The 54,708-nt window shown below is 62.4% G+C and carries 56 protein-coding genes, 1 tRNA gene and 1 riboswitch (2 of these 58 running past the window's edge); of the genes, 25 read left to right on the top strand and 32 right to left on the bottom strand.

Annotation, left to right across the window (positions count from 1 at the left end; translation table 11 throughout):
* Positions 1-16, bottom strand: the 5' portion of a protein-coding gene (locus AC5PZ0_RS18105) for an FKBP-type peptidyl-prolyl cis-trans isomerase (RefSeq protein WP_027594435.1). It extends 470 nt beyond the left edge of the window; only the first 16 of its 486 coding nucleotides appear in the window; it begins with the start codon at positions 14-16; its stop codon lies beyond the left edge, outside the window.
* On the opposite strand from AC5PZ0_RS18105, the gene AC5PZ0_RS18100 reads away from it, so the two are divergent.
* Both AC5PZ0_RS18100 and pta read left to right on the top strand, forming a co-directional pair.
* The gene (locus AC5PZ0_RS18100; RefSeq protein ID WP_027594436.1) at positions 15-317 is read left to right on the top strand and encodes a DUF3565 domain-containing protein; all 303 of its coding nucleotides are present in this window, start codon (positions 15-17) and stop codon (positions 315-317) included. The two genes, AC5PZ0_RS18105 and AC5PZ0_RS18100, sit on opposite strands and share 2 nt — an antisense overlap.
* 32 nt (positions 318-349) lie before the next feature.
* The gene (pta, locus tag AC5PZ0_RS18095; RefSeq protein WP_027594437.1) at positions 350-2,437 is read left to right on the top strand and encodes a phosphate acetyltransferase; all 2,088 of its coding nucleotides are present in this window, start codon (positions 350-352) and stop codon (positions 2,435-2,437) included.
* A 221-nt stretch (positions 2,438-2,658) separates the two neighbouring features.
* Here the strand turns inward: pta and AC5PZ0_RS18090 are convergent, their stop codons facing one another.
* The 10 genes from AC5PZ0_RS18090 to AC5PZ0_RS18045 form a co-directional block, all read right to left on the bottom strand.
* Complete coding sequence (locus AC5PZ0_RS18090; RefSeq protein ID WP_027594438.1) at positions 2,659-3,369, bottom strand: YiaD family glycine zipper/OmpA-like lipoprotein; 711 nt, start codon at positions 3,367-3,369, stop codon at positions 2,659-2,661.
* Positions 3,370-3,478: 109 nt separating this feature from the next.
* A complete protein-coding gene (locus AC5PZ0_RS18085) occupies positions 3,479-4,123 on the bottom strand; it encodes an MBL fold metallo-hydrolase (protein ID WP_099452920.1) in 645 nt (214 codons plus the stop codon).
* Between the two features lie 19 nt (positions 4,124-4,142).
* Entirely contained in the window at positions 4,143-4,490 is a 348-nt protein-coding gene (locus tag AC5PZ0_RS18080) for a type II toxin-antitoxin system ChpB family toxin (protein ID WP_099452919.1), read from the bottom strand.
* Positions 4,487-4,765 carry an AbrB/MazE/SpoVT family DNA-binding domain-containing protein gene (locus AC5PZ0_RS18075; RefSeq protein ID WP_339550180.1) on the bottom strand — a complete coding sequence of 93 codons (279 nt, stop codon included), beginning with the start codon at positions 4,763-4,765 and terminating at the stop codon, positions 4,487-4,489. Before AC5PZ0_RS18075 ends, AC5PZ0_RS18080 begins: the two co-directional genes overlap by 4 nt.
* A gap of 183 nt (positions 4,766-4,948) precedes the next feature.
* Entirely contained in the window at positions 4,949-5,641 is a 693-nt protein-coding gene (locus AC5PZ0_RS18070) for a sensor histidine kinase (protein WP_099428328.1), read from the bottom strand.
* Positions 5,638-7,245 (bottom strand): tetratricopeptide repeat-containing response regulator, encoded by a 1,608-nt coding sequence (locus AC5PZ0_RS18065; protein ID WP_027594441.1) that lies wholly within the window; start codon positions 7,243-7,245, stop codon positions 5,638-5,640. Before AC5PZ0_RS18065 ends, AC5PZ0_RS18070 begins: the two co-directional genes overlap by 4 nt.
* Positions 7,246-7,420: 175 nt before the next feature.
* Positions 7,421-10,138: a winged helix-turn-helix domain-containing protein gene (locus AC5PZ0_RS18060; protein WP_454242518.1), complete on the bottom strand. Its 2,718-nt coding sequence runs from the start codon at positions 10,136-10,138 to the stop codon at positions 7,421-7,423.
* A 410-nt stretch (positions 10,139-10,548) separates the two neighbouring features.
* Positions 10,549-11,913, bottom strand: coding sequence for a DUF1329 domain-containing protein (locus AC5PZ0_RS18055; RefSeq protein ID WP_265970037.1), 1,365 nt, complete (start codon positions 11,911-11,913; stop codon positions 10,549-10,551).
* A 25-nt stretch (positions 11,914-11,938) separates the two neighbouring features.
* Positions 11,939-13,825, bottom strand: a complete 1,887-nt coding sequence (locus AC5PZ0_RS18050; protein ID WP_027594444.1) for a DUF1302 domain-containing protein — start codon at positions 13,823-13,825, stop codon at positions 11,939-11,941.
* Positions 13,826-14,157: 332 nt separating this feature from the next.
* Positions 14,158-15,840, bottom strand: a complete 1,683-nt coding sequence (locus tag AC5PZ0_RS18045) for a fatty acid--CoA ligase (protein WP_238214489.1) — start codon at positions 15,838-15,840, stop codon at positions 14,158-14,160.
* 217 nt (positions 15,841-16,057) lie between these two features.
* Between AC5PZ0_RS18045 and AC5PZ0_RS18040 the strand changes: the two genes are divergently transcribed.
* From AC5PZ0_RS18040 to AC5PZ0_RS18030, 3 genes are all read left to right on the top strand, one after another.
* Positions 16,058-17,023, top strand: coding sequence for a 2-hydroxyacid dehydrogenase (locus AC5PZ0_RS18040; RefSeq protein ID WP_099428324.1), 966 nt, complete (start codon positions 16,058-16,060; stop codon positions 17,021-17,023).
* A 55-nt stretch (positions 17,024-17,078) separates the two neighbouring features.
* Entirely contained in the window at positions 17,079-18,077 is a 999-nt protein-coding gene (locus tag AC5PZ0_RS18035) for a methyltransferase (protein ID WP_186681749.1), read from the top strand.
* 39 nt (positions 18,078-18,116) lie between these two features.
* A riboswitch (yybP-ykoY riboswitch) is annotated at positions 18,117-18,236 on the top strand.
* A gap of 112 nt (positions 18,237-18,348) precedes the next feature.
* Entirely contained in the window at positions 18,349-18,930 is a 582-nt protein-coding gene (locus AC5PZ0_RS18030; protein WP_264313979.1) for a TMEM165/GDT1 family protein, read from the top strand.
* Between the two features lie 128 nt (positions 18,931-19,058).
* Here the strand turns inward: AC5PZ0_RS18030 and AC5PZ0_RS18025 are convergent, their stop codons facing one another.
* The 4 genes from AC5PZ0_RS18025 to AC5PZ0_RS18010 all read right to left on the bottom strand — a co-directional run bounded on the left by AC5PZ0_RS18025 (position 19,059) and on the right by AC5PZ0_RS18010 (position 21,064).
* Positions 19,059-19,874 (bottom strand): M48 family metallopeptidase, encoded by an 816-nt coding sequence (locus tag AC5PZ0_RS18025; protein ID WP_027594449.1) that lies wholly within the window; start codon positions 19,872-19,874, stop codon positions 19,059-19,061.
* A gap of 108 nt (positions 19,875-19,982) precedes the next feature.
* Positions 19,983-20,603 (bottom strand): SOS response-associated peptidase, encoded by a 621-nt coding sequence (locus AC5PZ0_RS18020; RefSeq protein WP_085274099.1) that lies wholly within the window; start codon positions 20,601-20,603, stop codon positions 19,983-19,985.
* A gap of 15 nt (positions 20,604-20,618) precedes the next feature.
* Entirely contained in the window at positions 20,619-20,879 is a 261-nt protein-coding gene (locus AC5PZ0_RS18015) for a putative signal transducing protein (RefSeq protein WP_027594451.1), read from the bottom strand.
* Positions 20,879-21,064, bottom strand: coding sequence for a CPXCG motif-containing cysteine-rich protein (locus AC5PZ0_RS18010; protein ID WP_027594452.1), 186 nt, complete (start codon positions 21,062-21,064; stop codon positions 20,879-20,881). The genes AC5PZ0_RS18015 and AC5PZ0_RS18010 overlap by 1 nt, the downstream gene beginning before the upstream one ends.
* Before the next feature lie 121 nt (positions 21,065-21,185).
* On the opposite strand from AC5PZ0_RS18010, the gene AC5PZ0_RS18005 reads away from it, so the two are divergent.
* Complete coding sequence (locus AC5PZ0_RS18005) at positions 21,186-22,355, top strand: 1-acyl-sn-glycerol-3-phosphate acyltransferase (RefSeq protein WP_099428322.1); 1,170 nt, start codon at positions 21,186-21,188, stop codon at positions 22,353-22,355.
* 32 nt (positions 22,356-22,387) lie between these two features.
* Here the strand turns inward: AC5PZ0_RS18005 and AC5PZ0_RS18000 are convergent, their stop codons facing one another.
* The gene (locus AC5PZ0_RS18000) at positions 22,388-22,648 is read right to left on the bottom strand and encodes a hypothetical protein (RefSeq protein ID WP_493855435.1); all 261 of its coding nucleotides are present in this window, start codon (positions 22,646-22,648) and stop codon (positions 22,388-22,390) included.
* A 160-nt stretch (positions 22,649-22,808) separates the two neighbouring features.
* Between AC5PZ0_RS18000 and AC5PZ0_RS17995 the strand changes: the two genes are divergently transcribed.
* Positions 22,809-23,015: a hypothetical protein gene (locus AC5PZ0_RS17995; RefSeq protein ID WP_027594455.1), complete on the top strand. Its 207-nt coding sequence runs from the start codon at positions 22,809-22,811 to the stop codon at positions 23,013-23,015.
* Positions 23,016-23,084: 69 nt separating this feature from the next.
* Here the strand turns inward: AC5PZ0_RS17995 and AC5PZ0_RS17990 are convergent, their stop codons facing one another.
* A complete protein-coding gene (locus tag AC5PZ0_RS17990) occupies positions 23,085-23,669 on the bottom strand; it encodes a YajG family lipoprotein (RefSeq protein WP_085274100.1) in 585 nt (194 codons plus the stop codon).
* 144 nt (positions 23,670-23,813) lie between these two features.
* Here AC5PZ0_RS17990 and AC5PZ0_RS17985 point away from each other — a divergent pair, with 144 nt between their 5' ends.
* Together AC5PZ0_RS17985 and mqo are read left to right on the top strand one after the other, a co-directional pair.
* Positions 23,814-24,047 carry a hypothetical protein gene (locus AC5PZ0_RS17985; protein WP_493855434.1) on the top strand — a complete coding sequence of 78 codons (234 nt, stop codon included), beginning with the start codon at positions 23,814-23,816 and terminating at the stop codon, positions 24,045-24,047.
* Positions 24,048-24,651: 604 nt separating this feature from the next.
* A complete protein-coding gene (mqo, locus tag AC5PZ0_RS17980; protein ID WP_099452910.1) occupies positions 24,652-26,157 on the top strand; it encodes a malate dehydrogenase (quinone) in 1,506 nt (501 codons plus the stop codon).
* A 168-nt stretch (positions 26,158-26,325) separates the two neighbouring features.
* Here the strand turns inward: mqo and AC5PZ0_RS17975 are convergent, their stop codons facing one another.
* The 4 genes from AC5PZ0_RS17975 to AC5PZ0_RS17960 all read right to left on the bottom strand — a co-directional run bounded on the left by AC5PZ0_RS17975 (position 26,326) and on the right by AC5PZ0_RS17960 (position 28,255).
* Entirely contained in the window at positions 26,326-26,616 is a 291-nt protein-coding gene (locus tag AC5PZ0_RS17975; protein WP_454242520.1) for a PA4642 family protein, read from the bottom strand.
* A gap of 68 nt (positions 26,617-26,684) precedes the next feature.
* A complete protein-coding gene (locus tag AC5PZ0_RS17970) occupies positions 26,685-27,155 on the bottom strand; it encodes a hypothetical protein (protein WP_027594458.1) in 471 nt (156 codons plus the stop codon).
* Between the two features lie 66 nt (positions 27,156-27,221).
* Positions 27,222-27,695, bottom strand: a complete 474-nt coding sequence (locus AC5PZ0_RS17965) for a WbuC family cupin fold metalloprotein (RefSeq protein ID WP_493855433.1) — start codon at positions 27,693-27,695, stop codon at positions 27,222-27,224.
* Between the two features lie 2 nt (positions 27,696-27,697).
* Positions 27,698-28,255 (bottom strand): hypoxanthine-guanine phosphoribosyltransferase, encoded by a 558-nt coding sequence (locus AC5PZ0_RS17960; protein ID WP_027594460.1) that lies wholly within the window; start codon positions 28,253-28,255, stop codon positions 27,698-27,700.
* 163 nt (positions 28,256-28,418) lie between these two features.
* On the opposite strand from AC5PZ0_RS17960, the gene upp reads away from it, so the two are divergent.
* Positions 28,419-29,057: a uracil phosphoribosyltransferase gene (gene upp / locus AC5PZ0_RS17955; RefSeq protein ID WP_027594461.1), complete on the top strand. Its 639-nt coding sequence runs from the start codon at positions 28,419-28,421 to the stop codon at positions 29,055-29,057.
* A gap of 2 nt (positions 29,058-29,059) precedes the next feature.
* Positions 29,060-30,334 (top strand): uracil-xanthine permease family protein, encoded by a 1,275-nt coding sequence (locus AC5PZ0_RS17950; protein WP_027594462.1) that lies wholly within the window; start codon positions 29,060-29,062, stop codon positions 30,332-30,334.
* Between the two features lie 141 nt (positions 30,335-30,475).
* Here the strand turns inward: AC5PZ0_RS17950 and hemH are convergent, their stop codons facing one another.
* Entirely contained in the window at positions 30,476-31,489 is a 1,014-nt protein-coding gene (gene hemH / locus AC5PZ0_RS17945) for a ferrochelatase (RefSeq protein WP_099428319.1), read from the bottom strand.
* A gap of 13 nt (positions 31,490-31,502) precedes the next feature.
* Positions 31,503-32,408, bottom strand: coding sequence for a TIGR01777 family oxidoreductase (locus tag AC5PZ0_RS17940; RefSeq protein WP_027594464.1), 906 nt, complete (start codon positions 32,406-32,408; stop codon positions 31,503-31,505).
* 187 nt (positions 32,409-32,595) lie between these two features.
* Between AC5PZ0_RS17940 and AC5PZ0_RS17935 the strand changes: the two genes are divergently transcribed.
* The 5 genes from AC5PZ0_RS17935 to AC5PZ0_RS17915 all read left to right on the top strand — a co-directional run bounded on the left by AC5PZ0_RS17935 (position 32,596) and on the right by AC5PZ0_RS17915 (position 37,674).
* Positions 32,596-33,582 carry an NAD(P)/FAD-dependent oxidoreductase gene (locus AC5PZ0_RS17935; protein ID WP_027594465.1) on the top strand — a complete coding sequence of 329 codons (987 nt, stop codon included), beginning with the start codon at positions 32,596-32,598 and terminating at the stop codon, positions 33,580-33,582.
* Between the two features lie 106 nt (positions 33,583-33,688).
* Positions 33,689-34,657, top strand: coding sequence for a YbgA family protein (locus AC5PZ0_RS17930; protein ID WP_274888096.1), 969 nt, complete (start codon positions 33,689-33,691; stop codon positions 34,655-34,657).
* Positions 34,647-35,546 carry a MerR family transcriptional regulator gene (locus tag AC5PZ0_RS17925; RefSeq protein ID WP_493855432.1) on the top strand — a complete coding sequence of 300 codons (900 nt, stop codon included), beginning with the start codon at positions 34,647-34,649 and terminating at the stop codon, positions 35,544-35,546. Before AC5PZ0_RS17930 ends, AC5PZ0_RS17925 begins: the two co-directional genes overlap by 11 nt.
* Positions 35,537-36,979, top strand: coding sequence for a deoxyribodipyrimidine photo-lyase (phrB, locus tag AC5PZ0_RS17920; RefSeq protein WP_493855431.1), 1,443 nt, complete (start codon positions 35,537-35,539; stop codon positions 36,977-36,979). The genes AC5PZ0_RS17925 and phrB overlap by 10 nt, the downstream gene beginning before the upstream one ends.
* Entirely contained in the window at positions 36,973-37,674 is a 702-nt protein-coding gene (locus AC5PZ0_RS17915; protein ID WP_493855450.1) for an SDR family oxidoreductase, read from the top strand. Before phrB ends, AC5PZ0_RS17915 begins: the two co-directional genes overlap by 7 nt.
* A 307-nt stretch (positions 37,675-37,981) precedes the next feature.
* On the opposite strand, the gene AC5PZ0_RS17910 is transcribed toward AC5PZ0_RS17915, so the two are convergent.
* The 6 genes from AC5PZ0_RS17910 to hemA form a co-directional block, all read right to left on the bottom strand.
* Positions 37,982-38,500, bottom strand: a complete 519-nt coding sequence (locus AC5PZ0_RS17910; RefSeq protein ID WP_099428312.1) for an acyloxyacyl hydrolase — start codon at positions 38,498-38,500, stop codon at positions 37,982-37,984.
* A gap of 106 nt (positions 38,501-38,606) precedes the next feature.
* Positions 38,607-39,404, bottom strand: a complete 798-nt coding sequence (gene murI / locus AC5PZ0_RS17905; protein WP_493855430.1) for a glutamate racemase — start codon at positions 39,402-39,404, stop codon at positions 38,607-38,609.
* Positions 39,397-40,152, bottom strand: coding sequence for a molybdopterin-synthase adenylyltransferase MoeB (locus tag AC5PZ0_RS17900; protein WP_027594472.1), 756 nt, complete (start codon positions 40,150-40,152; stop codon positions 39,397-39,399). The genes murI and AC5PZ0_RS17900 overlap by 8 nt, the downstream gene beginning before the upstream one ends.
* On the bottom strand, positions 40,146-40,976 hold the full coding sequence (gene prmC, locus AC5PZ0_RS17895; protein ID WP_493855429.1) for a peptide chain release factor N(5)-glutamine methyltransferase: 831 nt from the start codon (positions 40,974-40,976) through the stop codon (positions 40,146-40,148). The genes AC5PZ0_RS17900 and prmC overlap by 7 nt, the downstream gene beginning before the upstream one ends.
* Entirely contained in the window at positions 40,976-42,058 is a 1,083-nt protein-coding gene (gene prfA / locus AC5PZ0_RS17890) for a peptide chain release factor 1 (protein WP_027594474.1), read from the bottom strand. The genes prmC and prfA overlap by 1 nt, the downstream gene beginning before the upstream one ends.
* Entirely contained in the window at positions 42,055-43,332 is a 1,278-nt protein-coding gene (gene hemA / locus AC5PZ0_RS17885) for a glutamyl-tRNA reductase (RefSeq protein ID WP_027594475.1), read from the bottom strand. The genes prfA and hemA overlap by 4 nt, the downstream gene beginning before the upstream one ends.
* Positions 43,333-43,562: 230 nt before the next feature.
* On the opposite strand from hemA, the gene AC5PZ0_RS17880 reads away from it, so the two are divergent.
* The 8 genes from AC5PZ0_RS17880 (at position 43,563) to ychF (ending at position 50,356) form a co-directional block, all read left to right on the top strand.
* On the top strand, positions 43,563-45,284 hold the full coding sequence (locus AC5PZ0_RS17880) for a tetratricopeptide repeat protein (protein ID WP_027594476.1): 1,722 nt from the start codon (positions 43,563-43,565) through the stop codon (positions 45,282-45,284).
* Between the two features lie 4 nt (positions 45,285-45,288).
* On the top strand, positions 45,289-45,906 hold the full coding sequence (gene lolB, locus AC5PZ0_RS17875) for a lipoprotein insertase outer membrane protein LolB (protein ID WP_027594477.1): 618 nt from the start codon (positions 45,289-45,291) through the stop codon (positions 45,904-45,906).
* A gap of 3 nt (positions 45,907-45,909) precedes the next feature.
* Positions 45,910-46,770: a 4-(cytidine 5'-diphospho)-2-C-methyl-D-erythritol kinase gene (gene ispE / locus AC5PZ0_RS17870; protein WP_085274109.1), complete on the top strand. Its 861-nt coding sequence runs from the start codon at positions 45,910-45,912 to the stop codon at positions 46,768-46,770.
* 19 nt (positions 46,771-46,789) lie between these two features.
* Positions 46,790-46,864: transfer RNA gene (locus AC5PZ0_RS17865), tRNA-Gln, on the top strand.
* A 48-nt stretch (positions 46,865-46,912) separates the two neighbouring features.
* On the top strand, positions 46,913-47,854 hold the full coding sequence (locus tag AC5PZ0_RS17860; protein ID WP_003247410.1) for a ribose-phosphate pyrophosphokinase: 942 nt from the start codon (positions 46,913-46,915) through the stop codon (positions 47,852-47,854).
* Positions 47,855-47,976: 122 nt separating this feature from the next.
* A complete protein-coding gene (locus AC5PZ0_RS17855; RefSeq protein ID WP_027594479.1) occupies positions 47,977-48,570 on the top strand; it encodes a 50S ribosomal protein L25/general stress protein Ctc in 594 nt (197 codons plus the stop codon).
* A gap of 79 nt (positions 48,571-48,649) precedes the next feature.
* Positions 48,650-49,234, top strand: coding sequence for an aminoacyl-tRNA hydrolase (pth, locus tag AC5PZ0_RS17850; protein ID WP_493855428.1), 585 nt, complete (start codon positions 48,650-48,652; stop codon positions 49,232-49,234).
* A 21-nt stretch (positions 49,235-49,255) separates the two neighbouring features.
* Positions 49,256-50,356, top strand: a complete 1,101-nt coding sequence (ychF, locus tag AC5PZ0_RS17845) for a redox-regulated ATPase YchF (protein WP_027594480.1) — start codon at positions 49,256-49,258, stop codon at positions 50,354-50,356.
* A 146-nt stretch (positions 50,357-50,502) separates the two neighbouring features.
* Here the strand turns inward: ychF and AC5PZ0_RS17840 are convergent, their stop codons facing one another.
* The 3 genes from AC5PZ0_RS17840 to AC5PZ0_RS17830 form a co-directional block, all read right to left on the bottom strand.
* The gene (locus AC5PZ0_RS17840) at positions 50,503-52,932 is read right to left on the bottom strand and encodes a TonB-dependent siderophore receptor (RefSeq protein ID WP_265969870.1); all 2,430 of its coding nucleotides are present in this window, start codon (positions 52,930-52,932) and stop codon (positions 50,503-50,505) included.
* Between the two features lie 99 nt (positions 52,933-53,031).
* Entirely contained in the window at positions 53,032-53,955 is a 924-nt protein-coding gene (locus AC5PZ0_RS17835) for a FecR domain-containing protein (RefSeq protein ID WP_493855427.1), read from the bottom strand.
* 21 nt (positions 53,956-53,976) lie between these two features.
* The gene (locus AC5PZ0_RS17830) at positions 53,977-54,480 is read right to left on the bottom strand and encodes a sigma-70 family RNA polymerase sigma factor (protein WP_493855426.1); all 504 of its coding nucleotides are present in this window, start codon (positions 54,478-54,480) and stop codon (positions 53,977-53,979) included.
* 226 nt (positions 54,481-54,706) lie between these two features.
* Between AC5PZ0_RS17830 and AC5PZ0_RS17825 the strand changes: the two genes are divergently transcribed.
* On the top strand, positions 54,707-54,708 hold a 2-nt sliver of the coding sequence (locus AC5PZ0_RS17825; protein WP_493855425.1) for a SulP family inorganic anion transporter. It continues 1,720 nt past the right edge of the window; a 2-nt sliver of its 1,722-nt coding sequence is all that appears in the window; only part of the start codon is in view: it crosses the right edge, with 2 bases visible at positions 54,707-54,708; its stop codon lies beyond the right edge, outside the window.

Genomic DNA, 54,708 nt, shown 5'->3' with positions numbered 1-54,708 from the left:
TGGCGGCGATCAGCATGGGGCAAGACCTTTTGCAAAAGTATGTAGAGCGGACAAGTGTAACCAAGCCATCGCCCGATTGCGAACGCGCCTCGGCCGAGGAACAGCCCATCAGTCGGATCACTGGCTTCCATCAGGACGAAGAAGGCCACTGGGTGGTCGAGTTGTCGTGCGGCCACACCCAGCACCTTCGTCACCAACCGCCCTGGCAAGCGCGCCCTTGGGTGCTCGATGCCGAGCAGCGCCAACAGCGCATCGGCGAGGCTTTCGCGTGTGGCTGGTGTGCACAGGCAGCCGATAGCGCTACCCTTGGCCGTTGATTCCTTGCACCGCTTTAATTCGAGAAGCACGCATGCAAACTTTTTTCATAGCGCCGACCGACTTTGGTGTCGGCCTGACGTCGATCAGCCTCGGCCTGGTGCGCACCCTTGAGCGCGCAGGCCTGAAGGTCGGCTTTTTCAAGCCGATCGCCCAGCCCCACCCAGGTGACACCGGCCCGGAACGCTCCACCGAACTGGTCGCACGCACCCACGGTATCAAACCGCCCATGCCGCTGAGCCTGGCCCACGTCGAGCGCATGCTCGGCGATGGCCAGCTGGACGAGCTGCTGGAGGAAATCATCCGCCTCTACCAGCAAGCCTGCATCGGCAATGACGTGGTCGTGGTCGAAGGCATGGTGCCTACCCGCCACGCCAGTTACGCGGCGCGGGTCAACCTGCACCTGGCCAAGAGCCTGGATGCCGAGGTGATACTGGTTTCGGCGCCCGAAAACGAGGTACTCAGCGAGCTGTCCGGCCGCGTCGAGCTGCAGGCCCAGCTGTTCGGCGGCCCCCGCGACCCGAAAGTGCTGGGGGTGATCCTCAACAAGGTGCGCACCGACGAAAGCATGGCGGACTTCGCCACCCGCCTGCGCGAACACTCGCCACTTCTGCGCGGCAACGACTTCCGCCTGCTCGGCTGCATCCCTTACCAGCCCGAGCTGAATGCCCCACGCACCCGCGACGTGGCCGACCTGCTGGGGGCCCAAGTGCTCAACGCGGGCGATTACGAGCAGCGGCGCATGAGCAAGATCATCATTTGTGCGCGCACGGTGGCCAACACCGTGCCGCTGCTCACGCCTGGCACCTTGGTGGTGACCCCGGGTGACCGCGACGACATCATCCTTGCCGTAAGCCTGGCGGCGATCAATGGCGTTCCCCTGGCCGGCCTGCTGCTGACCAGCGACAGCAAGCCCGACGCACGCATCCTCGGCTTGTGCCGCGGCGCCTTGCAGGCCGGCCTGCCGATTCTGTCGGTGAGTACGGGTTCGTACGACACGGCCAACCAGCTCAATTCGCTGAACCGCGAGATCCCGGTGGATGACCGCGAACGTGCCGAATTCATCACCGACTTTGTCGCCAGCCACCTCGACGCTGCCTGGTTGCACCAGCGCTGCGGCACACCACGCGAGTTGCGCCTGTCGCCTGCGGTGTTCCGCTACCAACTGATCCAGCGCGCGCAACAGGCCAACAAACGCATCGTCCTGCCAGAAGGCGCCGAACCGCTGCTGGTACAGGCGGCGGCGATCTGCCAGGCCCGTGGCATTGCGCGTTGCGTGCTGCTGGCCAAGCCGGAAGAAGTCGAAGCGGTCGCCCGTGCGCAGGGCATTACCTTGCCTGCGGACCTGGAGATACTCGACCCTGAGTTGATTCGCGGGCGCTATGTCGAACCGATGGTCAACCTGCGCAAGAGCAAGAACCTCAACGCCCCCATGGCCGAGCAGCAGCTGGAAGACCCGGTGGTGATCGGCACCATGATGTTGGCCCTGGATGAAGTCGACGGCCTGGTGTCGGGCCTGGTGCACTCCACCGCCAACACCATCCGCCCTGCCCTGCAGCTGATCAAGACCGCGCCAGGTGCCAGCCTGGTGTCCTCGGTATTCTTCATGCTGTTCCCCGAGCAGGTGCTGGTGTACGGCGACTGCGTGATGAACCCGCACCCAAGTGCCGCTGAACTGGCAGAAATTGCCCAGCAGAGCGCCGAATCGGCACACACCTTCGGCATCGCGCCGCGGGTGGCGATGATCAGTTATTCAAGCGATTCGGCGAGCGATGAAGAAGTCGACAAGGTGCGTGAAGCGACCCGCTTGGCGCAGGGCGCTGCGCACGATCTGCTGATCGATGGGCCCTTGCAGTATGACGCGGCGGCCAACCCGGCCATTGCCCGCGAGCTGGCACCGAACAGCCCGGTTGCCGGGCGTGCCACGGTGTTCGTGTTCCCTGATCTGAATACCGGCAACACCACGCACAAAGCGGTGCAGCGCAGCGCCGATGGGGTCAGCCTGGGGCCAATGCTGCAGGGTTTGCGTAAGCCGGTGAACGATTTGCCGCGGGGGGCTCAGGTGGATGACATCGTGCATACCATCGCCCTGACGGCGATCCAGGCCAGCGTCGTACGCTGAATCCAGGGGCTGCTGTGCAGCCCAATCGCCGGCAAGCCGGCTCCCACCCGAACTGTGTAGCCTCAAAGGCTAGCGCCGCACCTGTGGGAGCTGGCTTGCCAGCGATGAGGCCGGCACAAGCACCACAAGACAGTTGCTCCCACAGGACTTGAGACCCACACGGTCATGTGGGAGTCGGCTTGCCGGCGATTGGGCCGCACAGCGGCCCCTGTGTTGTGGCCTTACTGCTGAACTTGGCCCTGGTCATACTGCTGGCCAGGAATCGGCTTCAGGTTGACCTCGACACGACGGTTCTGCGCACGGCCGTTAGCATCGGCATTGCTGGCGATCGGCTGGTCCGGGCCCATGCCACGCGCCGAAATACGCGAAGCATCGACACCCTGCGAAGTCAGGTAGGTGCTGACCGCTTGCGCACGGCGCTGGGACAGGTCCATGTTGTGCTGGCGGCTGCCGGTGCTGTCGGTGAAGCCAACCACTTCGATGGTGTTCTGGTTGAACTGCTTGAACGAGCCGGCCAGGTTGTTCAGCGGCGAGTAGAAGCTAGGCGCGATGTTGGCCGAGTCGGTGGCGAAGGTGATGTTGCCGGGCATGATCAGCTTGATCTGGTCACCCTGGCGCTGCACTTCGACGCCGGTATTGGCCATTTGCGCGCGCAGTTCGGCTTCCTGCTTGTCGGCGTAGTAGCCGTAACCTGCGGCGGCGGCACCCACTGCGGCAGCGCCGATCAGTGCGCCTTTACCGCGGTTGTTGTGGTCGATGGCGGCGCCGGCGATGGCACCGGCCAGCGCGCCCAGGCCGCCGTACTTGGCGGTCTTGCTCATCCCCGTGGAGCCCTGCGCCTGACCCTGGTTGTCGTACGGGTTCTGGCTGGCGCAGCCCGTCATCAGGGCAGCGGCGGTTGCGACGATAATCAGACGACGCATGGTGAACATGGACAAGCTCCTACTGAAATTCATAAATGCGGCAGACCGCGAATGGATCTATGCCAGCCTTGGATTGCCCAGACGGCAAAAAATTCCATGAACACCATTTCATGCAGGTTCATGCCCGCACGAACGGGTTCTCGCGCATCTCGTCACCCAGGCGGGTGTCTGGCCCGTGGCCGGTGACCACGATGGCCTCTTCATCCAGCCGGTACAGCCGCTCCTTGATCGAACGAACGATAGCCCGCTGATCGCCACCCCACAAATCGGTGCGGCCAATACCGCGACGGAACAGGGTGTCGCCGGCAATCAGCAGCTTGGCATCGGCAAACCAGAAACTCATCGAACCCGGCGTGTGCCCTGGGGTGTGCAAGGCCACGCCACAACCACAGGCCAGCGCCTCGTCATCACTCAACCAGCGGTCTGGCGGCGGCACCGGGGTGTAGGGCACGCCGAACATCTGGCATTGCATCTCCAGGTTGTCCCACAGCGACTGGTCGTCCTTGTGCAGGTGCAGCGTCGCGCCGGTCAGCTCCTTGAGCTTGCCCGAGGCGAGGAAGTGATCGAAGTGCGCGTGGGTGTGGATGATGCTCACCAGGGTCAAGCCATGGGCCTGCAGGCGCGCGAGGATCTTGTCCGGGTCACCGCCTGGGTCGACGACGATGGCCTTTTTGGTCAATGGGTCGCCGATCAAGGTGCAGTTGCACTGTAGGGGACCTACGGGGAAGGTTTCGCGGATGAGCGCTGACGGTGTCATTTCCATGGGTGAACACAAGAACCAGTTAATCGAAGAGGGTTTGTACCCGAGCCAGCGCATCGAGGACGACGACTTCGGGAACGGTTTCAACATGCTTGGCACTTCTGGCTTCAAGATCCACAGTGCGGATCTGGTTGCAGAGCATGACACCTTGCGTCTGCGTGCCTGCACCGCTGAGGGTAACGGCAAACCCTGCATGCCTTGCGAAATCGCCACCTTGGGAGATAGGAACAATGACCGCAAGGCCCGCAGCGTTGAAGGCTGCCGGCGTGAGCACCAATGCAGGTCGCCCGGCGCCCTGCTGCTCTCGGCCGACGGTGGGGTCGAGGTTGACGCGAACGATGTCGCCTCTAGCGAACTTGGCGCGCTTCACACTTCCCGCCCCACTGGGCGCATTGCGTTCCAGTCGGCCATGTCCGCTGGCTCCGGTGCGGTCAGATCGCACTGCGCCATCAATTCTTCAAGGGTGTATTTGGGTTTGGTTCTGAGCGGCTTGAGCACCATCGTTTCGCCGGCCGTGTCCAGGCTCAGCGTCGAGCCGACACCCAGCTGCATCTGCTTGAGCACCGCTGCGGGCAGACGAATCGCCGCGCTGTTGCCCCACTGCTGAATCTTGATCTGCATAAGTATCTCCCAAGGTAGATACATAGTAGAAACCCTCCAAGTGATTGCAAGTGAAATGTAGAAACGTCGTATCTACACTGTCACTCGCCTGGCTTTAAAAAAAGCCCTGTAATCACAAGAAGGAAATGCCTCACATCGTCTTGGGAATCGACGCTGAGGCAGCATTATCAGGTAATACCTGATCAGGTGAACTGGCCGCGCAAAAGCTTACGGCAAGAACAACCTGAACAACCCGCCCCCCAGCGACCCGCCATTGGAAATTTCAATCCGCCCCCTCACCCCATCGCTCTCATGCAGCGCCGCGATCCGCGCAGCGAAATACAGGCCCAGGCCCGTACTGCCACTGTGTGAATCGATGCCCTGGATGAACTCTTCCTGGCGCTCGAGCATGCGCTGTGGATAACCCGGGCCGTCATCGTTGACGCAGATGACCAGTTGATTCGCCTCTTCCTCGATGCTGATCAACAACGCATGCCCGGCAAACCGGGTGGCGTTGGTGATCACGTTGGCGATCACCGATGCCACCAGCTCTCGGTCGAAGAAGCCCAGCGGGTTGTCGGTGTCGATGCGCCAGGTGGCGAGGATGTCGTTGTGCTTGAGCACTTCTTGATGGGCGGCCAGTTGGGCTTCGATAAAGTCATCCAGCTCATGGTAGTCCGGGCACACGGGCAGCTGGTTCACGCCCAGTTTGTACAGCCCCAGCAGTTGCACCAGCATACCGTTGAGGTGCCGGAACTCATGTTCCATCACCCCTTGCTCGGTACCGCCGCGCAACTCTTCAGGCAAGCGCGCCAGCCACTGGTCATGGGACTGGATCAGCGCGGACAGGGAGTTCTTGAGGTCGTGCACGGTGGAGGCGATCACCGTGGAAAAATCCAGCCCCTGATTGTCTTGATTCATGCGCCGAACACTCGGATGTGCAGTTTGCCATAGCGGTCATAGCGGTTGTCGCTGGCAGGGATGCCGGCCACGCTGGTCAAGGCGTCGCGGCATTCCTGCATGATCGCAGGCTGTGGGTCATCCCCCCCGATGCGCAGCAGCGCCTGGGCGGTGTTGAGGGCGATGCTGATGTTCTTGGGTTGCAAGGCCAAGGCCTTGCGGAACAACTGCAGCGCTTCGTCGAGCTGACCTCCCTGGTAACTACGCACTCCCTGGCGGTTGAGGGTGACGGCCTCGGTGATCGCATTGAGCACCGCCGGATCATCCGTCAGCTTGGCCACCCTCTGCATCACTTTGGGGTCGTCACCGTAACTTTCAACGCAGCTTTTGAGCACCCCGAGCGCGGCCGCTTCCTGCCCTGACGCCTGCAGCTGAGCCGCCACCGTCAACGCGGCATCGACCGAGAAAAACTGCTCCATCTTGTCCAGACGCTGCATGGCCTGCTCGGTGAGCTTGGCGGCCGTCTCGGCATCGCCGGCCTGCTGCAGGCTGGCGGCCTTCATCATGCGGGCGCGTACCTGCAGGCCCTGATCTTCAGGGTATTCCTTGGCCACTTCACTGAGCACGGTGTTGATCTCGACGCGGGTACGGGCGTCCAGGCCAAAACCTGCGTTTTTGTTCATCAGCGCCTGAACCAGGCCAAGGTTGTTCTCGGCATCCTTGTAGCGCGAGCTCTGCCCCTGGTTCACGGCATGGCGGAACGCCTTGGAGGCACTTTCGAAATCTTCGTTGCCCAGCGCCAGCTTGCCCAGCGTGGACTGCCGGCGTACCGACAGCGGCGACAGGCGCACCGCTTCTTCCAGCATGTTCTGCGCGCGCTTGGTTTCGCCCTGCGCCACCAGCACTTCAGCCATGCCGTCGTACAGGCCCGGCATGATCGGGAAGGCCTTCAGGGCCTGTTCATACACACCCTGGGCCTGGGCATTCTGGCCACGCTTGTGCATCAAGCTGCCCAGCGCCGAATACACCCACGGCTGCGGGCGGCTGGCGAGAATGGCCTTGAGAAACTTTTCCAGCTCGTCGAAGCGATTGAGCCCGCGCAAGGCATCGGCGCGGTAGCGCAGGCACAGGGGGGCGAAACGCGGGTCCTTCTTGCACAGCTCGGCACACGCTGCCAGCACTTCGGCCGGGCGGCCGCGGTCCAGCGCCTGGAGGATCGGCTTGAGCAAGGTCTTGCGCTGGAACAGCTTCTCGACGCGCTGGGCCAGGCCCACCCGGTTGAACGGCTTGGTCAGGTAGGCATCGGGCTCATGCTCGATGGCACTGAGGACGATGGCCTGGCTGCTCTCGGCGGTCACCATGATGAACACGCATTCATGGCTGATGTGCTTGTCGAGGATCAGGTCCTCGAGCACCTGCTGGCCGTTCTTCTTGCCGTCGCCCAGGTGGAAATCCTGCAGGATGAAGTCATAACGCTTCTGCGCACACATGCGCAGCGCCTGCTCGCCGCTGTCGGCCGTGTCCACGTCGCGCACACCCAGTTCGCGCAACATGGAACGGGTCGACGTACGAAAGTCGGTAAAGTCGTCGACGATCAGAAAGCTCTTTTGCCCGTACTGCAGCATCAACACGACCTGTATTGGGATGATTGAAAAATCGCGCAAGGCGATGCATACCACCGAATGCTGTATCGGCAGCCGGCCGGGAAAGATGAGGATAGAGCACACAGCGCGCTAAACAACGGCCCAGTAATAGCCTCAAGCCATTACTTTAGCGGGCAAACCCCTGGTGCGGCTACTGTCAGGCCAGCAGGCCCAGCGCCTTCGCTTTGGCCACCGCCTGGGTGCGGCGCTCGACGCCCAGTTTGCTGTTGATATGGCTGGCATGGGTCTTCACGGTGTGCAGCGAGATGAACAGCCGTTCGCTGATCTGCTGGTTGGAACAGCCTTGGGCGATCAGCTCAAGCACGGCCCGCTCCCGCCCACTCAATGCCTCGCCACTGCCACTGCTGACGGCAGGTAACGGAGGCAGGCGCTTGAGCAGTTCGACCTGGACCGGGCAAGCCGAGCGCGCTGCAAGCTGCTCGTGCAGCCACTGCGGGTGTTTTTCGAGCAAGGGTTGGAACGGTTGCAGGACACCGCCTTGGGCGGCCTCGAGTGCCTTTGGCAGCAGCCCGGCAGCCTGCGCGTCTCGGCCTTCAGCGAGCAGCAGGGCGAGCCACTGGCACAGTGCACTGACGGCCAGCAGCATGCCGCCACTGGCCACGCCACGTTCGACCAGCCCTGACAGGCGCTGAACCGACGCCTCGGTGCGCAACTGGATACGCTCGAGCAATGCCTGCTGCAGTTCGATATGCAGGGGTAATAGCGGGTGGAACTCCGGCGCTGCTGCCGGTTGCTCGCCACCGTAGGTCTGCCCCAGCCGCAGCAACCAGGATTCGGCAAGATCGGTGCGCCCTTGTGCCAACCACAGTTCGCACTTCACCAGGGTAATCATGGCCAAGTAGTAGATCGGTGGAACATCCCAGATGTGCATCAGCCGCTCCGCCTCGGCCAGCTCGGCGAACGCTTCGGCGAAGTGGCCCTCGCGGCCATCGAGCGTGGCAATGACGCAATGGCCGATCAGCACGCTGATGTCCCGGCAAGCACGCGCTTCGCCAAGCCCCGCACGCAAGCGCGCACGGCCTTGGGCTGATTGCAGGCGCGACACCAGCAGGTAACCCTCGTAGAGCGTCAGCCTGGCCCGTACGGCGTACAACCGCTGCCCCGACAGCCCCTGCAGGCGCTGCAGGCCCTGGCGCACTTCGTCCAGCGCCCGCAACACTTCACCCCGGGCATGCAGCACCCGTGCTCGATCGTAATGAGCCAGGGCTTCGAACAGCGGGTTGCCGACGCGCTGGGCCAGCTCCAGGGCTTCGCGGTTCCAGCCGCGTGCATGCCAGAAGTCGGCATCGGTGATGGCCAGGTTGGACAGTGTCGACAGGCACACCAGGCGCTGGCCGTAGCGCTTGCACGGCAAGCTTTGCAAGGCTTCGCCACAGTAGGCCAGGGTACGCGCGCGATCCCCCCGCCCCCGCGCGATCACCCCACTCAGGGCCAGCCACTGGGCCAGCATGGACTTCTGTGCGGTCGCCGAGGGCGCAGGCAGAAAACGGCTGAGGTAGCTTGCCAGTTCTTCGGCCGCATCCAGCTGGCACGCCAGCCCCAACGCCCAGCTGTACAGCACGATCAGGCGCGGCGTGCTGATCAGCAAGCTGTCGGGCAGGTCCATCTTCCAGCGCAGCAACATGCCAACGTTCTGCTCGGCCAGCAGTTGCTCCTCGGAGAGGCTCTGCACCAGGTCGGCCGCCACGTCCAGGTGGCCGGCCCGCAGCGCCTGCTCAACCGCCTCGTCCAGCAAACCCTGGGCCTCGAACCAGCGGCACGCACGCAGGTGCAGGCGCGCTGGCGGTTCGCTGGCCTGGCGGCTTCGCAGCAGGTCGGAGAACAGGTGATGGTAACGAAACCAGTGGCCGTGCTCGTCCAGAGGCACCAGAAACACTTGATGGGCCTGCAGGAAGCGCAGGATATCGGCGCTGTCCTGGCGGTCGCGCAGGGCATCGCACAGCTGGGCACAGAAGCGCTCCTGGCACGCCGTGTCGTAGAGAAAGGCCTGCACGTCGGCCGGCAAGATCTCGATGACTTCTTCCAGCAAGTAGTCGCGTATCAGCCCCTCGCCACCGTGCAGTGCGTGGGGCAAAGCCTGCTCATCACCGGACTCGCTGGCGGCCAGCTGCCAGAAGCGCAGCCCGGCCACCCAGCCGTCACTGCGCTGGATCAGGTTATCCAGCGCCTGGCCGCGCAAGCCGGTGGGTTGGCGGCCGATTACCGCCAGTGACTCGTCGGGTGTCAGCCGCAGCTCTTGCTCGTTGAGTTCGACCAGTTGCCGCGACAGGCGCAGGCGCGCCAGGTGCCAGTCCGGGCGCTGGCGGCTGGTGATCAACAGCACCAGGCCACTGGGCAAGTGATTGAGGAAAAACTGCAGGCAGCGGTCGAGTACGGGCCCTTGGGCCAAATGGTAATCGTCCAGCACCAACAGCAGAGGCGTATCGGCTTGCAGGTATTGGGCGAGTTCATCGAGCAGGCCGTCGATCCACTCCTCGAACGCGAAGGGCTGGTGGCGCTGGCGCATTTTCAGCAGGCCCATGGCTTGGCCACCCAATGCAGGGCAGTACTGCTGCAGGCCTTCGAGCAGCCGCTCGAGAAAACGGCCAGGGTCGGCATCGCGCTGGCTCAGGCCAAGCCAAAGGCTGCGCCAGTGCTCCGGCAGGGATTCGCAGAATTCGATGGCCAGCGAGCTTTTGCCAAAGCCCGCCGGTGCGTTGACCAGCAGCAACCGCCCATTGAGGCCGGCGTGCAAACGCTGACACAACCGCGCACGCGGCACATGGCCGTCCGGCAGCGGCGGCCGGAAGAAACGCCCGTCCAGCAGGCCTAGGGCCTGGCTGGCGAATCCATGCGTACGGGACAGATCTGTCATGGCCGGCTCGTTCTGAAGGGAAGACAACGGCGGTACGGATGTTTGCGAGACTAGCGGGTAATGCAGCGCATTTGAAGATGATGGGCACAATAGGGCTGTAAAAGACTACGACAAAAAGCAACAACCCTGATGGACAGGGGCTGGAGCGGGGGTTTGGTTGGGTATTCAGCAGATTTATTGCCCGCGCCCACAGGGATTGCGTAGCTTTCAAGGCCAGTGCAGTACCTGTAGGAGCAGCCTTGTGCTGCGAAGAGGCCGGTGATAACACAGTGATATTGGCTGTTATCACCGGCCTCTTCGCAGCACAAGGCTGCTCCTACAGGGCTTGAAACCATCGCCGGAGCAGGAAAAAGAAACGCCCCGGCAAGCCGGGGCGCTCTAGGGATCACACGGAGTTGGCGTTTAACGGTTCAACGTACACCTGCCTGGCGCAGGGCCGCGGGCTGGAAATCAGCCTTGCTGGCACTGAAGCCGAAGTCGTAGGCACGCTTCTCTTCGTTCTTCATGCCCAGCGCCAAATAACGACCCGACTGCAGGTCGTAGATGGTTTCCAGGGTGTACCAAGGCACCTCTTTGTTGTAGTACGGCTGGGAATGGGCTTCGGAAACGCGCCACAGCTGGCCACGGCCGTCGTACTGGTCGATCACTGCGGCCTGCCAGGTGTCTTCATCGATGTAGAAGTCACGCTTGGCGTAGATGTGCCGCTGGCCCGGCTTGAGGGTTGCGACCACGTGCCAGACGCGGCGCAGCTCGTAGCGCGACAAGTCTTGGTTGATGTGCCCGGCCTTGATGATGTCGGTGTACTTCAGCTTGGGGTCATCCAGTTTGAAGGCGTTGGAGGCGATGTACAGTTCCTTCTTGCCTTCCAGCTTCCAGTCGTAACGGTCTGGCGCACCGTTGAACATGTCCAGGTTGTCCGAGGTACGCAGGCCGTCGGCAGCGGTACCGGGGCCGTCGTACGACACTTGCGGTGCCTGCCGTACACGACGCTGGCCGGCGTTGTAGATCCACGCCTTGCGCGGCTCCTTCACCTGGTCGAGGGTTTCGTGCACCAGCAGCACGGTCCCGGCCAGGCGAGCGGGCGCGGTCACTTCCTGCTTGAAGTAGAACAGGATATTACCCGGGTTGCTTGCGTCGTAATCCTTCATCTTGTCGCGGAAGACGAACTGGTCGGAGAAATACACCGGGTTGAAAGAGCCGTTCTGCTGTGGCGTAGCCTGAGTAACCAGGCGGCTGACACTGCCCCCTCGGTAGCGTGTGATGTGGTTCCAGATCACTTCCAGGCCGCTTTTCGGGATCGGGAACGGCACCGCCGTATCGAAGTTGTTCAAGCCGTTGCCGCCTTCCACCAGTGTGGTCTGGGTGGCGTTTTTCTTGATGGCGGCGAATACATCGTCAGGCACGGTGGAGCCGCGGTGGGTCTTGAACACCGGGATCTTGAAGGTGTCTGGGTAGCGCTTGAACATTGCCACCTGGCCCGGCGAGAGCTTGTCCTTGTACTGGTCGACGTTCTGCGCGGTGATGGTGAACAGCGGCTTTTCGCTGCCATACGGGTCGGAAAGGAACCCCTTGGCATCAGCGCTGCCCGCTGTTTTCGACAGCGGTTGCCAAGCACTGATCGAGCCATCGGCGTTACCGGCCTTTTCGGCGCCCATCGGGGTCAGGGTGCTGCCCAGCTTGGCCGCCTCATCGGCAGACACTGCTGCCATGACACTGGTCGCCAGCAGGGACAGGCCCAGCACACCGGCTTGCAGCAGACTTCTGGTCTTGTTCATGTCGTGTCGTCCTGGATCAGTATTCTTAGAAGTTCACGCCGAAGCTGAGGGCGACGAAGTCGCGGTCATCCACGGTGCTGTACTTGCCGTCGAAGAAGTTGGTGTACGACAGGCTCGCCGTGTAGGTGTTCTGGTACTCGGCGTCCAGGCCCAGGCTGACGGCCTTGCGGCCTTCTTCAAAGTTGGCGCCAGGGCCGGGCGAGTAGCCGGAAACGTCATGCGACCAGGCCACGCTCGGCTTGAGGTTGACCCCGGCGAAGACGTCGTTGTAGTCCCAGATGACCCGGCCGCGGTAACCCCAGGAAGTGCTGGTGGTGTAGCCGTCGTTCTCGCACTTGCGATTCAGGTTGGTGGTCGATGCACCGGCACCCGCGCCTGCGATGGTGCTGGCGTTGAGCGCCTGGCAGGTGTCCGCGCCACCTGTGGCCGGCAGTGGGCCGGGGCCGAATACCGGGTCGCGGCCGTAGCGGGTTTCGTGGGCGTTTTCCAGGCCGCCGACATGGGTAACCCCCACCTCGCCCACCACGGTCATGCGGCTGGCGCCCATCACCTGGTCGAAGAAGTGCGTCAGGGTGGTCTGGAACTGGGTGATTTCCTTGCGGCGGTAGCCGTGCAGGTCCTGGCCAGGGGTACCGGAGAGCAGCGAAGCGTTGCTCAGGGCGCCACCAATCGGGCGTACACCGGAGAACAGGATGTCGGTGGTATTGAGCTGCACAGGCGCGTTGGGGCGGTAGCTGACTTCACCACTCCAGGCGGTACCGGTAGGCAGCGTGGTGGAGAAGCTCAGGCCGTACAGGCGGATGTCCTCAGGGTACTCGACGAAGTACTCGGAGTTACCGGCCACGATCAGCGGTGCCAGCGCGCGCAACTGTGCCGGCAGGGCACTTAGGCCAGCGAACACGGAGGGCGGGGCACCGGTGGCGCTGAAGATCGGCGCACGGCTGTGGTAGTTCATGAAGTAGGCACCGAACTCGGTGTCCAGCGGGTCGAACATGTAGCGCAGCGCCACACCGAACTGGCCGCTGTCACGCGCATCACGGTCGGCCCCGCGGCGCACCATCACGCCTTCCTCGTTGATGTTAACGCCCTGGGTGGCGAGGAACTGCTGGGCCGCGCCCGGTACTGTGCGGCTGCTGTTGAGCACGCGCAGGTTGTCGGTACAGCCGTCGGCAATGATGTCCGGCTGCGAGAAGAACGTGCCGCAGTTGTCGACGACGGTCTGGTCCCATTCGATCTGGTAGAAGGCCTCGGCCGACAGGTTGTCGGTCAGGCTCTGGGAGATGTAGAACATGTTGACCGGGATCAGGCCTTCCTTGATCTCGGCCCCAGGGCGGCGGAACGCGGACACGTCGATCGGGTTGATCGAGTTGATACCACCGCCGATGAAGGTACTCTCACCCCAGCTGACAACCTGCTTGCCCAGGCGCACCGAGCCTGGCATGTCGCCAATCGAATAGTTGTGGTAGACGAACGCATCGAGCAGTTCGGCGCCGGACGACTTGGCGCCTTCCTTGCGGTTGGAGTCGCTGATGTCCTTGAACTGGCGGCTTTCGTCCTTGAGCTCGAAGTCATACCAGTACTTGCCACGCACGAACACCCCGGTGTCGCCGTACTTGAGCTCCAGGTCGTGGATGCCCTTGAAGATCTTGGAGAAGGTCTCGCCACGCTTGAAGTTGAGGTGGCCGTCATCAGAGGTCTGCGACAGCCCCTTGCCGCCATTGTTGACCCCGATCAGGTTCTTGTTCGGGCTGGCGGTCGACCAGCTGGCGCCAACGGAGAGCGACGAGTCGAACTGCCCTTCGATTTCACCTATGTTGAAACTGACAGCGAAAGCAGGACTTGCGAGCGTGGAAGCAAGGCTGACGGCCAAGGGCAACTTGGCCCGGCGCCAGAACAGGTTTGCAGATTTCATCGACGCTACTCCATGTACTTTTTTGTTATGGCAGTGAGTCCTTTCAGAAACGGTCCGTGGGACCGGTGTGCAGGTTTGCACCTGCGGCAACACGGCTTGCGCGTGTCGCCCTCCCCCATTCCTGAAAATCTCCTGGCCTCGACTATAGCCAGCAAGGCACAGGCGCTTGATCCCTCTAAAGTGTGATTTGCGCTCCGTGCCGCCAACTCGCTACGAGGTTTTTCGGGTTACGTGCTGGCCGTGCTGAAGCATGGCGCATTTTTCCTGTTTGGCAAGGCGCCGAGCTCTCTAGCCTGCGGGTCGTGTTCTGTCGTCCACGACCCGCACGGGGTTTACAGGGTAGAAAGGAACGCACTGTTACTGGCCTGCCACTGGACGATGTCCTGGCGGATGCGTTTCTTGTCGAGTTTGCCGACACTGGTCTTGGGAATTTCAGTAACAACGGCGATCTGGCTTGGAATCGCCCATTTATTGATGTGCCCTTCTTCGACAAAAGGCTTGAGGTGGTCCTTGAGTGACTTGGCATCGATGGCCTGCCCATCACGTACCACCAACAGGGCAAACGGCCGCTCGCCCCACTGCGGGTCGGCGACCCCCACCACCGCCACTTCGCGAACGGCCGAATGGCGGCTGATCAAGTCTTCGAGGTCGAGCGAGGATATCCACTCCCCGCCCGTCTTGATCACGTCCTTGATGCGATCGCGGATATCGATGTAGCCCATGCCGTCGAGGGTCGCGACATCACCGGTGTGCAGCCAGCCGCCCTGCCACAGCTCCTCGCTCTTTTGCGCCTCCTTGAAGTAACCCATGGTCAGCCAGGGCGCGCGCAGCACCAGTTCGCCCTGGGTCTCGCCATCGGCCGGGAGGAAATTGCCCTCGCCGTCGACGATCGCCGCCTCGACCAACGGCACCGGCACACCGGCCTTGATCCGGTAGGTGACACGCTCGTCCTCGCTGCCCGCCTGTAGCTCATCGTTCAGGTGCGCTGCCGAGATCAGCGGGCAGGTCTCGGACATGCCGTACGCGGCAGTCAGCTGGATACCACGCGCCAGGGCCGCCTGATACAGCGAGCGGTTGAGCGCGCTGCCGCCGATGATGATCTTCCAGCCTGCGAAGTCCTGGCCCTGGGCGGTCGGGCAATTGAGCAACATCTGCAGGATGGTCGGCACGCAATGGGAGAAGGTGACCTGCTCTTCACGCCACAGCTTGACCAGCATGTCCGGCTCGTAACGCCCCGGGTACACCTGCTTCATGCCCAGCATGGTGGCGGCGTATGGGATGCCCCAGGCATGCACGTGGAACATCGGGGTAATGGGCATGTACACATCATCGCTGCCAAGCAGGCGCACGCTGTCGATACTGCCAGTGACCGACGTTTCGGCCAGGGTATGCAGCACCAGCTGGCGATGGGTGAAGTACACCCCTTTGGGGTTGCCGGTGGTGCCGGTGGTGTAGAAGGTGGTGGCCACCGAGTTTTCGTCGAAATCCGGGAAGTCATAGCGCGGGCTGGCGGCGGCGAGCAACTGCTCGTACTCGCCGACCAGGTTGGGCAGCTCGGCGGTCTTGTCCGGGCCGTCGGTCAGCAGCAAGGTCTTGTCCACGGTGGTCAACTGCCCGGCAATCGCTTGGTAAAGGCCGACGAAGTCGCTGTTGACCAACACCACGCGGTCTTCGGCGTGGTTCATGGTGTAGAGGATTTGTTCTGGCGACAGGCGCACGTTGATGGTGTGCACCACCGCGCCGATCATCGGGATGGCGAACATGCATTCCAGGTAGCGATGGCTGTCCCAGTCCATCACCGCCACCGTGTCACCGGCCTTGACCCCGGCCTCAGTCAGCACATTGGCCAGGCGCGCGATACGCTCGTTGAGCTGTGGATAAGTCAGGCGCAGCTGATCGCGATAGACGATCTCGCGGGTTTTCTCGTAGCGGCTGCCGGACATCAGCAGGCGTTTGATCAGCAGGGGGTAGGCGTAGGCGCCTTCGGCGGGTTTGATGATGCGGGTCTGCAACATGGGTATCCCTTTTCTGAAAAACGGGCCGGACAAGTCTGGATCTACTGTAGTAGCTGAATGTGACGGTCAAATCAGCCGAAGGAATGATTTGGACCGGCAAGGTATGAGTGGCAGGCGTTGACGCGCGGTAACCGCGGGCTAGACACTGCGCTCAACCGCTTCGGACAGTGCCCCCGAAGTTGATGGCCCATTTCCCGTCCTGCCACCGGAGAACCCCATGCTCAGCTCGCGTCGCGCCGTGTTTCTCGATCACCAGTCACTGGACTTGGGTGACCTCGACCTGTCCCCTTTGCGGGGCCAGTTCGACGCATTCGAGCTGTTTGCCGCCACCCGTCCGGAGCAGGTTGCCGAACGCCTGCAGGGCGCCGTTGCGGTAATCAGCAACAAGGTCATGCTGGATGCCGCGACCCTTGCGGCCAACCCGCAGCTCAAGCTGATCCTGGTGGCCGCCACCGGCACCAACAATGTCGACCTGGCGGCGGCCCGCGCCCAAGGCATCACCGTGTGCAACTGCCAGGGCTACGGCACGCCGTCGGTGGCCCAGCATACCCTCGCCCTGCTGCTGGCCTTGGCCACGCGGCTGTGCGACTACAACCAGGCAGTGGCCGACGGCCAGTGGGCCAAGGCCAGCCAGTTCTGCCTGCTGGACTTCCCCATCGTCGAGCTGGAGGGCAAGACCCTCGGCCTGCTCGGCCATGGCGAACTGGGCGGCGCAGTGGCGCGCCTGGCCGAAGCCTTCGGCATGCGCGTCTTGAGCGGGCAGATCCCCGGCCGCCCGGAGCGCGCCGACCGCATGCCCCTGGAAGACCTGCTGCCGCAAGTGGACGCGCTGACCCTGCATTGCCCGTTGAACGAGCATACCCGGCACATGATCGGAGCCCGTGAGCTGGCCTTGCTCAAGCCCGGCGCCCTGGTGGTGAATACCGCACGGGGTGGCTTGATCGACGAGCAGGCCTTGGCCGACGCCCTGCGCCAAGGCCACCTGGGTGGCGCCGCTACTGACGTGCTAAGCGTCGAGCCACCGGTCAACGGCAACCCGCTGCTGGCAGGCGATATCCCGCGCCTGATCATCACCCCGCACAGTGCCTGGGGTGCGGTGGAGTCGCGCCAGCGCATCGTCGGCCAGCTTAGCGAGAATGCCCAGGCCTATTTCGCCGGTCAGCCACGCCGCGTGGTCAGCTGAGCGCAGCGTTAGCCTCTGCTACACTGCGCGACTTTTTTTACAGGAGGCGTCGTCCATGGACCCGCGCAGTGAAGTGTTGCTCCGCCAGGCGGACCTGTTCCAAGGCCCGCTGCTGCTCGCCGGCGCGCCCGCCGACGACCTGCTCGGCCACCTGCCCATGGCCCATGGCTGGACCTGGCATGCCGGTGACCAGGCCATGCTCGAGGGCCGCTTCGCTGGCCGCAGCCATTATGGTGTCGAAGCCCCCCCCGTGGCCTTCGACAGCGCTGTGCTGTTCCTGCCCAAGTCCCGCGAGCTGGCCGCCTACCTGCTCAACGCCCTGGCCTCGCGCCTGGCCGGGCGCGAGCTGTACCTGGTCGGCGAGAAACGCGGCGGCATCGAAGGCGCGGCGAAGCAACTGCAGGCCTTTGGCAAACCGCGCAAGCTCGACAGCGCCCGGCATTGCCAGTTGTGGCAGGTGACCGTTGACCACGCGCCTGCGGCCACGCCGCTGGAAAGCCTGGCCGAGCGCTTCGAACTCGACCTCGAGGATGGCCCACTGCAAGTGGTCAGCCTGCCGGGCGTGTTCAGCCACGGCCGCCTCGACCGCGGCAGCGCCCTGCTGCTCAAGCACCTGGATGGCCTGCCAAGCGGGCATGTGCTGGACTTCGGTTGCGGTGCCGGGGTGCTGGGCGCCACGGTGAAACGCCGCTACCCGCAAAGCCGGCTGACCCTGCTCGACGTGGACGCGTTTGCCGTGGCAGCCAGCCGCCTGACATTGGCCGCCAACGGCCTGGAAGGTGAAGTGATCAGCGGTGATGGCATCGACGCGGCCCCTGCCGACCTGAGCGTGATCCTGAGCAATCCGCCGTTTCATACCGGCGTGCACACCAATTACCAGGCTTCAGAGAATTTGCTGAAAAAATCCGGCGTTCATCTGCGAAAAGGCGGCGAAATGCGCCTTGTTGCCAATAGCTTCCTGCGCTACCAGCCACTGATCGAAGGGGCCTTGGGTAACTGCCAGGTACGCGCCGAGGCGGACGGTTTCCGGATCTACCAGGCAACACGCGGTTAAAAACAGCGCTTGCCGAAACCGCTTCGGCTAGGCAGAATCCGCACCGTCCTAGGGGAGTAGTCTCCCGCGAGCACCCAGCTCGCCCGGCACGCGTCAACATACTTGGCCCACAGGCCATGGCGCGTGCGACCCACTATGCAGAGCCTGCATAGAGAGATCCGCACAGACGGATCCGCGGTTTGACAAGACCTATGACACGCACACCTTACCCGGGGCGGGAAGGCTGTACGTGTCATAGCCGTGTCGACCCGCCCCCGTAGGAAACCTGATGCTGGAATCTCTGCTGGTCCCCACCGCCATCGTTGCCCTCGCCGAAATCGGCGACAAGACGCAACTGCTCGCGCTCATTCTCGCCGCTCGCTTCCGCAAGCCTTGGCCGATCATCGCCGGCATCATCGCCGCTACCCTGGCCAACCATGCCGCCGCGGGCGCCGTGGGTGCGTGGGTCGGCGGGTTCTTCAGCGACTCGGCGCTGCACTGGATCCTGGCCGCCAGCTTCACTGCCACGGCGCTGTGGACACTGGTGCCGGACAAGATGGATGACGATGAAAACCCTGCGCGTCGCTTCGGCCCGTTCCTCACCACGCTGATTGCGTTTTTCCTGGCCGAGATTGGCGACAAGACCCAGGTGGCGACAGTCATGCTTGCCGCGCAATACCCGCACCTGATCATGGTCATCATCGGCACCACGCTGGGCATGCTGATTGCCAACGTGCCGGTGGTATTGGCGGGTAACTTTGCGGCAGACAAACTGCCGTTGACCCTGATTCGCCGACTGGCGGCTACCGCGTTCGCCGTGCTGGCGGTGGTGGCGGTGTATTCGGCGATGAAGGCCAGTGGCTGGGTGGGCTGATAGTTGCTGGGTAGGCTGACCTGTAGGAGCAGCCTTGCGCTGCGAAGAGGCCAGTAACAGCACAGCAGACCTTCGGCGCTGTCACCGGCCTCTTCGCAGCACAAGGCTGCTCCTACAGGTGACGCAGATTACTTCTTGGCAGCCTGATACAGCGGCATCACCTTCGGAATCGCTGCCTGCAACGAGGCAATACGGCTTTCGGACGCCGGGTGAGTGCTCATGAACTCAGGCGGCGCGCCTTCGGAAGCCTTGCTCATCTTGTTCCACAAGGTGATCGCGGCATTCGGGTCGTAACCGGCACGTGCCGACAGCTCCAGGCCGATCAGGTCCGCCTCGTTCTCATTGGCACGGCTGTTGGGCAAGGTCATGGCGTAGTTCACCACGGTGTCGGCCATGGCCATGCTGCTTTGGCCCAGGCCGAAGATGGCACCCGCACCCTGACGGGCCATTTCCACGCCATAGGCCTTGGACATGGCTTCGCGGCTGTGCTCACGCAGGGCGTGGGCGATCTCGTGACCGACCACCGCAGCAATCTCGGCATCGGTCAGCTTGAGTTGGTCGATCAGGCCGGTGTACACGATGATCTTGCCGCCAGGGCCACAGTTGGCGTTGAGCTCGTCGCTCTTGATCACGTTGACTTCCCAGTTCCACTGGGCGGCATCCGGGCGAAACTTCGGCGCCTGGGCGATCAACCGGTCAGCGATGACCTGCACGCGCTTGGCATCGGCACTGGATTTGTCCAGCACGCCCTTGTTCGACGCCTCACCGAGGGTCTGCTGGTAGGACTGGGCGTACATCTGGTTGACCTCATCGGTCGAGAGCATGCTGAACATGTACTGCTTGCGCTCGACACCGACGGCTCCGCCGCTGGTGGTATTCACCGCCTGGCAGCCTGCCAGCAGGATACCGGCACTCAACACACTGACAACAAATGACTTACGCATGGAAACACTCCCTTTTACATGCGGCGTATCCTAGGCTTAGTCGCCTGGGCCCGCCATAGCCGCAGGGAAGAATTTTACCGGCTGCACGGCCGCGCGTTCTGGCCGGCGTCAGGCCGGCGTCAGGCACTCCGGTGCATCCAGTTTCGGGTCGTTGACGAAGTTTGCCAACGCCCGCTCACGCAGCGTAGCCGGGGGGCTGGCCAGCAGTTCCTGCAGGCGTGTGATCGGCGTATCAGGGTCCAGCCAGGCCGCCTGCCCCGCCTCGTCCAGAATCAACGGCCGGCGCTGGTTCATGGCTGCTTGGGTCACCACCGCGCAGCTCAGCCACACCTGGTCCTGCACCGGATAGGCCTCCCACACCGCCGCAAAATACAGTGACGACCCCTCCCCTGGGGTCAGCCAGTAGGGGCGTTTGCGCACCGTACCGCGCCATTCATAAAAGCCATTGGCCGGCATCAGGCAGCGGCGCTGGCGAAACGCTTCGCGGAACATCGGCTGTTCGGCAAGGGTTTCTGCTCGGGCATGGGCAGGCGTGCGGGAAAGGTCAGTGAGCCAGGCTGGCGTCAGGCCCCAGCGTGCCTTGGCCAAGCCATGCTCGCCGTCGACCTGGCGCTGGATCAACACCGACGCACCGGGCGAGATATTCCATTGTGCCGGCTGGCCGACGGGGAAGCCCGGCAGACTGGCAAGGGCCTGGGGCCAGCGAAACAGGGCGTAACGTCCACACATGGGCGAATCTTTTACCTAGCAGATCAAGGTACCGGGATAGCTCTCCGGTTCGTCACCAACCAGTGGCTGGGCATCATTGTACGCATCGATCAGCTGCCGTGCGTACTCGGCCTGCTCGTCGGGCACGGCAAGCCCCAGCAAACCCTGCATCGGCAGCTCACCGGCAGCACCCACCAGGTCGCGGCCGACCAGGTGCACCGAGATGCCCTCACTGGCCAGCATGCCCACCAGCATTTCAGCCTCCAGCAGGCTTTCCGGTTCGTAGATCCGTTGCATCAGGCATCGTCCTCGCGTCTGACTTCGAGCATCCATTCGTCACCGTGCACCTGCAGGATGAACACCACTGGCTGGCAACAGACCTGGCAATCCTCGGTATAGACCTGGTCGCCACTGGAGATATCGACAGTGGTTTCCACCCGTTCGCCACAATACGGGCAATCATAGAAGTCAGTTTCCAGCATCGCGGCCTCCACGGTGACTTATGCGTATAATTGCCGGTCTGATTACAGGGCCTGTGCGTGTTCGAGCCGTTTTTCGAACCCCGTCCCTACCTATTACCCTAGCCGTTTCCAACAAGAGAGCATGATGGGCGAATTCGATGCCATCCGACCGTACGACGATGCTGAGGTCCCTGCCGTGTTGGCACGCCTGCTCAGCGACCCGGCATTCCTCGATATCCTCACCCACTTCCGCTTCCCGCGTGCTGCCGCCCCACTCGGCTGGCTGCTCAAGCCACTGATCGCCCGCCGCCTGCGCAAGGAATTCGCCGGCGTTACGTGCGTGTCGACCTTGCAGGACAAAGTCGAATACTACGTCGACCAGACCATCGAGCGCGCCACCGACGGCGTTACCTATTCGGGCGTCGAGCAACTCAAGGCCGGCACCGCGTACCTGTTCCTGGCCAACCACCGCGACATCGTCATGGACCCGGCCTTCGTCAACTACGCCGTCTACCACGCCGGCCTGCCGACCCCGCGCATCGCCATCGGTGACAACCTGCTGCAAAAACCCTTCGTCAGCGACATGATGCGCCTGAACAAGAGCTTCATTGTGCACCGCTCGCTCAGCGGTCGTCGCGAGAAGCTGGCGGCTTACCAACTGCTCTCGGCCTACATCAACCATTCGATCCGCAACGATGGCGCATCGATCTGGATCGCCCAGGCCGAAGGCCGCGCCAAGGACGGCGACGACCGTACCGACTCGGCGATCCTCAAGATGTTCCACATGAGCCGCAAGGACGAGCCTTTCGGTGCGGTCATTCAAAGCCTGAACCTGACGCCGGTTTCGATCAGCTACGAGTACGACCCCTGCGACCAGGCCAAGGCCCGCGAGCTGTACATCCGCGCCACCACCGGCACCTACAAGAAGGCGCCGGGCGAGGACGACAACAGCATCGCCAAGGGCATCACCGGCTACAAAGGCCGGGTGCACATCAACTTTGCCGCGCCGGTGACCGAGTACTTCGAGGACACCAAGCAGCTGGCAGCCGAAATCGACCGGCAGGTCCTCGGTGGCTACCGGTTGTTCCCGGTGCACTACCTGGCCTACGCGATGTGGGACGAGAAAGATGAGGCACTGCAAGTGCCGAGCGCCGAGAAGGTGTTCCCAGGCGAAGAGCTGGCGCGTGCCAAGGAAGAATGGCAGCGTCGCTTGGAGGCTTGCCCTGAAGAACAGCGGCCGTACCTGGTGTTGCAGTACGCGACGCCGGTGCGCAACCAGTACCAAGTCAAGCAGCAGGCGCCAGTTGCCTGATCAACCTGGGGCTGCTTTGCAGCCCCAAGGGTTCACACCCAGGTACTGAACCAGGACAGCAGCAGCGCCATGGCCAGGCACGAAAAACCGAGAATATAGAAGTAACGCGGCACCCTCAGGTCAAACGCATCCACCACCCCCTCATCCACCGCCAGGCTTTCCCGCGTGAAAACCTCGCGCCGCCGCGCGCTGTGCAGCAGCATCCCGCCGGGGCACGTCATCAGCAACGCCAGCAGGTTGATCAGCTTGGTGGGATGGGCGGCCAGAAACCCCCAGAGCACTTGCAACGACATTACACAACCTCGGTTTGAAGGACGGCAAAGGCCGGCATTCTACCCAAGTCCGGCGTGGGCGCTCGGGCTCGGCGACAAAGTGTCACTAAATTTCATCTGTCACAGGTTCGTCATCAGAACAGGCCACGCTGTCGGCCTTTTCCCGATCCGGAGCTTGTTCATGCTGCACGCCGAAAACCAGGACCGCCTCTATCTCGTAGCCCAGAGCGACGAACAGCAGGCGTTGATCGACGGTTTTGCCATCAATGTGCAGGACCGCCAGTGGTTGGTCTATTGCGCGCTGGGTGGGCACGCGCATCAGGACTTGCCGGAGGTGGATGTGGCCACCGGTTTCAGCCTGCTGGACTTCCACATCCAGGCGGCCTGAAGCCCCCCAAAAAAACAAACCCGCTGCCTGTCAGCCAGGCAGCGGGCTTGTTTTAGCGGGGCTGAACGCTTATTCGCCCAGTACTTGCCCGATGGTCGGGTCTTTGAACAGGCGGGTCAGGGCGTCGCTCAGCACGTCGCTGACCAGCTTGGTGTTGGTTTCCTGGTTCGGCGCCATGCCGAAACGCTGGTCCAGCGAGGCACCGTAACGGCCGCTGTAACGGCGGTTGGCGTTGGCCACGTCGGCACGGAAGGTGGCACCGATGGTGGCCTCGGTCACGTACAGGTTGTCCTTGGGCGACTGGTACTTAAGCTCGGCCAGGGTCACGGTCAACTGCGGGGCATTGTAGGCATTCGCCGTCGGGGTGAAACCGAGCAGGCGCACAGCGGCTTCGGCCTGGGCCTGCAGCTTGGGCAGCACATCATTGCCACTGACACTGATGGTGCTGGTCTCGGGGTACATGCCACCGCGCGTGCCCAGGGACTGCGAAGCCCGGCCATCAACCACTTTGACCACCACCGGCTGACCGTGGCCGACAGGTGCGAGCTGGGCGGTGAGCTTGGGTTGCGGGCTGAGTTGTTGCGGGCTGTGGGCACATCCGACCAGGCTGAGGCTGGCCACCGCGATCAAACCGAACAACAGACGTTGCAACATGCGCGTTTCTCCAGAAAATGCGGCTAAGGCCCACAGTATACCCAGCCTCGCACAGGCCAGTCATCGCCAAGACCGCGCTGTCACAATCGTTTCATGCCCCCGCCGTTATCCTTGGCCCAGCCCTAACACACAGGACTCACCGCCATGGCCTCGCTCTGGACACTGCTCTTCCAACGCCCGCGCCACCTCCCCTATGCCTGCCTCGACGCCGAGGGCAAATGCCTGGCATTCAAGCACTGCAGCCAGCCACCCAGCGCCAGCGGCTGGGTCCAGGTGAATGAAGTGCAACTCGCCTGGCTGGGCCGCCAACTGCCCGCCAGCGCCCGGGTTTGCGCCCGCGCAAACAACCGTTGGCATCAGCGCAGCCTGCCGGCCTGACAAACGCTGCAATAAAAACCACGAATAACGACCTTTCTGCCCGCGACATCGCTATAATCTCCCCCCGATTATAAGGACGTCTCCTGATCGGGCCCCGCATTTGCCGCTTGACCCCGGCACCTTCACCGCTTCGCCCACAGAGAGCCTTCCACTCAGGTCTTGCATCGGCTGTCGTGCCTGCTTTTCCGGCCCTTCGCACTGCATGAACCTGTGGGTTGCCATCGCGCAGTCCCCTTTTGAGGTTCACGTCTCCAAAAGAGCGTGAAAAAACGGTTTTTCACAACTTCACGAGAGTGTGGCGAGCAAATGAACAGTCTGGCATGTGCAAAAGCGGCAGATGTGTCCCGAACAGCCCTGAACAGGCGGCAACTGCGCTCATCCCGGATGAGTGTCTGAGGCCGTTCCATAACGCACGCACGACACCTTGACCATAAGTCGAATTGCCGCACCCGTGGCAATCGGGGTTCAATACCCGAACCCGAAGACTGATTGGCGGTGTCCGCGGAAGTTGCAAGAACTGCGAAAAGTCGGACATGGCGATCCTGGCGAACCCAGGGATCCTATGCTGTCAATTAGGTAGCTGTAGATTGTGGAGACGCGTTAAATGGCGCAGAACGAATCGGTTGATGTAGTACTGGTAGGCGCGGGCATCATGAGTGCCACCCTGGCCGTACTGCTCAAGGAGCTCGACCCGACCCTCAAGCTGGAGGTCGTCGAGGCGATGGACTCCGGGGCCGCGGAAAGCTCCAACCCCTGGAACAACGCAGGTACCGGCCACGCTGGCCTGTGCGAGCTTAACTACACGCCCCAGGCCGCCGATGGCAGCATCGACATCAAGAAGGCCGTGCACATCAATACCCAGTTCGAGGTCTCGCGCCAGTTCTGGGCTTACCTGAGCAAGAAGGGTAACTTCGGCTCGGCGCGTGCCTTCATCAACCCTGTCCCACACCTGAGCTACGTCGAAGGTGACAAGGGTGTTTCCTTCCTCAAGAAGCGCTTCGAGCTGCTCAAGCAGCATCATGCCTTCTCCGAGATGGAATACACCGAAGACAAGGCCGTGATGAGCGACTGGATGCCGTTGATGATGCCCGGCCGCCCGGCCGACCAGCACATCGCCGCCACCCGCGTGGCGAAAGGCACCGACGTCAACTTCGGCGCACTGACCAACAAACTGCTCAAGCTGCTGGGCGACTCGCCCGACGCGCAGGTCAAGTACAGCAAGAAAGTCGTCGGCCTGCGCCGTAACGGCAGCGGCTGGACCGTGAGCATCAAGGACGTCAACAGCGGCGGCAGCCGTGAAGTCGACGCGCGCTTCGTGTTCCTCGGCGCCGGTGGTGCGGCCCTGCCGCTGCTGCAACTGTCGGGCATCCCCGAGAGTAAAGGCTTCGGCGGCTTCCCGGTCAGCGGCCAATGGCTGCGTTGCGACAACCCGGAAATCGTCAAACAGCACCAGGCCAAGGTTTACAGCCAGGCTGCGGTCGGCGCGCCACCGATGTCGGTGCCGCACCTGGACACCCGCGTGGTAGACGGCAAGACCTCGCTGCTGTTCGGCCCGTACGCAGGCTTTACCACCAAGTTCCTCAAGCATGGTTCGCTGATGGACCTGCCACTGTCGGTGCGCATGGGCAACATCGGCCCGATGCTGGCCGTGGCCCGCGACAACATGGACCTGACCAAGTACCTGGTCAGCGAAGTGATGCAGTCGATGGAACAGCGCCTGGAATCGCTGCGCCGCTTCTACCCGCAAGCCAAAGCCGAAGACTGGCGCCTGGAAGTGGCCGGCCAACGTGTGCAAATCATCAAGAAAGACCCGAAAAAGGGCGGCATTCTGCAGTTCGGTACCGAGCTGGTCTCGGCCCAGGACGGCAGCCTGGCCGCACTGCTCGGCGCATCGCCGGGCGCTTCGGTAACCGTTTCGATCATGCTGGAACTGATCGAGCGTTGCTTCCCCGAGCAGGCCAAAGGTGCCTGGGCTGCCAAGCTCAAGGAAATCTTCCCCGCTCGCGAGAAGGTCCTGGCAACCGATGCCGCGCTGTACAACAAGATCAGTGCCGACAACGATGCCGCGTTGGAACTGGTGGAAGACAGCCCGGCCAAGCATTACGCCTGAGCTGGCTGAAACGAAAAAACGCCCCTCGGGGCGTTTTTTTTGTGCCTGCGTTTTGGCCTGTGCCGGCCTCTTCATGGGCAAGCCCACAGGTTTTTCACAGATCTTGAGAGCGGTGCAATACCTGTGGGAGCGGGCTTGCCCGCGAAGAGACCAGTACAGGCTTAACAATCAGCCGCGGGCTTTATCGATGATCTCGATGTACTCAGGAGCATTGCGCTGGTCGGCGATCTGTTCGATGAAGGTCTTGCCGTGCTCGTCCTTGCCATCCAGGTCCAGGCCCGCTTCGACGAAGAAGCCGACGAAACGCTCGAAGTCGTCGACACGCAGGCCACGGTAAGCCTTGACCAGCTTGTGCAGCGACGGCGAAGTCACGCCATCGGCCGGCTCGAACTGAAGGAACGACTTGATGTAGTCGTCGCTGATTTCGTCACCGATTACCTGTTTCTTGTCTTTACGCATTGCCGACTCCAACTGGACCATCACGGAATTTCGAAGGCCGGCAGTTTACCCCCCGCAGGGCGCGCGCCTCAACGCGTACGTACGGTGCCGGTGTGCAGGTCAGCCCAGATATGGCCGTTGCCGTAGGTCAGAAACTGCACGTAGAGCGTTTCGTTGCGCAGCAGGTCCATGATCACGCGGTAATCACTGACCGGGTAGTTGAGGCTCAAGGTGCGGGTTTTCTCATCATAAACCGGCTTTTTCAAGCTTTTGCCGGCTTCGCCATCGAAGGTCAGCAGCACCTGGGCGATGGTGGCGCCCTTGCTCAGCGGCTTGCCCTTGAGGCGCATTTGCAACGATGCGGTGATGGGGATTGGTTGCTGGTCGGACTGGCGCTGGGCACCGACCACCACTGCATAATCGGTCACTTGCAGCAGTTGCTGACCGGTCGGCGCTTCCTGGCGCAGGGACAGGTCGTCAGGCGGCAGAAACTGGCTGTGCAGCGGTGCGGCACAGATCGGCAGGCTGACCGCCAGCAGGAGGGGAAGAATCGCACGCATGTGAGGCTCCTTGGCTTGAACAGGCACTCTAGCATGCTGTGTTCAGCCTGTACCGGGAGCCCGCGATCAATCGAACTGGGCGCGCATCCAGGCCTGGTACTCGGCCACGCCGGCCTCGCCTTCACGCGGCGCCCAGTGGGCATGCTCGCCCTCGCCCACTGGCCGGTACGGCCCGGCCTTGCATTCGAAGAGAATGCTGTTCGGTTCCAGTACCACCAACCCGTGGTAGGTACCGGGCGCCAGGTCTACACCCAGGCAGTCGCCGCCGGCCTGCAGCACCCGCTTTTCAATCACCGCACCGTGCTCATCGAAGATCAACAGGCCAAGGCGCCCCTTGAGCACGATCAGTGCTTCGGCCTTGTCGTCGCTCAGGTGCCGATGGGGTGGGATGTAGGTCGTCGGCTGCAGCCCGACTGCCATGCGGTGGCAAGGCTCTTCCATCTCATGGAAGTTATGGTGCTGCCGCCCGCGAGGGTTGGCGGCAGCCTTCTGCGCCAGCTCGGCGAACAGCGATTGGTCGATGAACGCGGGCTGGCGCATGGTTACAGCCCCTTGACGGCGAAGATGCCGTTAGCGTTACGCCAGTAGCCCTTGTAGTCCATGCCATAGCCGAAGATGTAGCGATCGACGCAGGGCAGGCCGACGTAGTTGGCTTTAAGGTCCGGGCTGGCTTTGCGGTCGTGGTCCTTGTCGATCAGCACCGCGGTGTGCACCGAGCGCGCACCGGCGTGCTTGCAGAACTCGATGATGGCGCTGAGGGTGTGGCCTTCGTCGAGGATGTCGTCGACGATCAGCACGTCACGGTCGATGAACGAGACTTCTGGCTTGGCTTTCCAGAACAACTCGCCGCCGCTGGTCTGGTTGCGGTAGCGGGTGGCGTGCAGGTACGACGCTTCCAGCGGGAACTGCAGGTGGGTCAGCAGCTTGCCCGAGAAGATAAGGCCGCCGTTCATCACGCAGAAGACCACCGGGTTCTTGTCGTGCAGGTCTTTGCAGATCTGCTCGCCGACCTTGGCGATGGCCGCTTCGACTTCGGCTTCGGTGTACAGACAGTCTGCTTCGCGCATGACTTGACGGATGTGCTCGAGATCGGCGGGCATTGCGCTCTCCAGGGGGGGTATTTTGGAAAAGCGGGCAAAGGTACGCATCCGCTCGCCACAGATCAAGCATTTATGGACTAACGTCCAAAAGGACTACACGACAGCACAGGCTGAATAGATTAATCTAGCGCGGTTTTTTTGCCCGCCTTTCGGAGCCCCCCCTATGCCCACTCGTGAGATCCGCCATCCGCTGATCCGCCACAAGCTCGGCCTCATGCGCCGTGCCGACATCAGCACCAAGAATTTTCGCGAACTTGCCCAGGAAGTCGGCGCGCTTCTGACCTATGAAGCCACCCAGGACCTGCCACTGGAAACCTACGAGATCGACGGGTGGTGTGGCAAGGTGCAGGTCGAAAAAATCGCCGGTAAAAAGATTACCGTCGTCCCGATCCTGCGCGCCGGCATCGGCATGCTCGACGGCGTGCTCAGCCTGATTCCAGGTGCCAAGGTCAGTGCCGTCGGCGTCGCGCGCAACGAAGAAACCCTCGAAGCCCACACCTACCTGGAAAAGCTCGCGCCGGACATCAACCAGCGTCTGGCCCTGATCATCGACCCGATGCTGGCCACCGGCGCCTCGATGGTCGCCACCATCGACCTGCTGAAAAAAGCGGGCTGCAAAGAGATTCGCGCCATGGTGCTGGTCGCCGCACCCGAAGGCATCAATGTGGTGGAAAAAGCCCACCCGGATGTACAGATCTACACCGCATCGATCGACCAGCGCCTGAACGAGCACGGCTACATCGTGCCAGGCCTGGGTGATGCCGGCGACAAGATCTTCGGCACCAAGCAAAAGGACGCCTGACCATGCAGGACGGCTTCAACGACCCGCTTTGGCGCCAGGTCGTTTCGGGCGCGCAGATGCTCTTTGTGGCATTTGGCGCGCTGGTGCTGATGCCACTGATCACCGGCCTCGACCCGAACGTCGCGCTGTTCACCGCCGGTATCGGCACGCTGCTGTTCCAGCTGGTCACCGGCCGTCAGGTCCCGGTGTTCCTGGCATCCAGCTTTGCCTTCATCACCCCGATCATCCTTGCCAAGGGCCAGTTCGGCCTGGCCGAAACCATGGGCGGCGTAATGGCCGCAGGCTTCGTCTACACCTTCATGGGGCTGATGGTAAAAATCAAAGGCACCGGTTTCATCGACCGCATGCTGCCGCCTGTGGTGATTGGCCCAGTGATCATCTCGATTGGCCTGGCCATGGCGCCCATCGCTGCCAACATGGCCATGGGCAAGGGCGGTGACGGTGCTGCGCTGATGCCTTACAAGACCGCCATGCTGATCTCGATGCCGGCACTGCTGACTACCTTGATCGTCGCAGTTTTCGGCAAGGGTATCTTCCGCCTGGTGCCGATCATCTCTGGCGTACTGGTGGGCTTTGCCCTGGCGTTTGCCTTTGGCGTGGTCGACACGGCCAAGATTGCCGCTGCACCGTGGTTGGAGATCCCCAACTTCACCGCGCCAGCGTTCAACTGGCAGGCCATCCTTTTCATCGTGCCGGTAGCCCTGGCACCGGCGATCGAGCACATCGGTGGGGTGATTGCGGTGGGCAGCGTCACCGGACGCGACTACCTGAAAAAGCCTGGCTTGCACCGCACCCTGCTGGGTGACGGCCTGGCGACCACGGCTGCCGGCCTGTTCGGTGGCCCACCCAACACCACCTACGCCGAAGTGACCGGCGCGGTGATGCTGACCAAGAACTACAACCCGAAGATCATGACCTGGGCGGCGGTGTTTGCTATTACCCTGGCCTTCATCGGCAAGTTCGGCGCGCTGCTGCAGAGCATTCCGGTACCGGTCATGGGCGGCATTCTGTGCCTGCTGTTCGGCTCGATTGCGGCGGTGGGCATGAACACCATGATCCGCCACAAGATCGACCTGGCCGAGGCGCGCAACCTGGTGATCGTTTCGGTGACCCTGGTGTTCGGTATTGGCGGCGTGTTGATAGGCAGCGGTGACGGCCCGGACGACTGGGGCCTGAAGGGCATCGCCCTGTGCGCCGTGGTGGCCATTGCCCTTAACCTGATCCTGCCGGGCAATGATGGCTGGAAGAACAAGAAGCTGGATGATCAGCTGCCTTGAGTGACACGGGCTCCTGCCGCAAAACGCCTCTCCTGTAGGAGCAGCCTTGTGCTGCGAAGAGGCCGGTGACAACACATCAATCTTCTGTGTCATCACCGGCCTCTTCGCCGCACAAGGCTGCCCCCACAAGGGCGGACTCATTCAGGCTTTTTCGCACATCCCCGCCAGCACCTTCACCCACTCTGGGTGATCATTCAGGCACGGCACCAGCAGCAATTCCTCGCCCCCTGCCTCGATGAACTGTTCTTTGCCGCGATCGCCGATCTCTTCCAGCGTCTCGATGCAATCGGCAACGAACGCCGGGCACATTACTAGCAGCTTCTTCACCCCCGCCTTGGCCAACTCGTCCAGCCGCGTCTCGGTGTAGGGTTCGATCCACTTGGCGCGCCCCAGGCGCGACTGGAACGACACCGACCACTTGCCATCCGGTATGCCCATTTTCTGCGCAAAGGCCTTGGCCGTGGCCAAACACTGCCCGCGATAACACACGGCGCGCATTTCGGCACTGGCGTCCTTGCAGCAATCGGCCGCCTGAAAATCATGCTTACCGGTGGGGTCGAGCTTTTTCAGGTGCCGCTCCGGCAGCCCATGAAAACTCAGCAACAGGTGGTCGTAATCCTGCTGCAGGTAAGGCTTGGCGCTGGCCACCAACGCCTCGATGTACTCGGGATGGTCGTAAAACGGCTGCAGCACGCGCATCTGCAACGGCAACTGGCGCTCGCTGACCGTCTGTTTGGCCAACGCCACCACGGTGGTCACCGTACTGTCGGCGAACTGTGGATAAAGCGGTGCCAAGGTGACCTTGCGCACGCCCTGAGCTGCCAGGCGCTCCAGCACTTCGGGCAACGCCGGCTGGCCGTAGCGCATGGCGATTTCGACCGGGCCATGGGGCCAGTGCTCGACCATCGCAGCCTGCAGGCGGCGGGTCAGCACCACCAGTGGCGAGCCTTCGTCCCACCAGATCGACGCGTAGGCGTGCGCCGACTGCTCCGGGCGCTTGATCAGAATCAACGACACCAGCAAGCGCCGCACCGGCCAAGGCAGGTCGATCACGTACGGGTCCATCAGGAACTGGTTGAGGTAACGGCGCACATCGGCCACCGAAGTGGAGGCCGGGGACCCCAGGTTAACCAGCAGCAGGGCGTGATCGGTCATGCAGCGTCCTATGTCAGAGGCGGCTGGACAAGTCGTCCAGGGCCGATTGCAGATCGTTGAAACGGAAAGTGAAACCTGCCGCCAGCAAGCGCACCGGGCGCGCCCGCTGGCCGCCGAGCAGCAGCGTCGACAGCTCGCCGAGCCCTGCCTTCAGCAAAAGCGCAGGCACAGGCAGCAGCGCCGGCCGGTGCATCGCACGGCCCAGCCGCCTGGCGAACTCACGGTTGCGCACAGGCTCTGGGGCGCAGGCATTATAAGGACCGCTGGTGTCCTTATGCTGCAAGAGAAAATCAATCAGGGCGACCTGGTCGTCTATATGGATCCACGGCATCCACTGCCGACCATCGCCCAACGGCCCGCCCAGCCCGAGCTTGAAAGGCAACCGCAGGCGCGACAAAAAGCCGCCATCGCTGGCCAGTACCAACCCGGTGCGTACCAGCACCACGCGGATGCCTTGAGCTTGCGAACGCTGGGCTGTTTCTTCCCAGGCGATACACAACTGGCTGGCAAAATCTTCGCGCACCGGCTGGGACGCCTCGGTGAGTTCACGCTCACCGCCGTCCCCATACCAACCCACCGCAGAACCGGAAATCAACACCTCGGGGCGCTGCTCACGCGCACCCAGCCATGCCAGCAGTTGCTCAGTGAGCGTGATACGGCTGGCCCACAACAGGTTGCGCCGGGCTCCGGTCCAAGGCCGGTCGGCGATAGGCGCACCCGCCAGGTTGATGACCGCGTCGAGGTGATCATCCGCTTGCAGTTCGTCCAGCTGGGCGATACCGCGCACCCCGCTACCGCACAGTTTGGGCACCTGCTCCGGTCGGCGGCTCCAGACCGTGAGGCGATGGCCCTGGCCGAGCCAGAACTGGCACAGGTGCTGGCCAATCAAGCCAGTGCCGCCTGTCAGCAATATATGCATGGCTGTGTCCTCGCAGAATGCGGCTGTGGTCTATTTTTAAGATCAAGGCACTTTTTTGACCCGACGCTCTCGGATAAACATAGGCCAACCTGCTCTATAAAGCGGAATAACCTTATACAAAAGTTGTGCATTGTACAGGTTTGCCTGACAGCGTAGTCTGCTCACAGCAAGGTTTGAAGAGGCCATCATGACAGTACCTATTGCCATCATCGGTGCCGGTATCGCCGGTCTGTCCGCCGCCCAGGCGCTGCAAAAGGCCGGGCAATCCGTGCACCTGTTCGACAAAGGCCACGGCAGTGGCGGGCGCATGGCCAGCAAGCGCAGCGACGCTGGCGCGCTGGACTTGGGCGCCCAGTACTTCACTGCCCGTGATCGGCGCTTCGTCGAACAGGTCCAGCAATGGGTAGCCGCCGGTTGGGCCGAGCAGTGGAAGCCGCAGCTGTACAACTACCGCGATGGCGAGCTGACCCCCTCCCCAGACGAGCAGACACGCTGGGTCGGCGTGCCCCGCATGAGCGCCATCACGCGTGGCCTGCTCAAGGATGTGACCGTCAACTTTGGCTGCCGCATTGCTGAAGTGTTCCGCGGCAAACAGTACTGGCACCTGCAAGACACCGAAGGCTGCAGCCACGGCCCATTCAGCCGCGTTGTAATCGCCGTGCCGGCGCCACAGGCCACGCCGCTGCTGGCCTCGACCCCCAAACTCGCTGCGGTGGCCGCAGGCGTGCAGATGGAGCCCACCTGGGCGGTTGCCCTGGGCTTCCAGACCCCACTGGACACACCGATGCAAGGCTGCTTCGTGCAGGACAACCCGCTCGATTGGCTGGCCCGCAACCGCAGCAAGCCAGGGCGTGACGAGCACCTCGATACCTGGGTGCTGCATGCCACGTCGAACTGGAGCCGGCAGCACATCGACCTGTCGAAGGAAGAGGTGATCGAGCAGTTGTGGGGCGAGTTCGCCGAACTGGTCGGCTGCGTGGTACCGGCCCCCACCTTCGCCCTCGCCCACCGCTGGTTGTATGCACGCCCCACCAGCAACCACGAGTGGGGCGCCTTGGCCGATGCCGATCAAGGCCTGTATGCCTGTGGCGACTGGTGTTTGTCCGGGCGGGTCGAAGGGGCTTGGCTGAGCGGCCAGGAAGCGGCCCGACGGCTGCTGGAACACCTCGACTGAGCGGGCGCTGAACCTGTACAAAAAAACTTGTTTGCATAACTCCGTAGCTGTGCTGGAATAAACTTGTACAAATTTGATTTCACGTACAGGTTTTCCGGAGACAGCCATGCAAGCCGCCACCGCCCACAGCAAGCCTCGCATCGCGATCAGCGCCTGCCTGACCGGCCACAGTGTGCGCTACAACGGCGGGCACAAGGCCTCCGACCTGTGCCGCACGCAACTGGAAGCGCATTTCGAATGGGTGCCCGTTTGCCCAGAAGTGGCTATCGGCCTCGGCGTACCGCGCGATCCTATCCGCCTGGTCGGCAACCCTGAGCAACCCGAAGTGGTCGGCACCCGCAACCCCGGCATGGACCTGACCGGCCCGCTGCGCACCTATGGCGAGCAGATGGCCGGCGAGCTCGATGATATCTGCGGCTACATCTTCATGCAGAAATCGCCCTCCTGCGGCCTGGAACGGGTCAAGGTCTACCAGGACAACGGCCACCCCGCCTTCCATGGCGGCCGCGGCGTTTATGCCCACGCTTTCTGCAGCCTGCGCCCGGACCTGCCGGTGGAAGAGGAAGGCCGCCTGCACGATGCCGTGCTGCGCGAAAACTTCATCAGCCGCGTGTACGCCTACGCCGATTGGCAGCGCCTGTTGGCCGAAGGCCTCAGCCGCGGCGCGCTGGTGCGCTTTCATGCGCGCTACAAGTACCTGTTGATGGCCAACAACCCCCAAGCCTACCGCACGCTGGGGCGGCTGCTCGGCACCATGAGCCGCGATGACGACCCACAGGAGATCGGGCCACGTTACTTCAGCGAGCTGATGCAAGCGCTGCGTCGCTGTGCCAGCCGTGGCACGCACTGCAACGTGCTGCAGCACCTGAGTGGCTACTTCAAAGATGCCCTGACCGCACAGGACAAAGCCGAATTGCAAACCCTCATCAGCCAGTACCAACAAGGCGTGGTGCCGCTGGTCGTGCCTCTGACTTTGCTCAAGCATCACCTGCGCAAACACCCCGACCCTTACCTGATGCAGCAAGCCTACCTGCAACCACACCCCGAGAGCCTGGGGCTTCGTAATGCCGTCTGAAAGCCTGCTGCCTATCGGCGAACTCGCCCGCCGCACCGGCGTCAACCCCGTGACCCTGCGTGCCTGGGAACGTCGATACGGCCTGCTCAAGCCGCAACGCACCGCTAAAGGGCACCGGTTGTATTCCATCGAGCAGGTCGAACGGGTCGAAGCGATCCTGGCCTGGCTGCAGCGCGGCGCGTCGGTGGGCCAGGTGCGTGAGCTGCTCGACAAACCCACCAGCAGCGCCCCGCAAAGCGACTGGCAGGCCCGGCAGGCGCAATTGATCGAGGCCATCGCCAACCTCTCGCAACGCGCACTCGACCAGCAACTCAACCAGGCCATGGCGCTGTACCCCGCCATCACCCTGTGCGAGCAACTGCTGCTGCCCCTGCTCGACAGCCTGGAGCTGCGCTGGCGCAACTATTTCAATGCCCGGCTTGAACAGGTGTTTTTCCATACCTGGCTGCGCAGCAAGCTCGGCGCCCGGGTGTACCACGACAACCAACTGCTACAAGGCCCAGCGGTGCTGCTGGCCGAAGACAGCGAGCAGGCGTTCGACCCCGCCTTGTGGCTATGCGCCTGGCTATTGAGCAGCAATGGCATCCCTGTCGAAGTGCTGGAACAGCCGGTTGGCGGCCCGCAGTTGCAACGGGCGATCGCCGCACTGCAGCCGCGCGCCCTCCTGCTGCACCTGGGGCCACGCATCGACAGCAAAGCCTTGCAGCGCCTGCTGCAAGGCATACCTGGGCCAAAACTGCTGGGTGGCGCCACGCTCGCCTTGCATGAGGCCCACTTGAACGCCTTCGACCTTCCCGAGCTCTTCCTGTTCGATACCCCGCAGTCGGCATTGCGCGTGCTTCAAGGCAATGGCCGCCGGCCTGTAGAGATGAATGCGCCATGCAACTGATCTGGCTGCGCAGCGACCTGCGCATCGACGACAACACCGCCTTGAGCGCAGCCTGCGAACGCGGCCCGACCCTAGCCCTGTGGCTGGTCAGCCCCGGCCAGTGGCAGGCGCATGACGACGCTGCCTGCAAAGTCGACTTCTGGCTGCGCAACCTGCGCACGCTGCGTCAGTCGCTGGAGGCCCTCAACATCCCGTTGCTGATCCGCACCATCGATACGTGGGATCAAGCGCCACAGGCCGTGTTGGACGCCTGCCGTCAGCACCGGGTCGAGGGCGTGCACTGGAACGACGAGTACGGCATCAACGAAGAGCGCCGCGACCAGGCTACGCGGGCACTGCTGGAACAGTCAGCGATCCAGGCGCACAGCTACCTCGACCAGTTGTTCTTCCGCCCAGGCACGGTCCTCACCCGCAGTGGTGACTACTTCCAGGTCTTCAGCCAGTTCAAGAAAAACTGCCTCGAACACTTGCACCGCAGCCTCCCGGCGTTAGCCCCTCGAGTCAAACCGCAGTCGCCCCTGAACATCGCCAGCGACCCCATACCCGAGCAAATAGAGGGCTTCGACACACCGCCGCGCACCTTGAGCGACCACTGGCCAGCAGGGGAAGCCGAGGCGCAGAGCCGCCTGACGCGCTTTCTTGATGAGGCGATTGACGACTACCATCACCTGCGCGACCTCCCCGCCAAGCCGGGCACCAGTCAGCTCTCGGCTTATCTGGCCGCTGGGGTGATCTCGCCCCGGCAATGCCTGCACGGCGCCCTCGCCTGCAACCGAGGCGAGTTCGACAGCGGCAGCACGGGCGTCCAAACCTGGATCAACGAGCTGCTGTGGCGGGAGTTCTACAAGCACATCCTGACGGGTTATCCACAGGTCTCGCGGCACCGCGCCTTCCGCACCCAGACCGAAGCCTTGCCATGGCGCGATGCGCCTGAAGACCTCGCGGCCTGGGAACAGGGGCGCACCGGCTTCCCGATCATCGATGCCGCCATGCGCCAGTTGCTGGACACCGGGTGGATGCACAACCGCCTGCGCATGATCGTCGCCATGTTTCTCAGCAAGAACCTGCTGATCGACTGGCGCAAAGGCGAGCGGCACTTCATGCGCCACTTGATAGACGGTGACCTGGCGGCCAACAACGGTGGCTGGCAATGGAGCGCGTCCACCGGGACCGATGCAGTGCCCTACTTCCGCATCTTCAACCCGGTTTCGCAGTCTCAGCGCTTCGACCCGCAAGGGCGATTCATTCGCCACTGGGTACCGGAATTGCAAGCACTGGATGAGAAAGCCATTCATCAGCCCGTGAAGGCTGCGGATCTTTTTGCGCCTAATTCGTATCACAATCCAATAGTCGATCTCGGCAGCAGTCGCCAGCGTGCATTGGAAGCCTTCAAAGGCCTTCCGCGCCGGCAGGATCAGGGGGCAGTATCGTGAACAGTACTCGGAGTTTCTGGGTGACAGGGGCCAGTAACGGATTAGGGCTGGCATTGGTAGAGCGACTGCTCGAGCAAGGGCATCGGGTGGCCGCCAGTGGCAGGGAATGTGAAGCGCTGGATATGCTGGGCGAACGTTTCGCCCCGCAGTTGGTGCGGCTACCGGGGCAGTTGCAGGTACTGGAACAGGCGGATGCAGCCAGTACATTGTTGCTGAATACTTGGGGTTCGCTGGATTGCCTGATCATCAATGCCGGCACCAGTAATTACCTGGCCGACGACGTGCCCGATGACGAGCTGTTCGAGGCCATCGCCAGCGGCAACCTGGTGGCCAGCGAACATTGCCTGGCCAGTGCCTTGCCACTGCTGACGAAGGGTGATGCACCTCAGGTAATGGCCATCCTCAATCGCTACTCGGCCTCGCAGCTGTTTGCACCCACCCAGGTTGCCAGCGGCTTCAACAGCACTGCCCAGTGGTTTCGCGAGCAACGCCAGGTACTGGATAAGCTGCAGATCAGCTTGACGGTAGTGGGGCCGCAATCGTTGAAAACACCCGTGACAACGGCGCAAGCGATACCCGAGGCCTGGACGCCTGAAAGCGCTGCCGAGGAACTGTTGCGGCGATTACCGCAACGCGAGCCGGAATTGGTACTGGAGACGCTGGACCTGAGCAGCTTGTGGCCACTACGGCCCTGATCTTGTAGGAGCAGCCTTGTGCTGCGAAGAGGCCGGTGAAATCACAAAGAATCTCGGCTGTTATCACCGGCCTCTTCGCAGCGCAAGGCTGCTCCTACAAGGGTGCGGGGCAGCTTAGAGCGCCATGCGGTAATGCAGGCTGTAGCGCTCTACACCGTCCAGCATTGGAAGACGCCAGGTACCGGAAACGCTGGACCTGTAGGAGCAGCCTTGTGCTGCGAAGAGGCCGGTGAGACCACAAAGAATCTCTGCTGCTATTACCGGCCTCTTCGCAGCCCAAGGCTGCTCCTACAAGGGTGCGGGGTAGCTAGAGCGCCATGCGGTAATGCAGGCTGTAGCTCTCTACACCGTCGTTAGGTTGCTTGATGCCAGCATTGGAATAGTGAATGGCACGCACGCCAATTTCATGCCCGCCCGCAAAGCGCAGTCCAAAACCGATTCGGTCTTCGAACTGGAACGCCGAGCCCAGTTCATTGCTTTCAAGCTCGGTGCTGGAAAAGGCCGCGACGCCAATCCCGGCCTCGATATAGGGCTTTACCGAATCCCCCGCAAACTCATAAACGAATACCGGTGCGAACGACAGGCTGTGGTTGCTCGCGGTCTTGTCGCCATCCCAGTAGGTGTAAGCCCCATCCCAATACCCGGTCAGGCGGCCAACGCTGGTCTGCCACCAGCTCGCGTCCCAGTTCGATTGCAGACCCAGCCGGTAGACCATGGTCGAGTCACCCGTCTGCCCCACCGAAAATGAAACATCGGCCGCCTGCGCCGACACTGCTTGCCCCAAGGTAAAGACGGCAGCCGCCGCCAAGCCGAGCAGTTTCCTCATAAGAAACATCCTTCTTCCTAATGCTGTTGTTAGTGTTCGCCTCGTGTCAGGCAAATCGGTAGAAATCGGCAGTGGTACGATAGTTCAGCTGATTTTCACGTTTTTTTCACAACGTAAAGCCTTGCACACTGTCGGACTTCTGCCACAGCAACGGTAGGATTTTTCTCAGGGATTGTGGGTCGGCACTGGTCCAGAAGCGGGTATCCACTGCCGGGCCCTCAGCCAGCAGGTCGCTGGCGCCCAGCAGACGCTGCAGTTGACGTGCCACGGCGGCGCCGGTATCGATGATGGCTACGTCCGCCGGCACCATGTCGGCCAGCAGCGTGCGCAGGAAGGGGTAATGCGTGCAACCCAGGATCAGCGTGTCGCAGCCAGCCGCCAGCAGCGGCTGCACGTAGCCGAGCAACAACTGGCGCAAGGCCGGGCTGCTCAGGTCGCCGGTTTCGATCCGCTCGACCAGGCCGGGGCAAGGCTGGGTGACCACGCGCACATCGCTGGCGAAGCGGTCGAGCAACGCCGCGAACTTGGCGCTCTGCAAGGTGCCGGTCGTGGCCAGCACGCCGACCACGCCGGAGCGGGTGGCTGCAGCAGCCGGCTTTACCGCTGGCTCCATGCCTACCAGCGGCCATTGCGGGTACAGCTCGCGCAGGTCGGCAACGGCCGCCACTGTCGCGGTATTACAGGCCAGGACAAAGGCCTTGGCGCCTTGCTGCTGAAAGAACTCGGCAATACGCCGGCAGCGCTGGCGGATGTAATCCGCCGACTTTTCACCGTAAGGCACGTGCCCGCAATCGGCCACATACAGCAGTGATTCGTTAGGCAGCAGGCGCTGGATCTCGGCCAGTACCGACAAACCGCCGACCCCCGAATCCATTACGCCAATCGGCGCCGAACGCTCAGCCATCGCGCTTGCCACAGACCGCGCAAGCCGGGTCGCGCTTGACCCGCAGCTCACGAATGCGCGTGCCGAGGGCATCGATCAGCAACAGGCGGCCCACCAGCGGCTCGCCGAACCCAGCCAAGAGTTTCATCGCTTCCAGGGCCTGCAGGCTACCTACCAGCCCCACCAGCGGGCCGATTACACCGGCTTCGCTGCAGGTCAGTTCAGCCTCGCTGCCATGGCCATACAGGCAGTGGTAGCAAGGGCTGTAGTCACGCCGCGGGTCGAACACCGACAACTGGCCTTCGAGGCGGATCGCCGCGCCACTGACCAGCGGTTTACCGGCAGCAACGCACGCAGCGTTGACCGCCTCGCGGGTAGAAAAGTTGTCGGAGCAGTCCAGCACCAGGTCGACCGCCGCCACCGCAGCGGCCAGCGAGTCCTCGTCCAGCGCCTGGCGATGAGCGACCAGGCTGATTTCTGGGTTGATCGCCTCCAGGCGCTGCAGCGCCGAGTCCACCTTGCTCATGCCGACGCTGGCGCTGTCGTGGATCACCTGGCGTTGCAGGTTGGTCAGGTCAACGGTGTCGAAGTCCGCCAGGTGCAGCTCACCCACGCCCGCCGCTGCCAGGTACAGCGCGACAGGCGAGCCCAAGCCACCGAGGCCGACGATCAGGGCCTTGCTCTGCTTGAGCCGCAGTTGGCCGTCGATATCGATCTGCGCCAGCAAGACCTGCCGGCTGTAGCGCAACAGTTCCTGATCACTCAGCATGGCAGGCGCCCCAGGGTAATGCGTTCATGGCGGCCCAGGTCCGTGCGGCTGGCCACCTCGCTAAAGCCGTGTTCAGCCAGCAAGGCACGCACCGCTGCGGCCTGATCGTAGCCGTGCTCCAACAACAACCAGCCACCTGGCAGCAGGTGACGTGGCGCCTGGGCGGCAATCACGCGCAGGTCGTCCAGGCCATCGGTGCCCGCCACCAGCGCGCTGCTGGGCTCGAAGCGCACGTCGCCGGCGACCAGGTGCGGGTCTTCACTGGCGATATACGGCGGGTTGCTGACAATCAGGTCAAAGCGCGCATCGCCCAGGCCATCGAACCAGTGGCTGACACGCACCTGGACGTTAGCCAGCCCCAGGCGTTGGCGATTACGCTCGGCCAACGCGACCGCCGCCTCCACCCGGTCTACCGCTGTCACCTGCCAGGCCGGGCGATCGCCGGCCAACGCCAGGGCAATGGCCCCCGTCCCGGTGCCCAGGTCGAGTACCTTGGTCGGGGTTGCTGGCTGAAGCTCCAGGGCAGTCTCGACCAGCAGCTCGGTGTCCGGACGCGGGATCAGCGTATGTGGTGCCACTTCCAGGTCGATGTTCCAGAACCCTTGCTGCCCAAGGATATAGGCGACCGGCTCGCCACTACGGCGGCGCTGCAGGTAACCGGCGTAGGTGTCGGCCGCTTCGCTGCTGACGATGCGCTCGGGCCAAGTATGCAGGTAGCTGCGCGACTTGCCGATGGCCGCAGCCAGCAACAGTTCGGCATCCAGCCGCTCGGTGGGCGATTCGGGCAACTGCGCATTGCGCAGCAAGCTGGCGATGATGGTCATCAGTCCCCCAGGGCGGCCAGTTGATCGGCCTGGTATTCGGCCAACAGCGGTTCGATCACGGCGTCTACGCCACCGGCGAGGATGTCGTCCAGCGAATACAAGGTCAGGTTGATGCGGTGATCGGTGACCCGGCCCTGTGGATAATTGTAGGTGCGGATACGCTCGGAGCGGTCACCGGAGCCCACCAGCAGCTTGCGCTCACTGGCAATAGCGTTCTGCGCGGCGCTGGTCTGCATGTCGTTGAGCTTGGCCGACAGCCAGGACATGGCGCGGGCGCGGTTTTTGTGCTGCGAACGTTCTTCCTGGCACTCGACCACCATACCGGTGGGCAAGTGGGTGATGCGCACCGCCGAGTCGGTCTTGTTGATGTGCTGGCCGCCGGCGCCGGAGGCGCGGTAGGTGTCCACGCGCAAGTCGGCCGGGTTGATTTCGATCGCGGCCTGCTCGTCGGGCTCGGGCAGCACCGCCACGGTGCACGCCGAGGTGTGGATACGGCCTTGGGACTCAGTTTCCGGCACGCGCTGCACGCGGTGTGCGCCCGATTCGAACTTGAGCTTGCCGTACACGCTTTCGCCTTCGACACGGGCAATGATTTCCTTGTAGCCGCCGTGTTCGCCTTCGTTCTCGGAAAGAATCTCCAAGCGCCAGCCACGCTTCTCGGCATAGCGCGAATACATGCGGAACAAGTCGCCCGAGAAGATCGCCGCCTCGTCGCCACCGGTGCCGGCGCGGATTTCGAGGAACACGTTGCGCCCATCGTTAGGGTCCTTGGGCAGCAGCATGCGTTGCAGCTGGGCTTCCAGCGTCAGCAATTGCTCCTTGGCTTCGCGCACTTCTTCCACGGCCATTTCACGCATGTCCGGGTCGCTGTCCTTGAGCAGCGCCTGGGCGCCTTCGAGGTCGTCCTGGACTTTGCGCCACGCTTGATAGGCAGCGTAGACCGGCTCGACTTCTGCGTATTCGCGGGAATAGGCGCGGAAACGCGTCTGGTCGGAGATGACTTCAGCGTCACCGAGCAGTGCGGTCAGTTCTTCGAAGCGGTCCTGGATGATATCCAGTTTGTTCAGCAGCGACGCTTTCATTGCGAGGATTTGTCCGTCGAGCCCTCGTTGAGGGCAAAGAGTTCCTGGGCCATGGCCAGCGCATCGAGGCGGCCCTCGGCCGAGAGCTTTTTCAGCTGCACACTGGGGGCGTGCAGGAGTTTGTTGGTCAGGCCCCGGGCCAGTTGGGCCAGCACGTCTTCGGGGTTGCCGCCGTTGGCCAGCAAACGCTGGGCTTTTTGCAGTTCTTCATCCCGCAGCCGCTCGCTTTGCTGGCGGTAAGCCTTGAGCACGTCCACCGCAGCCAGCTCGCGCAGGCGCACCATGAAGTCTTCGGCGCCCACCGACACCAGCTCTTCGGCGGCCTGGGCAGCGCCCTGGCGGCTCTTGAGGTTTTCTGCGACCACATCGTGCAGGTCATCGACGGTGTAGAGGTAAACGTCGTCGAGTTCGCCGACTTCGGGCTCGATGTCACGCGGGACGGCGATGTCGACCATGAATATCGGCTTGTGCCGGCGTTGCTTCAGCGCGCTCTCGACCGCGCCCTTGCCGAGGATCGGCAACTGGCTGGCGGTGGAGCTGATGACGATGTCGCTGTTGGCCAGCTCTTGCGGGATGTCGGCCAGCAGCACGGCATGGGCGCCAAACTGCTCGGCCAGGGTACTGGCGCGCTCCAGGGTCCGGTTGGCCACGACGATACGCCGCACGCCTTGTTCGTGGAGGTGGCGGGCGACCAGGGTGATGGTCTCGCCGGCGCCAATCAGCAGCGCCTGGCTGCGGCCCAGGTCACTGAAGATCTGCCGCGCCAGGCTCACCGCGGCGAACGCCACCGAGACCGGGTTCTCGCCGATCGCGGTGTCGGTGCGCACCTGCTTGGCGGCACTGAAGGTGGCCTGGAACAGGCGCCCGAGCAGCGGGCCGACAGTGCCGGCCTCACGCGCCACGGCGTAGGCGGACTTCATCTGGCCGAGGATCTGCGGCTCGCCAAGCACCAGCGAGTCGAGGCCCGAGGCCACGCGCATCATGTGCCGCACAGCGTCGTGCTCTTCATGGATGTAGGCGCTGGCGCGCAGTTCATCCAGGCTCAGGCGGTGATAATCGGCCAGCCAATGCAGCACCGCGTCGGCAGACAAGTGGTCCTGCTCTATATAAAGCTCGCTACGGTTGCAAGTCGACAGGATCGCCGCTTCACGGCTGGCGGTCAGTCGGCAGAGCTGCTGCAGGGCGTCCACCAGCTGCTCTGGGGTAAACGCCACGCGCTCGCGTACGTCTACCGAGGCAGTCTTATGGTTGATACCAAGTGCAAGAAAGGCCATGCAAGGTCGCTGGTTATGACGAGAAGCCGATAATTGTCCTCTTTCGCAGGTTCCAGAACAACCACCGTTCGCTATTGTCGTGATAGCGCCGGAATATCCCCTGTCAGCGCTCACCCGGAACCTGCTTGCCCCTGCCATGGTCGCAGTTAACCAAATGCTTCGCAGGTGGGTTTGCCACCGCGCTTGTGTCATCATGCTCCGACCGCCGGTGAGTCCTTTTAAGCCTTTTTATGAACAGACCCTACGCACTGCTGCTTGCCTTCGCCCTGCTCCAGGGTTGCCAGAGCCTGGCCCCGCAAAAAGCCGAGCCTCCCGTTGCCGAGGCCGGCACAGGCGAGGCCGAAAAACCCGTGGTGTACGGTTCGTTCAAGCAAGACACCCTTTATAGCCTGCTGGTCGCGGAGCTGGCCGGCCAGCGCAACCGCTTCGACATCGCCCTGGCCAACTACACCGACCAGGCCGAAAAGACCCAGGACCCTGGCGTCTCCGAGCGTGCCTACCGTATCGCCGAATACCTCGGCGCCGACGAGCCGGCCTTGGACAACGCCCTAGTCTGGGCCCGCAACGACCCAGACAACCTCGACGCCCAACGCGCCGCCGCCATCCAGTTGGCCCGTGCCGGGCGCTACGACGATGCCATGGTCTACATGGAAAAAGTCCTGCAGGGCCAGGGCGATACCCATTTCGACTTCCTTGCCCTGTCCGCCGCCGAGACCGACCAGAGCACCCGCGACGGCTTGCTGCAGAGCTTCGAACGCCTGCTGGTCAAATACCCGGACAACGGCCAACTGGTGTTCGGCAAGGCGCTGCTGCTGAACCAGGACGGCAAGACCGAAGAAGCGCTTGAGCTGCTTGAGGCGCACCCGCCGCAAGACGGCGAGATCGCACCGGTCCTGCTGCGCGCCCGCCTGCTGCAAGCCCTCGACCGCGGCAAAGAGGCCCTGCCCCTGCTGCGCGGTGCGATCCGCGACAACCCGGATGACAAACGCCTGCGCCTGACCTACGCCCGCACCCTGGTCGAGCAGGACCGCATGGCCGATGCCAAAAGCGAGTTCATCAGCCTGGTCCAGCAGTACCCCGAAGACGATGAGCTGCGTTACTCGCTGGCCCTGGTCTGCCTGGAAAACAAAGACTGGGATGAAGCCGAAGGCTACCTGCAGGAGCTGGTCGAGCGTGACAGCAACGTCGATGCCGCCCACCTGAACCTGGGCCGCATCCGCGAAGAGCGCCACGACCCTGAAGCCGCCTTGCGCGAATACGCCCTGGTCGGCCCCGGCCCCGACTACCTGCCGGCGCAACTGCGCCAGGCCGATATCCTGATTGCCAACGGCCGCGGCAGCGAGGCCTCGCGCCTGCTCGCCGAAGCCCGCGAGGCGCAGCCGGACGTCGCTGTGCAGCTGTACCTGATCGAGTCGGAAAGCTACAGCAACAACAACAAGGATGCCCAGGCCAACCAGGTGCTGCAGCAGGCCATCCAACGCTACCCGGACGACCTCAACCTGCTGTACACCCGCGCCATGCTGGCCGAAAAGCGCGACGACCTGCCGCAGATGGAAAAAGACCTGCGCGCCATCATCGCCCGCGAACCCGAAAACGCCATGGCGCTGAACGCCCTGGGTTACACCCTGGCCGACCGCACCACCCGCTACGCCGAAGCCAAGGCGCTGATCGACAAAGCCCACCAGCTGACTCCGGACGACCCGGCTGTGCTCGACAGCCTGGGCTGGGTCGCCTACCGCCAGGGCAAACTCGACGAAGCCGAAGGCTACCTGCGCCAGGCCCTGGCGCGCTTCCCCGACCATGAAGTGGCCGCTCACCTGGGCGAAGTCCTGTGGGCCAACGGCAAGCGCCGTGAAGCCCGCCAGGTTTGGGCCAAGGCCTTCGAAGCCCAGCCCGACAGCCCTATCCTGCGCAAGACCGTACTGCGCCTGACCGGATCAGAGACCCTTTAACGCCATGTTCCTGCGCCATTTCATCACCTTCACCCTGATCGCCCTGCTCGCGGGCTGTGCCGGCTTCGGTAGCCGCGAAGCCCTGCAGGGCCAAGGCGACCCGCAGCAGTGGCGCCAGCACAAGGCGCAACTAAGCACCCTGGATGGCTGGCAGATCAACGGCAAGGTCGGCATCCGCGCCCCGCGCGATTCCGGCAGCGGCACGTTGTTCTGGCTGCAACGCCAGGACTACTACGACATCCGCCTGGCAGGCCCATTGGGCCGTGGCGCCGCCCGCCTGACCGGCCGCCCCGGTGGCGTGGTGCTGGAAGTGGCCAACCAGGGCCGCTACGAAGCGACCAGCCCCGAGGCCCTGCTGGAAGAACAACTGGGCTGGCAACTGCCGGTTTCGCACCTGGTCTGGTGGGTACGTGGCCTGCCTGCGCCCGACAGCAAGAGCAAGCTGACCCTGGACGGCGACAGCCGCCTGGCCAGCCTCGACCAGGATGGCTGGCAGGTCCAGTACCTGAGCTACACCGAGCAGAATGGCTACTGGCTGCCCGAGCGCCTGAAACTGCACGGCAAGGACCTCGACGTGACCCTGGTGGTCAAGGATTGGCAGCCGCGCCAGCTGGGGCACTGATCGATGAACACGCTCACCCTGCCGGCCCCGGCCAAGCTCAACCTGTGGCTGCACATCATCGGCCGCCGCCCGGACGGTTACCACGAGCTGGAAACCGTCTTCCAGTTCCTCGACCACGCCGACGAATTGACCTTCGCCCTGCGTGAAGACGGCGTAATCCGCCTGCACACCGACATCGAGGCAGTGCCCCACGACAGCAACCTGATCGTACGCGCCGCACGCAAACTGCAAGCGCAATCCGGCACAACGCTTGGCGCCGACATCTGGCTGACCAAAGTCTTGCCCATGGGCGGTGGCATCGGTGGCGGCAGCTCGGATGCCGCGACCACCCTGCTGGCGCTGGCGCACTTATGGCAACTGGGCTGGGATGAAGACCGCCTGGCGGCCCTGGGCCTAAGCCTGGGCGCCGACGTGCCGGTATTCGTTCGCGGCCACGCGGCATTCGCCCAGGGCGTCGGCGAACAACTGACCCCGGTCGACCCCGACGAACCCTGGTATGTCGTGCTGGTGCCGCAAGTGTCTGTCAGTACTGTAGAAATTTTTTCACATCCGCAGTTGACACGTGATTCCCTCCCCCTTAAGATGCGCCCCGTTCCCGAGGGAAACAGTCGAAATGACTGCCAACGGGTGGTTGAGCAGCGTTATCCAGAAGTTCGAAACGCATTGAATTCTCTGGGTAAATTCACCGAAGCTCGGCTAACCGGAACTGGAAGTTGTGTGTTTGGGGCCTTCCCAAGCAAAGCCGAAGCTGATAAAGTTCTGGCCCTTCTTTCAGCGACCCAAACAGGGTTTGTGGCGAAAGGAAGCAATATTTCGATGTTGCATCGCAAGCTACAAAGTCTGGTCAAGAAGTCGAGTGCATAGCGCTCGCAGCAACAGATACAGGGGCGTCGCCAAGCGGTAAGGCAGCAGGTTTTGATCCTGCCATGCGTTGGTTCGAATCCAGCCGCCCCTGCCATTTTCCTTATACTCATCCAGGTATACCCTCAGCCTTCAGGTACTGCGCGTGTCCAAGATGATGGTCTTTACGGGGAACGCTAACCCCGATCTGGCTCGGCGTGTCGTACGTCAGCTGCATATCCCTCTCGGTGACGTCTCTGTCGGTAAATTCTCCGACGGCGAGATCAGCACTGAGATCAATGAAAATGTCCGCGGTAAAGACGTCTTCATTATTCAGCCGACCTGTGCCCCGACCAACGATAACCTGATGGAACTGGTAGTGATGGCCGACGCCTTCCGCCGCTCCTCAGCATCCCGAATCACCGCCGTGATTCCTTACTTCGGATACGCCCGCCAGGACCGCCGTCCGCGTTCGGCACGTGTTGCTATCAGCGCCAAAGTCGTCGCTGACATGCTCACTGTCGTAGGTATCGACCGTGTTCTCACCGTCGACCTGCACGCTGACCAGATCCAGGGTTTCTTCGATATTCCTGTCGACAACATTTACGGCTCGCCCGTATTGGTCGACGATATCGAAGACCAGCGTTTCGAGAACCTGATGATCGTCTCCCCGGACATCGGTGGTGTCGTGCGCGCACGTGCCGTCGCCAAGTCCCTGGGTGTTGATCTGGGTATCATCGATAAACGCCGCGAAAAGGCTAACCACTCCGAGGTTATGCACATCATCGGCGACGTCGAAGGGCGCACTTGCATCCTGGTAGACGACATGGTCGACACCGCCGGCACCCTGTGCCACGCGGCCAAAGCCCTGAAAGAACACGGCGCTGCCAAGGTTTACGCCTACTGCACGCACCCTGTCCTGTCGGGCCGCGCGATCGAGAACATCGAGAAGTCGGTACTGGACGAGCTGGTGGTGACCAACACCGTTCCGCTGTCCGCCGCTGCTCAAGCCTGTGACCGTATCCGCCAGTTGGATATCGCACCGGTTGTCGCTGAAGCGGTACGCCGCATCAGCAATGAAGAATCGATCAGTGCGATGTTCCGCTAAGCGGAACACGTGTTGATGTGAAGCGCCCCGCCCCAGCATGTGTTGGGGCGGGGCTTTTTTGCCCACCCCGTTTGGCGCTGGTCGCAAACGCCTACGGGAGATGGCTATTTTGGAGAAGCAAAATGACTGATTTCATCCTGAACGCCCAAAAGCGTACTGACCTGGGGAAAGGTGCGAGCCGCCGCCTGCGTCACTCGCTGAGCATCCCTGCCGTTGTCTACGGTGGCGGTAAAGACGCCGAGTCCCTGACCATCGTGTCGAAGGAAATCGCCAAACTGTTCGAAAACGAAGCTGCCTACAGCCACGTGATCGAGCTGAACGTTGACGGCGTCAAGCAAAACGTCATCGTCAAGGCCATGCAGCGCCACCCAGCCAAGCAATTCATCATGCACGCTGACTTCGTTCGCGTCGTTGCTGGCCAGAAGCTGACCGCCAAGGTTCCGGTTCACTTCATCGGCGAAGAAGCCCCGATCAAGAAAGGCGGCGAGATCTCGCACGTTGTTTCCGAGATCGAAGTTTCTTGCGAAGCCAAAGACCTGCCTGAGTTCATCGAAGTTGACCTGGCCAACGCCGAAGTCGGCAGCATCATCCACCTGTCGGACCTGAAAGCTCCGAAAGGCGTAGAGTTCGTCGCTCTGGCCCACGGTGATGACAAAGCTGTTGCCAACGTTCACGCGCCACGCGTTGCTCCAGAAGCTGAAGGCGCTGCCGAGTAATCCACTCGCACGCCGGTGTTGATCGGGTTACAGTGCCCCGCGCCCTGTAACCCACCAACTCCAAGGAAGAGCCCCTGACGTGACCGCCATCCAGTTGATCGTTGGCCTGGGTAACCCCGGCCCCGAATACGAACAGACCCGGCATAACGCAGGGGCTCTTTTCGTTGAACGCATTGCCAGCGCCCAGCGCGTCTCCTTGACCGCTGACCGCAAGTATTTCGGCCTGACGGCTAAATTCAGCCATCAGGGCAACGACGTTCGTCTGCTCATTCCCACCACCTACATGAACCGTAGCGGCCAGTCCGTGGCGGCCTTGGCCAATTTCTTCCGCATCAAGCCGGAAGCGATCCTGGTGGCGCATGACGAACTCGACCTGCCTCCAGGCGTCGCCAAGCTCAAACGCGGCGGCGGCCATGGTGGGCACAACGGCCTGCGCGACATCATCGCGCAGCTCGGCAACCAGAACGACTTCCACCGCCTGCGGCTTGGCATTGGCCACCCGGGCGACGCCAAACTGGTCTCCAACTTCGTCCTGGGCCGCGCGCCGCGCGCCGAGCAGGAGAAGCTCGATGCCAGCATCGATTTTGCCCTCGGCGTGCTGCCAGATGTCATCGCTGGCGATTTCGCCAAGGCGATGCGCGAACTGCACAGCCAGAAGGCCTGATTTCCTAGAGAGGGAATACCCATGGGTTTCAATTGCGGCATCGTCGGCCTGCCCAACGTCGGCAAGTCCACCCTGTTCAACGCCCTGACCAAGTCTGGCATCGCGGCGGAGAACTTCCCTTTCTGCACCATCGAGCCGAACAGCGGCATCGTGCCGATGCCCGACGCGCGCCTCGCTGCACTGGCGGAAATCGTCAAGCCTAACCGCATCCTGCCGACCACCATGGAATTCGTCGATATCGCAGGCCTGGTGGCGGGCGCTTCGAAGGGTGAAGGCCTGGGCAACAAGTTCCTCGCCAACATCCGCGAGACCGATGCCATCGCCCACGTGGTGCGCTGCTTCGAAGACGAGAACGTGATTCACGTTTCCAACAGCGTCGACCCCAAGCGTGACATCGAGATCATCGACCTCGAGCTGATCTTCGCCGACCTCGACAGCTGCGAGAAGCAACTGCAGAAGGTTGCCCGCAACGCCAAGGGCGGCGACAAGGAAGCCCTGGCGCAAAAGGCCATCCTGGAAAAGCTGATCCCGCACTTCACCGAAGGCAAGCCAGCGCGCAGCCTGATGAAGCACATGGCTGACGACGAAAAGGCCGTCATCCGTGGCTTCCACCTGCTGACCAGCAAGCCGGTGATGTACATCGCCAACGTCGCTGAAGACGGCTTCGACAACAACCCGCACCTGGACGTAGTCCGTGCCATCGCCGAAGAAGAAGGCGCGGTCGTGGTGCCGGTCTGCAATAAGATCGAGGCCGAAATCGCCGAGCTGGACGACGGTGAAGAGAAAGACATGTTCCTCGAGGCCCTGGGCCTGGAAGAGCCTGGCCTGAACCGCGTGATCCGTGCCGGTTACGAGCTGCTGAACCTGCAGACCTACTTCACTGCCGGTGTGCAGGAAGTCCGCGCCTGGACAGTCCGCGTCGGCGCCACCGCGCCACAGGCCGCCGGTGTTATCCACACCGACTTCGAAAAAGGCTTCATCCGCGCCGAAGTGGTAGCGTATGACGACTTCATCCAGTTCAAGGGTGAAAGCGGCGCCAAGGAAGCCGGTAAATGGCGCCTGGAAGGTAAAGACTACATCGTCAAAGACGGTGACGTGATGCACTTCCGCTTCAACGTCTGATGGGAGCCGTGGGATTCCACGGTCCTTGAAAGACTTCAAAACCCCCGTGATCGCTAAGCGACACGGGGGTTTTGTGTTTAAGGGCCATCATGTTCATCTGTGACCCCGACTAAGGCACAGCCTGGGCCAGGGCGCTGCTTCATCTGTTAAAAGCTGTATTTGACCGTAAGCATCAAGTTGCGTGGGTCGCCGTAGATGTTTTCGGCGCGGGCGGTACTGTCGGTGATGCTCACGTAGTACTTTTTGTTGAATACGTTATTCAGGTTCAGGCGTGCGTCGATATGCTCGGTTGGCTTGAAGCCGACCATCAGGTCCAGCAGGGCGTAGGCGTCCTGTTCGACCTTGTAGCCACTCTCCTTGTTGTACACAGAGTTCTGACCATAAGCGGTACCGCCAATGCGCCAGCGCTCAAGTTCGCCTGGCAATTGATAGCGGGTGGTGAGTTTGACCAGATGGCGGGGAAGGTCTGTATCGAAACTGCGGCCGACGTTGGCGCGGTTGGAATCACTGAGGTACTTGACCTCAGTGTAGGTATAGCCAGCGCCAACCTGCCAGCGAGGCGTGATTGCGCCTTGCAATTCCATATCGATACCTTGCGCGCGCACTTTACCTGCCGCTTCATAGCAAGTTACGGCAGTCGGGCAGCCTTCTGCAACGCGAGCACGGTTTTCCTGATCCATGCGGAACAACGCGATGGAGCCGTTGAGTGCTCCGTTGAAATATTCGCCCTTGATACCGACTTCATAGTTCTTGCCCACGATCGGGGCCAGCAGGCCCCCGCTGGCATTCAAGTTATTCTGCGGTTTGAAGATATCGGTGTAACTCACGTAGACCGAGTGATTATCGTCCAGATCGTAGATCAGGCCTGCGTACTTGGTAACGTGGCGGGTGACTTTGTAATTCACCATCCCATATTGGGATTCGGCGTCATAGTCGTACCAGTCCAGACGGCTGCCGAGGATCAGGTGTAGTGAGTCTGCCAGGCTGAAGCGACCCGTGACGTAGGCGCTCTTCTGGTGGATATCGATTTGCTGCCAGAAGGTGGAGATCAGCGACGACGGTTTGGGGCGCAGGCTCGGATCCCAGTTGTTGAGGTCGATGTCGTTGTAGATGGAGTTGTCAGTGTTTTCGACCAGTTTGATCGTTTCTTCCCGGGCGCTGGCACCGACCACCAGTTGGTGTTCGCGACCGAGCAGCTGGAACGGGCCACTGGCGAACGCGTCGACGCCGGTCTGGTCGTCATCGTATTTGTAGCCACCGAAAATCTGGCGATAGACATCTTTGGTGTTGTAGACCTTGCTGGCGAGGTGATCCAGCTTTGACCAGGTCTTGTTACCCGACAGGGTGAGCTTCCAGTCGTTGGCGAGGCTGTGTTCGAGCTTGGCGAAGGCGATGGTGGTGTCTTTGTCCCAGTAGTCCCAGTCGTTGCCCAGATAGGTAGAGCGAGGAAGGTGCAGGTCGCTGCCGTCCGCCGCCACGGGAATGCCGCCCCACGGTACGTGGTTGTTGTCGTCCTGATAGGATGCGCCGACGGTCAACAGGGTGTCGTCGGTCAGGTCTGCCTCCAACACGCCATAGTACACGCCGCGTTCAGTCTGGATGTTGTCCTGGAAGCTGTGGTTGTTCTGGTAGGCACCCACCAAGCGTCCACGAACCGTGCCCTGGTCGTTGAGAGGGCCGCTGAGGTCCATCTCCGAGCGATATCGGTCCCAACTGCCGGCGCTGGCAGTGATGCTTGCCTGAGCCTCTGCGGTGGGCTTCTTGCGTACCAGGTTGATCGAGGCTGCCGGGTTACCGGCGCCCTGCATCAGGCCGGTCGCACCACGGACAATTTCAACGTGGTCGTACATCGCCAGGTCGCCCGACGCGATGATGTCGGCGGCGTTGGCCCCCACGTTGGTCGGGATCCCGTCATACATGATGTTGTCGACCTGGAACCCTCGGGAGTAGTAACGCTGCCGGTCTGGGCCGAGCTTCTGCGAGCTCATGCCCGGGGTATTGCGCACCACATCATCCAGGGTGTTCATGGCCTGGTCATCCATGCGCTGGCGCGTGATCACCGTGACCGACTGAGGCGTTTCGCGCAATGTCAGAGGCAGCTTGGTTGCAGTCTGCATGGTACCGGTGGTGTAGGAACCAGTGCTTTCGGTGGTTCCCCCCAGGCCTGTGCCCGATATGGTTGTCGCCCCGATTTCGATAGCGCTTCCATCAACCTCAACCACTTGAAGGGTGTAGCTGCTCTGCGCCCGCTGTACCGCGTGCATCCCACTGCCCATCAGTAATCGCTCAAGCGCCGCACTGGCCCTCAAGTGCCCACTTACCCCTGGCGAGCGCCGGTCTCGGGCCACCGCAGGGTCGAACGACACCGTTACCCCCGCAATCCGCGAATACTCGGCCACCGCGTCTTCCAACGGGCCACTGGCAATGGCGAAATCGTACTCGGCGTAAGCTTCTTGCGCCCAGGCCTGGGCCGTCGGCAGAACAGCGAGCACTGCAGCGGTGCATAGGGCGCCACGCAATGTGACGCTCAGCAGTCGGGCTTTGGAAGGTGGGTACAACGCGTTACTACGTGACATGTGGGGTCCTTCGTCGATGGCAAGTATCCGGCGTCTAGGCGCCTTACTTGTTATGTCGAACGAGAATGAAAACCACCAACACCTGATGCAGAAAAACCTTTACACAGCTTCCACCTGGGCCCAGAAACGAGTGAACCGACTTAGCCGGATGGGCAGCATCGCGCTCAGGTTGTCCAGCACGACATCGATGTCACCCAACTGGAAACTCCCGGAAATACGCAACTCGGCGACCCCAGCGTCGCAACCAAGGTGGCCTGCCCGATACCGGGACAACTCGGCAATCATATCCCCCAGGCGCCAATCACTGACCACCAACAGGTTGTCTCGCCAGGCATCGGCACCTTTAGCCAAAGGCAAAGGCACGCCCGCAACAGTGGATGAAAAGTCCAACTGCTGACCCGCATTGATCCGCACCGGCGTACTGCCGGGCATCGGTGAGCGCCATTCGACGGCATGCTCAAGCACAGAGACGCGAGCGCTGGCGGGGTTGATGCGTACCAGGAATCGCGTACCCAATGCGCGCAAGTCGCCAAACGCCGTGCGCACAATAAAGGGCCGAGCCAAAGGGTCCGGCGCGGTCTGAATGAACACCTCACCTTCACGCAGCACAACGCGTCGCAGGTTTTCGTCGAACGAAATATTCAGCGCAGTGCCGGTGTTGAGCACAATTCGACTGCCATCCGAAAGTGTCACGGGTAAACGCTCGCCCGTACCCGTGGCGTAATCGGCCATCATCTTGCGCCATGGGTCCGTTCGCGCACCAATGCTGAGCAAAGCGCTGCTTCCTATCAGCAACGCCAACACCTTGAGCACCTCGCGACGCTTGGCACGCGAGCTTTGCAGCGCGGGGCGCGCAACTCGAGCATCTAGCTGACCAAACGCCGCCTGTAGCCGCTCTACCCGCCCCCAGGCCTGAGCATGGCGGGGGTCGTCATGCAGCCATTGCCGATGCGCCTCGCGCATCGCCTCAGTGCCCCTGGCAAGGTCTACATACCATTGCGCTGCGGCTTCCAGGGTTTTCATATCAAGCTCGGTGGTCACGCCTCAGTCCCCGATCAGCAACAGGCAATGCGCCATGGCTCGCACGAAATGCTTGCTGACAGTATTGGTAGACAGGTTCAGCTGGCGACCGATGGCGGCGTGGCTCAAACCATCCAGCTGGGCCAGCAGAAAGATCTCGCGGGTTCTTGGCTCGAGGCCATCGAGCATCTGATCGATCTGCAGCAAGGTCTCCAGAATGACGCTGCGTTCCTGAACAGAAATCTCGACGGGCTCAGGCAGTGCTGCCAGGCTTTCGAGATAGGCTTGCTCGAGCAAACGCCGACGGAACTGGTCGATCATGAGGCTGCGCGCGATGCGGCTCAAATAGGCCCTGGGCTGCTTCAGTTCCTCGACTTTGCGCTGGCTGAGCAAGCGCATGAACGTGTCCTGAGCGAGGTCAGCAGCCTGCTCCCGGCAGCCGGTCTTGCGCCGCAGCCATTGCTGCAGCCAGCCATGGTTATCGAGATAGAGCTGCTGCACTGACTGACTGGAAGAGATATCGGGCATAGCGCTCGGCCAAAGCTGACAAGATTTGAATGGTAATCTATCTCATTACCGCAATGCTCGGCGAGACGTCGCCCTGAATAAAACCGTGCAAGAAGCCGGGCACGTCGCAGGTTTGCTACCGCTCAAACCCGGGCTTTGTCTTTTTGAGCAACGCCGCCATCCACCCTCTAAGCTGTCTCTAACGGGACCTCAAGCGGTTCATGCCCCGCCCCTTGGAGCCTGCACCAT

The organism is Pseudomonas sp. 5.2 (assembly GCF_059025405.1).
This window is presented reverse-complemented; position numbering and strand designations above follow the sequence as displayed.

Excerpts from the sequence above, each read along its gene's own strand:
- AC5PZ0_RS18100 (WP_027594436.1), top strand. The coding sequence starts at position 15 with ATGGGGCAAGACCTTTTGCAAAAGTATGTAGAGCGGACAAGTGTAACC.
- pta (WP_027594437.1), top strand. The coding sequence starts at position 350 with ATGCAAACTTTTTTCATAGCGCCGACCGACTTTGGTGTCGGCCTGACG.
- AC5PZ0_RS18090 (WP_027594438.1), bottom strand. The coding sequence starts at position 3,369 with ATGTTCACCATGCGTCGTCTGATTATCGTCGCAACCGCCGCTGCCCTG.
- AC5PZ0_RS18085 (WP_099452920.1), bottom strand. The coding sequence starts at position 4,123 with ATGGAAATGACACCGTCAGCGCTCATCCGCGAAACCTTCCCCGTAGGT.
- AC5PZ0_RS18075 (WP_339550180.1), bottom strand. The coding sequence starts at position 4,765 with ATGTATCTACCTTGGGAGATACTTATGCAGATCAAGATTCAGCAGTGG.
- AC5PZ0_RS18070 (WP_099428328.1), bottom strand. The coding sequence starts at position 5,641 with ATGAATCAAGACAATCAGGGGCTGGATTTTTCCACGGTGATCGCCTCC.
- AC5PZ0_RS18065 (WP_027594441.1), bottom strand. The coding sequence starts at position 7,245 with ATGCTGCAGTACGGGCAAAAGAGCTTTCTGATCGTCGACGACTTTACC.
- AC5PZ0_RS18060 (WP_454242518.1), bottom strand. The coding sequence starts at position 10,138 with ATGACAGATCTGTCCCGTACGCATGGATTCGCCAGCCAGGCCCTAGGC.
- AC5PZ0_RS18055 (WP_265970037.1), bottom strand. The coding sequence starts at position 11,913 with ATGAACAAGACCAGAAGTCTGCTGCAAGCCGGTGTGCTGGGCCTGTCC.
- AC5PZ0_RS18050 (WP_027594444.1), bottom strand. The coding sequence starts at position 13,825 with ATGAAATCTGCAAACCTGTTCTGGCGCCGGGCCAAGTTGCCCTTGGCC.
- AC5PZ0_RS18045 (WP_238214489.1), bottom strand. The coding sequence starts at position 15,840 with ATGTTGCAGACCCGCATCATCAAACCCGCCGAAGGCGCCTACGCCTAC.
- AC5PZ0_RS18040 (WP_099428324.1), top strand. The coding sequence starts at position 16,058 with ATGCTCAGCTCGCGTCGCGCCGTGTTTCTCGATCACCAGTCACTGGAC.
- AC5PZ0_RS18035 (WP_186681749.1), top strand. The coding sequence starts at position 17,079 with ATGGACCCGCGCAGTGAAGTGTTGCTCCGCCAGGCGGACCTGTTCCAA.
- AC5PZ0_RS18025 (WP_027594449.1), bottom strand. The coding sequence starts at position 19,874 with ATGCGTAAGTCATTTGTTGTCAGTGTGTTGAGTGCCGGTATCCTGCTG.
- AC5PZ0_RS18020 (WP_085274099.1), bottom strand. The coding sequence starts at position 20,603 with ATGTGTGGACGTTACGCCCTGTTTCGCTGGCCCCAGGCCCTTGCCAGT.
- AC5PZ0_RS18015 (WP_027594451.1), bottom strand. The coding sequence starts at position 20,879 with ATGCAACGGATCTACGAACCGGAAAGCCTGCTGGAGGCTGAAATGCTG.
- AC5PZ0_RS18010 (WP_027594452.1), bottom strand. The coding sequence starts at position 21,064 with ATGCTGGAAACTGACTTCTATGATTGCCCGTATTGTGGCGAACGGGTG.
- AC5PZ0_RS18005 (WP_099428322.1), top strand. The coding sequence starts at position 21,186 with ATGATGGGCGAATTCGATGCCATCCGACCGTACGACGATGCTGAGGTC.
- AC5PZ0_RS18000 (WP_493855435.1), bottom strand. The coding sequence starts at position 22,648 with ATGTCGTTGCAAGTGCTCTGGGGGTTTCTGGCCGCCCATCCCACCAAG.
- AC5PZ0_RS17995 (WP_027594455.1), top strand. The coding sequence starts at position 22,809 with ATGCTGCACGCCGAAAACCAGGACCGCCTCTATCTCGTAGCCCAGAGC.
- AC5PZ0_RS17990 (WP_085274100.1), bottom strand. The coding sequence starts at position 23,669 with ATGTTGCAACGTCTGTTGTTCGGTTTGATCGCGGTGGCCAGCCTCAGC.
- AC5PZ0_RS17985 (WP_493855434.1), top strand. The coding sequence starts at position 23,814 with ATGGCCTCGCTCTGGACACTGCTCTTCCAACGCCCGCGCCACCTCCCC.
- mqo (WP_099452910.1), top strand. The coding sequence starts at position 24,652 with ATGGCGCAGAACGAATCGGTTGATGTAGTACTGGTAGGCGCGGGCATC.
- AC5PZ0_RS17975 (WP_454242520.1), bottom strand. The coding sequence starts at position 26,616 with ATGCGTAAAGACAAGAAACAGGTAATCGGTGACGAAATCAGCGACGAC.
- AC5PZ0_RS17970 (WP_027594458.1), bottom strand. The coding sequence starts at position 27,155 with ATGCGTGCGATTCTTCCCCTCCTGCTGGCGGTCAGCCTGCCGATCTGT.
- AC5PZ0_RS17965 (WP_493855433.1), bottom strand. The coding sequence starts at position 27,695 with ATGCGCCAGCCCGCGTTCATCGACCAATCGCTGTTCGCCGAGCTGGCG.
- AC5PZ0_RS17960 (WP_027594460.1), bottom strand. The coding sequence starts at position 28,255 with ATGCCCGCCGATCTCGAGCACATCCGTCAAGTCATGCGCGAAGCAGAC.
- upp (WP_027594461.1), top strand. The coding sequence starts at position 28,419 with ATGCCCACTCGTGAGATCCGCCATCCGCTGATCCGCCACAAGCTCGGC.
- AC5PZ0_RS17950 (WP_027594462.1), top strand. The coding sequence starts at position 29,060 with ATGCAGGACGGCTTCAACGACCCGCTTTGGCGCCAGGTCGTTTCGGGC.
- hemH (WP_099428319.1), bottom strand. The coding sequence starts at position 31,489 with ATGACCGATCACGCCCTGCTGCTGGTTAACCTGGGGTCCCCGGCCTCC.
- AC5PZ0_RS17940 (WP_027594464.1), bottom strand. The coding sequence starts at position 32,408 with ATGCATATATTGCTGACAGGCGGCACTGGCTTGATTGGCCAGCACCTG.
- AC5PZ0_RS17935 (WP_027594465.1), top strand. The coding sequence starts at position 32,596 with ATGACAGTACCTATTGCCATCATCGGTGCCGGTATCGCCGGTCTGTCC.
- AC5PZ0_RS17930 (WP_274888096.1), top strand. The coding sequence starts at position 33,689 with ATGCAAGCCGCCACCGCCCACAGCAAGCCTCGCATCGCGATCAGCGCC.
- AC5PZ0_RS17925 (WP_493855432.1), top strand. The coding sequence starts at position 34,647 with ATGCCGTCTGAAAGCCTGCTGCCTATCGGCGAACTCGCCCGCCGCACC.
- phrB (WP_493855431.1), top strand. The coding sequence starts at position 35,537 with ATGCAACTGATCTGGCTGCGCAGCGACCTGCGCATCGACGACAACACC.
- AC5PZ0_RS17910 (WP_099428312.1), bottom strand. The coding sequence starts at position 38,500 with ATGAGGAAACTGCTCGGCTTGGCGGCGGCTGCCGTCTTTACCTTGGGG.
- murI (WP_493855430.1), bottom strand. The coding sequence starts at position 39,404 with ATGGCTGAGCGTTCGGCGCCGATTGGCGTAATGGATTCGGGGGTCGGC.
- AC5PZ0_RS17900 (WP_027594472.1), bottom strand. The coding sequence starts at position 40,152 with ATGCTGAGTGATCAGGAACTGTTGCGCTACAGCCGGCAGGTCTTGCTG.
- prmC (WP_493855429.1), bottom strand. The coding sequence starts at position 40,976 with ATGACCATCATCGCCAGCTTGCTGCGCAATGCGCAGTTGCCCGAATCG.
- prfA (WP_027594474.1), bottom strand. The coding sequence starts at position 42,058 with ATGAAAGCGTCGCTGCTGAACAAACTGGATATCATCCAGGACCGCTTC.
- hemA (WP_027594475.1), bottom strand. The coding sequence starts at position 43,332 with ATGGCCTTTCTTGCACTTGGTATCAACCATAAGACTGCCTCGGTAGAC.
- AC5PZ0_RS17880 (WP_027594476.1), top strand. The coding sequence starts at position 43,563 with ATGAACAGACCCTACGCACTGCTGCTTGCCTTCGCCCTGCTCCAGGGT.
- lolB (WP_027594477.1), top strand. The coding sequence starts at position 45,289 with ATGTTCCTGCGCCATTTCATCACCTTCACCCTGATCGCCCTGCTCGCG.
- ispE (WP_085274109.1), top strand. The coding sequence starts at position 45,910 with ATGAACACGCTCACCCTGCCGGCCCCGGCCAAGCTCAACCTGTGGCTG.
- AC5PZ0_RS17855 (WP_027594479.1), top strand. The coding sequence starts at position 47,977 with ATGACTGATTTCATCCTGAACGCCCAAAAGCGTACTGACCTGGGGAAA.
- ychF (WP_027594480.1), top strand. The coding sequence starts at position 49,256 with ATGGGTTTCAATTGCGGCATCGTCGGCCTGCCCAACGTCGGCAAGTCC.
- AC5PZ0_RS17840 (WP_265969870.1), bottom strand. The coding sequence starts at position 52,932 with ATGTCACGTAGTAACGCGTTGTACCCACCTTCCAAAGCCCGACTGCTG.
- AC5PZ0_RS17835 (WP_493855427.1), bottom strand. The coding sequence starts at position 53,955 with ATGAAAACCCTGGAAGCCGCAGCGCAATGGTATGTAGACCTTGCCAGG.
- AC5PZ0_RS17830 (WP_493855426.1), bottom strand. The coding sequence starts at position 54,480 with ATGCCCGATATCTCTTCCAGTCAGTCAGTGCAGCAGCTCTATCTCGAT.